54 protein-coding genes and 2 tRNA genes are annotated in these 54,574 nt (G+C 41.2%); 53 read left to right on the forward strand and 3 right to left on the reverse strand.

What is annotated here, in order from left to right; genetic code table 11:
- Window positions 1–313 precede the first annotated feature (313 nt).
- The 9 genes from M9R32_RS14925 (at window position 314) to rsmI (ending at window position 7,030) form a co-directional block, all read left to right on the forward strand.
- A complete protein-coding gene (locus M9R32_RS14925) occupies window positions 314–1,741 on the forward strand; it encodes an aminotransferase class I/II-fold pyridoxal phosphate-dependent enzyme (protein ID WP_269927545.1) in 1,428 nt (475 codons plus the stop codon).
- Complete coding sequence (gene tmk, locus M9R32_RS14930; RefSeq protein ID WP_269927546.1) at window positions 1,738–2,382, forward strand: dTMP kinase; 645 nt, start codon at window positions 1,738–1,740, stop codon at window positions 2,380–2,382. Before M9R32_RS14925 ends, tmk begins: the two co-directional genes overlap by 4 nt.
- Window positions 2,383–2,437: 55 nt before the next feature.
- A complete protein-coding gene (locus M9R32_RS14935; protein WP_269927547.1) occupies window positions 2,438–2,767 on the forward strand; it encodes a cyclic-di-AMP receptor in 330 nt (109 codons plus the stop codon).
- Window positions 2,768–2,876: 109 nt separating this feature from the next.
- The gene (gene holB / locus M9R32_RS14940) at window positions 2,877–3,881 is read left to right on the forward strand and encodes a DNA polymerase III subunit delta' (RefSeq protein WP_269927548.1); all 1,005 of its coding nucleotides are present in this window, start codon (window positions 2,877–2,879) and stop codon (window positions 3,879–3,881) included.
- Window positions 3,874–4,689: a PSP1 domain-containing protein gene (locus tag M9R32_RS14945; RefSeq protein WP_269927549.1), complete on the forward strand. Its 816-nt coding sequence runs from the start codon at window positions 3,874–3,876 to the stop codon at window positions 4,687–4,689. The genes holB and M9R32_RS14945 overlap by 8 nt, the downstream gene beginning before the upstream one ends.
- Before the next feature lie 25 nt (window positions 4,690–4,714).
- Window positions 4,715–5,080 (forward strand): DNA replication initiation control protein YabA, encoded by a 366-nt coding sequence (yabA, locus tag M9R32_RS14950; RefSeq protein WP_269927550.1) that lies wholly within the window; start codon window positions 4,715–4,717, stop codon window positions 5,078–5,080.
- A 63-nt stretch (window positions 5,081–5,143) separates the two neighbouring features.
- A complete protein-coding gene (locus M9R32_RS14955) occupies window positions 5,144–5,890 on the forward strand; it encodes a tRNA1(Val) (adenine(37)-N6)-methyltransferase (protein ID WP_269927551.1) in 747 nt (248 codons plus the stop codon).
- Window positions 5,877–6,149 (forward strand): GIY-YIG nuclease family protein, encoded by a 273-nt coding sequence (locus M9R32_RS14960; protein WP_269927552.1) that lies wholly within the window; start codon window positions 5,877–5,879, stop codon window positions 6,147–6,149. Before M9R32_RS14955 ends, M9R32_RS14960 begins: the two co-directional genes overlap by 14 nt.
- On the forward strand, window positions 6,149–7,030 hold the full coding sequence (gene rsmI, locus M9R32_RS14965; RefSeq protein WP_269927553.1) for a 16S rRNA (cytidine(1402)-2'-O)-methyltransferase: 882 nt from the start codon (window positions 6,149–6,151) through the stop codon (window positions 7,028–7,030). The genes M9R32_RS14960 and rsmI overlap by 1 nt, the downstream gene beginning before the upstream one ends.
- Window positions 7,031–7,071: 41 nt before the next feature.
- Here the strand turns inward: rsmI and M9R32_RS14970 are convergent, their stop codons facing one another.
- Window positions 7,072–7,350 (reverse strand): AbrB/MazE/SpoVT family DNA-binding domain-containing protein, encoded by a 279-nt coding sequence (locus M9R32_RS14970; protein ID WP_016429968.1) that lies wholly within the window; start codon window positions 7,348–7,350, stop codon window positions 7,072–7,074.
- A gap of 339 nt (window positions 7,351–7,689) precedes the next feature.
- Between M9R32_RS14970 and metG the strand changes: the two genes are divergently transcribed.
- The 27 genes from metG (at window position 7,690) to M9R32_RS15105 (ending at window position 35,701) form a co-directional block, all read left to right on the forward strand.
- Window positions 7,690–9,657: a methionine--tRNA ligase gene (metG, locus tag M9R32_RS14975; protein ID WP_269927554.1), complete on the forward strand. Its 1,968-nt coding sequence runs from the start codon at window positions 7,690–7,692 to the stop codon at window positions 9,655–9,657.
- Between the two features lie 261 nt (window positions 9,658–9,918).
- Window positions 9,919–10,689, forward strand: coding sequence for a TatD family hydrolase (locus M9R32_RS14980; protein WP_269927555.1), 771 nt, complete (start codon window positions 9,919–9,921; stop codon window positions 10,687–10,689).
- 129 nt (window positions 10,690–10,818) lie between these two features.
- The gene (locus M9R32_RS14985) at window positions 10,819–12,039 is read left to right on the forward strand and encodes a G5 and 3D domain-containing protein (protein WP_269927556.1); all 1,221 of its coding nucleotides are present in this window, start codon (window positions 10,819–10,821) and stop codon (window positions 12,037–12,039) included.
- Window positions 12,040–12,327: 288 nt separating this feature from the next.
- The gene (gene rnmV / locus M9R32_RS14990; RefSeq protein WP_269927557.1) at window positions 12,328–12,894 is read left to right on the forward strand and encodes a ribonuclease M5; all 567 of its coding nucleotides are present in this window, start codon (window positions 12,328–12,330) and stop codon (window positions 12,892–12,894) included.
- On the forward strand, window positions 12,887–13,780 hold the full coding sequence (gene rsmA / locus M9R32_RS14995) for a 16S rRNA (adenine(1518)-N(6)/adenine(1519)-N(6))-dimethyltransferase RsmA (protein WP_269927558.1): 894 nt from the start codon (window positions 12,887–12,889) through the stop codon (window positions 13,778–13,780). The genes rnmV and rsmA overlap by 8 nt, the downstream gene beginning before the upstream one ends.
- A gap of 147 nt (window positions 13,781–13,927) precedes the next feature.
- Complete coding sequence (gene veg, locus M9R32_RS15000) at window positions 13,928–14,191, forward strand: biofilm formation stimulator Veg (RefSeq protein ID WP_016429962.1); 264 nt, start codon at window positions 13,928–13,930, stop codon at window positions 14,189–14,191.
- Between the two features lie 116 nt (window positions 14,192–14,307).
- The gene (locus M9R32_RS15005) at window positions 14,308–14,493 is read left to right on the forward strand and encodes a small, acid-soluble spore protein, alpha/beta type (protein ID WP_269927559.1); all 186 of its coding nucleotides are present in this window, start codon (window positions 14,308–14,310) and stop codon (window positions 14,491–14,493) included.
- Between the two features lie 285 nt (window positions 14,494–14,778).
- Entirely contained in the window at window positions 14,779–15,645 is an 867-nt protein-coding gene (gene ispE, locus M9R32_RS15010; protein WP_269927560.1) for a 4-(cytidine 5'-diphospho)-2-C-methyl-D-erythritol kinase, read from the forward strand.
- A 56-nt stretch (window positions 15,646–15,701) separates the two neighbouring features.
- A complete protein-coding gene (gene purR, locus M9R32_RS15015) occupies window positions 15,702–16,532 on the forward strand; it encodes a pur operon repressor (RefSeq protein WP_269927561.1) in 831 nt (276 codons plus the stop codon).
- On the forward strand, window positions 16,532–16,906 hold the full coding sequence (locus M9R32_RS15020) for a RidA family protein (protein WP_269927562.1): 375 nt from the start codon (window positions 16,532–16,534) through the stop codon (window positions 16,904–16,906). The genes purR and M9R32_RS15020 overlap by 1 nt, the downstream gene beginning before the upstream one ends.
- 152 nt (window positions 16,907–17,058) lie before the next feature.
- The gene (spoVG, locus tag M9R32_RS15025; protein WP_269927563.1) at window positions 17,059–17,349 is read left to right on the forward strand and encodes a septation regulator SpoVG; all 291 of its coding nucleotides are present in this window, start codon (window positions 17,059–17,061) and stop codon (window positions 17,347–17,349) included.
- Window positions 17,350–17,649: 300 nt separating this feature from the next.
- A complete protein-coding gene (locus M9R32_RS15030; protein ID WP_269927564.1) occupies window positions 17,650–20,682 on the forward strand; it encodes an efflux RND transporter permease subunit in 3,033 nt (1,010 codons plus the stop codon).
- Between the two features lie 326 nt (window positions 20,683–21,008).
- Window positions 21,009–22,382: a bifunctional UDP-N-acetylglucosamine diphosphorylase/glucosamine-1-phosphate N-acetyltransferase GlmU gene (gene glmU, locus M9R32_RS15035; protein WP_269927565.1), complete on the forward strand. Its 1,374-nt coding sequence runs from the start codon at window positions 21,009–21,011 to the stop codon at window positions 22,380–22,382.
- Between the two features lie 10 nt (window positions 22,383–22,392).
- Window positions 22,393–23,352, forward strand: coding sequence for a ribose-phosphate diphosphokinase (locus M9R32_RS15040; RefSeq protein WP_269927566.1), 960 nt, complete (start codon window positions 22,393–22,395; stop codon window positions 23,350–23,352).
- Between the two features lie 75 nt (window positions 23,353–23,427).
- Window positions 23,428–24,084, forward strand: a complete 657-nt coding sequence (locus tag M9R32_RS15045; protein WP_269927567.1) for a 50S ribosomal protein L25/general stress protein Ctc — start codon at window positions 23,428–23,430, stop codon at window positions 24,082–24,084.
- Window positions 24,085–24,191: 107 nt separating this feature from the next.
- Entirely contained in the window at window positions 24,192–24,755 is a 564-nt protein-coding gene (gene pth / locus M9R32_RS15050; RefSeq protein ID WP_269927568.1) for an aminoacyl-tRNA hydrolase, read from the forward strand.
- 55 nt (window positions 24,756–24,810) lie between these two features.
- On the forward strand, window positions 24,811–25,038 hold the full coding sequence (locus M9R32_RS15055; RefSeq protein WP_269927569.1) for an anti-sigma-F factor Fin: 228 nt from the start codon (window positions 24,811–24,813) through the stop codon (window positions 25,036–25,038).
- A 298-nt stretch (window positions 25,039–25,336) separates the two neighbouring features.
- Entirely contained in the window at window positions 25,337–28,879 is a 3,543-nt protein-coding gene (mfd, locus tag M9R32_RS15060; protein ID WP_269927570.1) for a transcription-repair coupling factor, read from the forward strand.
- 90 nt (window positions 28,880–28,969) lie between these two features.
- Window positions 28,970–29,506: a stage V sporulation protein T gene (gene spoVT, locus M9R32_RS15065; RefSeq protein ID WP_269927571.1), complete on the forward strand. Its 537-nt coding sequence runs from the start codon at window positions 28,970–28,972 to the stop codon at window positions 29,504–29,506.
- Window positions 29,507–29,824: 318 nt separating this feature from the next.
- Window positions 29,825–31,444: a putative polysaccharide biosynthesis protein gene (locus M9R32_RS15070; RefSeq protein ID WP_269927572.1), complete on the forward strand. Its 1,620-nt coding sequence runs from the start codon at window positions 29,825–29,827 to the stop codon at window positions 31,442–31,444.
- A gap of 4 nt (window positions 31,445–31,448) precedes the next feature.
- Window positions 31,449–32,912, forward strand: a complete 1,464-nt coding sequence (gene yabN / locus M9R32_RS15075) for a bifunctional methyltransferase/pyrophosphohydrolase YabN (RefSeq protein WP_269927573.1) — start codon at window positions 31,449–31,451, stop codon at window positions 32,910–32,912.
- A gap of 1 nt (window position 32,913) precedes the next feature.
- Window positions 32,914–33,204, forward strand: coding sequence for an RNA-binding S4 domain-containing protein (locus M9R32_RS15080; protein WP_269927574.1), 291 nt, complete (start codon window positions 32,914–32,916; stop codon window positions 33,202–33,204).
- 83 nt (window positions 33,205–33,287) lie between these two features.
- Window positions 33,288–33,587 (forward strand): sporulation protein YabP, encoded by a 300-nt coding sequence (gene yabP / locus M9R32_RS15085; RefSeq protein WP_269927575.1) that lies wholly within the window; start codon window positions 33,288–33,290, stop codon window positions 33,585–33,587.
- Window positions 33,584–34,069 carry a spore cortex biosynthesis protein YabQ gene (gene yabQ, locus M9R32_RS15090; RefSeq protein WP_336283410.1) on the forward strand — a complete coding sequence of 162 codons (486 nt, stop codon included), beginning with the start codon at window positions 33,584–33,586 and terminating at the stop codon, window positions 34,067–34,069. The genes yabP and yabQ overlap by 4 nt, the downstream gene beginning before the upstream one ends.
- A 70-nt stretch (window positions 34,070–34,139) precedes the next feature.
- A complete protein-coding gene (locus M9R32_RS15095; protein ID WP_269927576.1) occupies window positions 34,140–34,559 on the forward strand; it encodes an FtsB family cell division protein in 420 nt (139 codons plus the stop codon).
- Window positions 34,560–34,684: 125 nt separating this feature from the next.
- Window positions 34,685–35,107 carry a S1 domain-containing RNA-binding protein gene (locus M9R32_RS15100; RefSeq protein ID WP_269927577.1) on the forward strand — a complete coding sequence of 141 codons (423 nt, stop codon included), beginning with the start codon at window positions 34,685–34,687 and terminating at the stop codon, window positions 35,105–35,107.
- A gap of 135 nt (window positions 35,108–35,242) precedes the next feature.
- Complete coding sequence (locus M9R32_RS15105) at window positions 35,243–35,701, forward strand: DinB family protein (RefSeq protein WP_269927578.1); 459 nt, start codon at window positions 35,243–35,245, stop codon at window positions 35,699–35,701.
- Window positions 35,702–35,788: 87 nt separating this feature from the next.
- On the opposite strand, the gene M9R32_RS15110 is transcribed toward M9R32_RS15105, so the two are convergent.
- A tRNA-Glu gene (locus M9R32_RS15110) sits at window positions 35,789–35,860 on the reverse strand.
- A gap of 151 nt (window positions 35,861–36,011) precedes the next feature.
- Window positions 36,012–36,085, reverse strand: a tRNA-Met gene (locus M9R32_RS15115).
- A gap of 185 nt (window positions 36,086–36,270) precedes the next feature.
- Here M9R32_RS15115 and M9R32_RS15120 point away from each other — a divergent pair.
- The 17 genes from M9R32_RS15120 to lysS all read left to right on the forward strand — a co-directional run bounded on the left by M9R32_RS15120 (window position 36,271) and on the right by lysS (window position 54,244).
- A complete protein-coding gene (locus M9R32_RS15120; protein WP_269927579.1) occupies window positions 36,271–38,688 on the forward strand; it encodes a SpoIIE family protein phosphatase in 2,418 nt (805 codons plus the stop codon).
- 31 nt (window positions 38,689–38,719) lie between these two features.
- On the forward strand, window positions 38,720–40,114 hold the full coding sequence (gene tilS, locus M9R32_RS15125) for a tRNA lysidine(34) synthetase TilS (RefSeq protein ID WP_269927580.1): 1,395 nt from the start codon (window positions 38,720–38,722) through the stop codon (window positions 40,112–40,114).
- 13 nt (window positions 40,115–40,127) lie between these two features.
- Window positions 40,128–40,670, forward strand: coding sequence for a hypoxanthine phosphoribosyltransferase (gene hpt / locus M9R32_RS15130; RefSeq protein ID WP_269927581.1), 543 nt, complete (start codon window positions 40,128–40,130; stop codon window positions 40,668–40,670).
- Between the two features lie 130 nt (window positions 40,671–40,800).
- Window positions 40,801–42,810: an ATP-dependent zinc metalloprotease FtsH gene (gene ftsH / locus M9R32_RS15135; RefSeq protein WP_269927582.1), complete on the forward strand. Its 2,010-nt coding sequence runs from the start codon at window positions 40,801–40,803 to the stop codon at window positions 42,808–42,810.
- Window positions 42,811–43,000: 190 nt separating this feature from the next.
- A complete protein-coding gene (locus M9R32_RS15140; RefSeq protein WP_269927583.1) occupies window positions 43,001–43,765 on the forward strand; it encodes a type III pantothenate kinase in 765 nt (254 codons plus the stop codon).
- A 16-nt stretch (window positions 43,766–43,781) separates the two neighbouring features.
- Window positions 43,782–44,663: an Hsp33 family molecular chaperone HslO gene (gene hslO, locus M9R32_RS15145; RefSeq protein WP_269927584.1), complete on the forward strand. Its 882-nt coding sequence runs from the start codon at window positions 43,782–43,784 to the stop codon at window positions 44,661–44,663.
- Window positions 44,647–45,585, forward strand: coding sequence for a peptidyl-prolyl cis-trans isomerase (locus M9R32_RS15150; protein ID WP_269927585.1), 939 nt, complete (start codon window positions 44,647–44,649; stop codon window positions 45,583–45,585). The genes hslO and M9R32_RS15150 overlap by 17 nt, the downstream gene beginning before the upstream one ends.
- Window positions 45,586–45,708: 123 nt before the next feature.
- On the forward strand, window positions 45,709–46,638 hold the full coding sequence (gene cysK, locus M9R32_RS15155) for a cysteine synthase A (RefSeq protein WP_269927586.1): 930 nt from the start codon (window positions 45,709–45,711) through the stop codon (window positions 46,636–46,638).
- A 103-nt stretch (window positions 46,639–46,741) separates the two neighbouring features.
- The gene (locus M9R32_RS15160; RefSeq protein ID WP_269927587.1) at window positions 46,742–48,160 is read left to right on the forward strand and encodes an anthranilate synthase component I family protein; all 1,419 of its coding nucleotides are present in this window, start codon (window positions 46,742–46,744) and stop codon (window positions 48,158–48,160) included.
- Window positions 48,157–48,750 (forward strand): aminodeoxychorismate/anthranilate synthase component II, encoded by a 594-nt coding sequence (gene pabA / locus M9R32_RS15165; protein WP_269927588.1) that lies wholly within the window; start codon window positions 48,157–48,159, stop codon window positions 48,748–48,750. The genes M9R32_RS15160 and pabA overlap by 4 nt, the downstream gene beginning before the upstream one ends.
- A complete protein-coding gene (gene pabC / locus M9R32_RS15170; protein ID WP_269927589.1) occupies window positions 48,750–49,607 on the forward strand; it encodes an aminodeoxychorismate lyase in 858 nt (285 codons plus the stop codon). Before pabA ends, pabC begins: the two co-directional genes overlap by 1 nt.
- Window positions 49,604–50,455 carry a dihydropteroate synthase gene (gene folP / locus M9R32_RS15175; RefSeq protein ID WP_269927590.1) on the forward strand — a complete coding sequence of 284 codons (852 nt, stop codon included), beginning with the start codon at window positions 49,604–49,606 and terminating at the stop codon, window positions 50,453–50,455. Before pabC ends, folP begins: the two co-directional genes overlap by 4 nt.
- Before the next feature lie 14 nt (window positions 50,456–50,469).
- Window positions 50,470–50,838, forward strand: coding sequence for a dihydroneopterin aldolase (gene folB / locus M9R32_RS15180; protein ID WP_269927591.1), 369 nt, complete (start codon window positions 50,470–50,472; stop codon window positions 50,836–50,838).
- Window positions 50,835–51,353, forward strand: coding sequence for a 2-amino-4-hydroxy-6-hydroxymethyldihydropteridine diphosphokinase (folK, locus tag M9R32_RS15185; protein ID WP_269927592.1), 519 nt, complete (start codon window positions 50,835–50,837; stop codon window positions 51,351–51,353). The genes folB and folK overlap by 4 nt, the downstream gene beginning before the upstream one ends.
- Window positions 51,305–51,517, forward strand: coding sequence for a helix-turn-helix domain-containing protein (locus M9R32_RS15190; protein ID WP_269927593.1), 213 nt, complete (start codon window positions 51,305–51,307; stop codon window positions 51,515–51,517). The genes folK and M9R32_RS15190 overlap by 49 nt, the downstream gene beginning before the upstream one ends.
- Before the next feature lie 17 nt (window positions 51,518–51,534).
- The gene (dusB, locus tag M9R32_RS15195) at window positions 51,535–52,560 is read left to right on the forward strand and encodes a tRNA dihydrouridine synthase DusB (protein ID WP_269927594.1); all 1,026 of its coding nucleotides are present in this window, start codon (window positions 51,535–51,537) and stop codon (window positions 52,558–52,560) included.
- Window positions 52,561–52,753: 193 nt separating this feature from the next.
- The gene (gene lysS / locus M9R32_RS15200) at window positions 52,754–54,244 is read left to right on the forward strand and encodes a lysine--tRNA ligase (RefSeq protein ID WP_269927595.1); all 1,491 of its coding nucleotides are present in this window, start codon (window positions 52,754–52,756) and stop codon (window positions 54,242–54,244) included.
- The last annotated feature ends 330 nt before the right edge of the window (window positions 54,245–54,574 follow it).

The following is a 54,574-nucleotide window of genomic DNA, read 5'->3' on the forward strand; positions in this document are numbered from 1 at the left end:
GTTAAGCTCTTTAGCGCCGATGGTAGTTGGGGGTTTCCCCCTGTGAGAGTAGGACGTCGCTAGGCAAAGTAAAAAACCGATACCTTTTGAGGTAGCGGTTTTTTTGTGTTCTTTTTTAAGGGTTTGAACAGGAGCGTAGCGGAAACAAGACCATTAAGAGTTTTAATGGAAGTCACTCCCCTGACGTTGCATATCTCTTTCAATTGGAGAAGTCTAATTTTAGAAGTTCAACTATCGAAACAGCGGTGGTCAACAGTAAGAATATCTATATTGATGTATAATAAAGCTATATGAAAAGTGTGAGGGATTAGGAATGAATGAACGGCCAATAGTGGAAGCGATGAAACGTTTTTATGAAAATCAAAATAGCTCGTTTCATGTGCCTGGACATAAACATGGAGCATTGTCTGAGTTGCCCCGTGCTTTCAAAGATGTGATGAAGTTTGATTATACCGAACTCAGTGGACTTGATGATTACCACCATCCAGAGGAAGTCATAGAAGAAGCACAAGCATTGTTAGCAAAAACCTACGCGGCACAACACAGTTATTTTTTGGTGAATGGCTCGACAGTGGGGAACCTGGCAATGGTCTATGCAACTTGTGGGGAAGGTGATCGGGTACTGGTTCAGCGCAATGCACATAAGTCGGTATTTCATGCACTCGAATTAGTAGGTGCTCAACCAGTGTTTTTAACTCCTCAATGGGATGAGGAGACATATACACCTTCACATGTCAGTTTAACTACTGTATCGGCGGCTATCGACTATTACCCAGATGCCAAAGCACTTATTTTAACGCACCCCACGTATTATGGCGTTACAAATCCAGAGATGGTTGAAACGATTCGTTTGGCTCAGGCACATGGAATTCCTGTTCTTGTTGATGAGGCGCATGGGGCGCATTTTATAGGAGAAGGCGAGTTTCCGATGTCCGCGCTTGAAATGGGGGCAGATGTGGTTGTCCAGTCTGCACATAAAACGCTACCGGCATTGACAATGGGTTCATTTCTACATATTAATTCAAGTCGAGTGTCTAAAGATAAAGTGAATCGCTATTTGCGCATGCTTCAATCCAGCAGTCCGTCGTATTTGATACTCGCTTCATTGGATGATGCGCGGCATTTTATCGGAACGTATGCGCATGAAGATCAGCAGTTGTTTATTAAGACACGCCGTCAGTTTGTCGATAGCTTGAAAACTATATCTTCTCTTGAAGTTATAGAGGCTGATGACCCATTGAAATTAATTTTAAGGGTACCCCATCATACGGGTTTTACTTTGCAAAAACAGTTGGAGCACCAAGGGATTTACGTAGAGCTTGCAGATCCAGAGCAAGTATTGATGATTTTGCCATTATTAAAAGCGAGACATCACTTTCCTTTTGCAGAAATAAGAAAAAAAATAAAAGCTGCTGTTGAGAAATGTTTTAATCAGCAAAGAGATAAAGTGGAAATTGATTATTCGCATGAAATAGAAGCACTTTCAACTTTGGCTGTGCCATATAAAGAGCTACAAGCATTAGACAGTGAATGGATTCCATTTACAAAAGCAAACGGCCGAATTTGTGCGGGAATGGTCATTCCTTATCCGCCAGGCATTCCCTTATTTGTCCGCGGGGAGAAAATTACAACGAATAAATTGAAGATGCTTGCAGATTATTTAGCGAGTGGCGCAACGATTCAAGGTGAGCATGATTTAAGCCGAAAACTGTTGCTTGTCTTGAAGGAGGAAAAGGTATGAATAACCAGGGATTTTTTATAACGATTGAAGGACCAGAAGGCGCAGGGAAAACAACAGTGATGAGTGATGTCGTTGCTCGATTAACGAAAGAAGGATATGACATCGTATCAACACGTGAACCCGGTGGCATACGTATTTCAGAGCATATACGTGAAGTGATACTAAATAACGCATACACGGAGATGGACGGACGTACGGAAGCTCTATTATATGCAGCAGCGCGAAGACAACACTTGGTTGAGAAAATCGAGCCCGCACTAAATGAAAATAAAATCGTTTTGTGTGATCGATTCATTGACGCCTCCCTTGCTTATCAAGGACACGCTCGAGGACTTGGCATTGACGAAGTTCTTTCCATCAATGAATTCGCTATTGGCAAATTAATGCCTCATCTCACATTATTATTTGATTTGGAACCTTCAGTAGGACTAAAAAGGATTGCAAAACATGATGAGAGGGAAAAGAATAGATTAGACGCAGAAAGTTTGGCATTTCATGAAGCAGTAAGAGAAGGTTATCAGGAAGTCGTTAAAAGATATCCTGAACGAATACATGTAGTAGATGCTTCAAAATCACAGGAAGAAGTAACGGAATACGTACTGAATGTTCTGAAAAATTCTCTTTCTTCACGTATGAAATGAATAAACTTTTCATGTTATAATAGTAGGAAGAACTTCCGGAAAAGGGGTCGAGTTGATGAAGCTTATAGTGGCTGTGGTGCAAGATCAAGATAGTAACCGATTATCAAGCGCACTGACGAAAGGTGACTTTCGTGCAACCAAATTAGCAAGTACTGGTGGTTTTTTACGATCAGGAAATACGACGTTTTTAATCGGTACCGAAGATGAATTAATACCAAAAGCATTGGATTTAATTCGTGATAATTGTCGTTCTCGTGAGCAGATGGTTGCTCCTGTATCGCCAATGGGCGGTAACGCTGACTCATATATTCCATATCCAGTAGAAGTTGAAGTAGGAGGAGCGACAGTATTTGTGCTTCCGATTGAACAGTTCCATCATTTTTAAATTTATTTTGCACTTATGACTCAATTTTATTTAGCTACACACGAAAAATCCCGTGTTTTCCGGATGTCCGGAGCACGGGTTTTTTCAAAAAGAAAGGGTGAGCAACTTCATGGATGCAAACCAAAATGATGTCAGACAGTTACAGCCAGTTGTAATGAAACAACTTCAAACGGTATTTCAAAAGAACCGTGTTGCTCATGCATATCTTTTTGAAGGAGCGAAAGGAACTGGCAAAGTAGCGGTTATGCGATCGTTTGTGAAATTATTATTATGTGAACAACCCATTGAAAATGTTTCATGTGAAACGTGCCGAGGGTGTAGAAGATTTGAATCTGGCAACCATCCAAACTTTATTCAAATCGAACCGGATGGACAAGATATCAAAAAAGATCAAATGCTGCAGTTAATATATGAGATGAATAAAACTGGCCTCGAAGCTGGCCGTAAAATATATGTGCTCCACCGGGCAGATCGCTTAAACGCATCTGCTGCGAATACATTGCTTAAATTTTTGGAAGAACCTGAAGGATTGATAACAGCGATATTATTGACGGAAAAACCACATGCGATTTTACCGACAATCAGATCGCGTAGTCAAATTATTTCTTTTCCAGCTATTCCTTATGAAGAACGCGTAAAAGTGCTGATAGGAGAAGGTCTAACAGCATCTATGGCGGCAACTGTTTCCATGCTGACGAATGATTTGGAAGACTCTTTACAATTGGCAAAAGATGAGCAGTTTGCACAGGTCCGAAAAACAGTGTTAAAATTAGTGGAGGCGGTTGAATCAAATGTACATGAAGCGATGTTGACTGTGCATGAAGAATGGCTACCTTTGTTAAAAGAAAAAGAAGAAACAGAACAAGCATTAGATTTGCTACTATTCGCATATCGCGATTTAGTATCAGTTAAAGCTAATAGTGATTCAGCTTACGCGTATCCGGATTTTTTGCCATTTTATCAACAACGTGCACTTCATATTACATATGAACACTTGTCCAATAAAATAGAGGCCATATTAAAAGCGAAGCAACAACTGCATCGCAATATGAATCGGACGCTTTTAATGGAACAATTAACGCTGAATTTGCAGGAGGGGTTTTCGTTTGTATAACGTGGTAGGTGTCCGCTTCAAGAAAGCGGGTAAAATATATTATTTTGATCCAGCTGATTTTCCTTTGGAAAAAGACCAGTATGTTATAGTTGAGACAGCAAGAGGGGTAGAATACGGGAAGGTTGTCGTTCCTGTCAAGCAAGTGGAGGAACACGATGTGGTGTTGCCGCTTAAACAGGTCGTACGTCCCGCTGATGAGCGTGATCGTCTGCAAGTGGATGAGAACCAAATTGAATCACAACATGCCTTTGAGCTTGGAACAGAAAAGATTGTTGAACACACCTTGGATATGAAGTTGGTCGATGTGGAATATACATTTGACCGAAATAAAATTATCTTCTATTTCACGGCTGAAGGTCGAGTTGACTTCCGTGATTTGGTGAAAGATTTAGCTTCTGTCTTCAGAACGCGAATCGAGTTACGACAAATCGGTGTGCGAGACGAAGCGAAAATGCTTGGTGGAATCGGACCATGTGGCCGAATGTTATGTTGTTCAACGTTTTTAGGTGATTTTGAACCTGTTTCCATCAAAATGGCTAAAGATCAAAACCTTTCCCTTAATCCTTCCAAAATCTCGGGTTTATGTGGCAGGTTGATGTGCTGTTTGAAATACGAAAATGACGAGTATGAAACAGCAAAAGAGTTAATGCCAGATATGGGTGCACGAATTTCTACACCGGATGGCAAAGGTAAAGTCGTCGGAATTAACTTATTGGAACGCGTGATGCAAGTTGAATTAGCTGAGCAACAACGTGTGCTAGACTATACATTAGAAGAAATTCAGCAGTTTGCAGAAAACCAAGTGTAATGGACTGAACAACGAGGTGATGTACGTGAAAGATCGTAATTTTTTGGATACGGTCATGGAGTTTGAACAGCAACTTGAATCATTGCAAGGGCAGTTCCATGCACTTAAAGAGTTCGTGGCTTTGATGATGGAAGAACATCAGTCTTTGCAACAAGAAAACTTCCTTCTTCGAACGCGTTTGGATGAAATTCATGCGGCGGAAGAGGAAGTCCTGAAGCAGTCCGAACTGAATGCAAAAAAATTAAGCCGGATTGATATTGGAGAAGGTTACGATAACTTGGCGAGATTATATCAAGAAGGTTTCCATGTGTGTCATGTGCACTTTGGAAGCTCACGTAAAGGCGAGGACTGTTTGTTCTGCCTTTCATTTTTAAATAAACAAAACGGGTGATGAAAGACTGATTCCACTTCAACAAGTGGATGTCGGTCTTTTGTTATGTCGGAGGGTTAACCAATGGATATCGATTTACAAGATGATGAAAGATTAGACTATTTACTTGCAGAGGATCTACGGATTATTCAGAGTCCGTCTGTTTTCTCCTTTTCATTAGATGCAGTACTTCTTGCAAAATTTACGTATGTACCGATTAAACAAGGTTCGATCGTGGATTTGTGTTCAGGAAACGGTGTCATACCTTTATTTTTAAGTGCACGGACGAAAGCTAAGATTACAGGTGTGGAATTACAGCAACGTTTAGCAGATATGGCTAATAGAAGTGTGAGCTATAATCAATTAAATGAACAAATAACGATTGTTGAAGGGGATGTCAAAACCATTCCCAAGGATCTTGGAATTGAAAAACATGATGTGGTAACGTGTAATCCTCCTTATTTTCCTGCGCATGAAGCAAGCAATAAAAACTTGAAAGAACATTTAGCGATTGCCCGACATGAACTTCATTTAACTTTAGACGAGGCAGTTCAATCTGCAAGTCAGTTGCTGAAACAAGGTGGAAAAGCGGCATTTGTTCATCGACCAGGTCGATTGCTTGATATCGTGACCGCAATGAGAGCTAATCGACTGGAGCCGAAACGCATTCGATTTGTTTATCCGAAAGAAGGAAAAGAAGCGAATACTTTATTAATAGAAGGAATTAAAGATGGGAAACCCGATTTAAAAATTCTTCCTCCTCTATATGTGTACGATGAAAAAGGTGAATATACGGAAGAAGTGCGTGAGATGCTTTATGGAGAGAACTAACGAGCATATTTTTTATGTGTTGGAATGTTCCGATGGCTCTTATTATGCCGGGTATACCAATGACTTAACAAAACGTCTAAACGTCCATAACAACGGCAAAGGTGCCAAGTATACTCGGGCCAGACGACCGGTCACATGTATTTATCAGGAAGCATTCGAAACGAAACAACTGGCGATGAAAGCGGAGTATGCATTCAAACAGTTGAAGAAGAGTGAGAAAATAGTCTATATGGCAAATGGAATGAGAGGTGAACAATAATGCATGCACAAAAGAGTTTTTCAGGACAATCGACCACTGGTATTTTGTATTTGGTGGCGACACCTATTGGAAACTTGGAGGATATGACCGTTCGTGCGATACGCATGATGAAAGAAGCGGATTATATTGCTGCCGAAGATACACGTAATACGAAGAAGCTGTGTAATTACTTTGAAATTGATACGCCACTCATTAGTTACCATGAGCATAATTTGGAATATGGCGGGGAAAAGCTTTTAGAGCTTCTGCGTAATGGGAAGAATATTGCACTTGTCAGTGATGCTGGTTTACCATGCATTTCAGATCCGGGAGCGGATATTGTGGCAAAAGCGGTTGCGGAGAATTTATCCGTCGTGCCGATTCCCGGTGCGAATGCTGCATTAAGTGCGTTAATATCATCTGGACTTTCAACCTTGTCTTTTACTTTTTATGGGTTTCTACCAAGGCAAAAGAAAGATCGAAAAGCTGCACTTGAAGCCATTCAATACCACAAAGAAACAATGCTGTTTTACGAAGCTCCTCATCGACTAAAAGAAACACTGCGGGATGCTCAACAAATACTGGGTTCCGCACGAAAAGTAGTGTTGGCTAGAGAAGTAACGAAGAAATTCGAAGAGTTTGTAAGAGGGACTTTGGAAGAAGCGGTGGCTTGGGCAGAGAAGGAAGAAGTGCGTGGCGAATTTGTAATGGTTATTGAAGGTTCTACAGAAGAAAATCCGGATGAAAATGAAAAATGGTGGATAAATTTATCCATAACAGAGCATGTTAACCATGTGATAGAAAATCAGTCGCTTTCTTCCAAAGAAGCCATTAAAGTTGTGGCCAAGGACAGAGATCTACCGAAGCGGGATGTGTATCAACAGTATCATATTGAAGAATAAAAAAAATCCGGAGTGACATATAGTCGCCCCGGATTTTGAAATTATTTAGTCAGGTTAGATTGAATTTCTTTTACCAACAAATCTGCGCCTTCTGGGCTTAAGATCAGTTTTCCGCCTACTAAACGTAGGTTGTCATCTGATACTTCACCAGTTACAGCACAAGTCATGTTTGGCAGGTATTTTTTCAAGATGATTTTATCGTCATCCACGTAAATTTCCAATGCGTCTTTTTCAGCAATGCCAAGTGTACGGCGAAGCTCTATTGGAATAACTACGCGTCCTAATTCATCAACTTTACGAACGATTCCTGTAGATTTCATGAAAAGTACTCCTCTCGAATTATAAAAGTAATTCGTCAAATTTCGACATTTCTTTCTTGTCTGTTACTTATCATACCAAGTACTGCCAGCTTCGTCAATAAAAATTACTTCCAATTCATAGTAATAATTGTTAATAATATGATATTTTATGGTCAAAATATAATATATTTGATATATGATTTAATATATGTCAAATATATGGCAATAATTGAAAATAACTGGTACTAAAAACACGTAATTATTATTCGACATTTTTCGTCAATTATACATCATTGAAACAATTCTGGTACTCAGATAGAATAGTATTACTACTTTATGGGCACGAAAGGGCGAATTTAATTGAACAACCAAAGAAATTCTTTTTATATTACGACTCCAATTTATTACCCAAGCGGTAAATTTCATATAGGGACTGCTTATACAACAGTGGCTTCCGATGCGATGGCTCGCTATAAGCGTTTACGTGGTTTTGATGTTCGTTTTTTAACGGGTATGGATGAGCATGGCCAAAAGATTCAAGAGAAAGCGACAGAAGCTGGTAAAGATCCACAATCTTATGTCGATGAAATTGCGGAAGCTTCTAAGCAAGTTTGGGAATTGATGGACATTTCCAATGACGATTTTATTCGAACAACTGAACAGCGCCATAAAGATGGTGTTGAAAAGATTTTCCAGTTATTCCTTGATAACGGCGATATATACAAAGGTGAATATGAGGGATGGTACTGCACTCCGTGTGAATCTTTCTTTACTGAATCACAATTGGAAAATGGAAATTGTCCTGACTGTGGACGTCCAGTGAAAAAAGTCAAAGAAGAATCATATTTCTTCAATATGAAAAAATATGCTGACCGCTTGCTGAACTATTATGAAAATAACGTAGAATTTATTGAACCTGAGTCTAGAAAAAATGAAATGATCAATAACTTCATTAAACCAGGGTTGGAAGATTTATCAGTGTCCCGAACTTCATTTGATTGGGGAATCCGAGTACCTGGAGACGCAAAACATGTGATCTATGTTTGGGTAGATGCTTTGTCAAACTATATTACAGCACTCGGCTACAAGTCGGATGATGAATCATTATTTAATAAGTTCTGGCCTGCTGATGTACATGTTGTCGGGAAAGACATTGTGAGATTCCATACGATTTACTGGCCTATTTTCTTGATGGCGTTGGATTTACCGTTGCCGAAAAAAGTGTTTGCACATGGCTTTATTATGATGAAAGACGGGAAAATGTCGAAGTCTAAAGGCAATGTTGTCACACCGGAATTATTAGTAAATCGTTATGGTTTGGATGCTACTCGTTATTTCTTATTACGTGAGTTGCCGTTCGGTGCCGATGGCGTCTTTTCACCAGAATCTTTTGTGGAACGCACCAACTATGACTTGGCAAATGATTTAGGAAACTTGCTGAATCGTACTGTTTCGATGATGAACAAGTATTTTGATGGTGTGATTCCAACTGAAGGAAATGAACCGACAGAATTTGATGCGACCTTACAAGCGCATGCAAAAGAAGTGAAAGAAAAGTATGAAGCAAGTATGGAGAAAATGCAGTTCAGTATCGTGTTAAGTGAATTATGGTCTCTTGTTTCTCGTACGAATAAATATATTGACGAAACGCAACCATGGGTGCTGGCTAAAGAAGAATCAGACAAACCTAAACTAGGTTCAGTTATGTGGAACTTGGCTGAAAGTCTTCGTAAAATTGCTGTTTACTTGCAACCGTTCATGACAAACGCTCCAAAACAAATTGCTGAGCAACTAGGTTTGTCTGCAGATGCATTGACTTGGGATTCACTTGAAGATGCATCAAGCATTGCAAGTGGTACAAAAGTGATTGAAAAAGGCGTACCGATTTTCCCAAGGTTGGAAGTGGAGACAGAAATTACGTATATTCAAGAACAAATGCGTGGTCCGGTAAAAGTGGAAGAAGCGGTAGTAGCAGAAACTGTAAAAGAAGAAGCTCCAGATGTCCCAGAAATAACAATCGACGAGTTTATGAATGTGGACTTGCGAGTTGCAACGGTTACGGCATGTGAAGCAATTCCTAAAGCAGATAAATTATTGAAGCTGCAGGTAGACCTGGGATACGAGCAACGCCAAGTAGTTTCAGGTATAGCGAAGAGTTATAAACCGGAGGAATTAGTAGGCAAGAAAGTGATTGTTGTAGCCAACTTGAAACCTGTTAAACTGCGCGGAGAACTGTCACAAGGGATGATCCTTGCTGGAGAAAAAGATGGATATTTAACATTGGCAACTGTTGATGAGAAACTCGAAAACGGTGCAAAAGTAAAATAAAATAACAACTAATTAGCCTGTTCAGCAATCGCTGGACAGGCTTTTTCCTTGTAACTATCATTCGTAACGTGCTATTCTTTTGAAAGTTTAGGTCGTTGGAATCACTGGAATTATAATACAATTAAAAACAATTACCATTTTTAGGTTATTTAGTCCTGAATGTTATATAAAATACACGCCCCTGTCATCAAGTTGTTACGAAACAGAGATGTCAGAAATATTTATTAATTCTAAAATAGAGATACTGTGAGGCGATTCATTATGTACATAGATACACATGTTCATTTAAATGCAGATCAATACGATGAAGATTTACAAGAAGTTATTGAAAGAGCCCTCGAAGCAAAAGTTAACCATATGGTCGTGATTGGCTTCGACCGGAAAACAATTAAGCGAGCGATCGCATTAGCGGAACAATATGAGTTTATTTATGCGGTTGTCGGTTGGCATCCAGTCGATGCTATTGATTGTACTGAAGAAGATTTACTGTGGATTGAAGAATTAGCAGCACATCCAAAAGTTGTGGCAATTGGTGAAACTGGGCTTGATTATCATTGGGACAAATCACCTCATGATGTGCAACAGGAATTATTTAGAAAACAAATTCGTTTGGCACAAAAAGTGAATTTGCCTATTGTCATTCATAACCGCGATGCGACCGAAGATGTCATTCGTATCCTTCAGGAAGAACAGGCCGAAACAACGGGTGGAGTCATGCATTGTTACGGTGGCAGTGTTGAAACCGCAAAAATCTCTATAGAGATGAATTTCATGATTTCACTCGGTGGTCCTGTAACGTTTAAAAATGCTAAGAAGCCGAAAGAAGTAGCTGCAGAAATTCCACTTGAGTATTTAATGATCGAAACAGATGCCCCGTACTTAGCACCTCATCCACATAGAGGAAAACGCAATGAACCGGCACTTGTCACACTAGTAGCAGAAGAAATTGCTCGTCTGAAAAACATTCCAGTTGAGGAAGTAGGCAAAGCAACAACTGAGAATGCCATAAAATTTTACAAATTACCTGTATAAAAATTGGAACCCTCTCCAATACTTGGGCAGAGGAGGTTCTTTCAACCTGAATTGTTTGACTAATTACGAAAGGTTGACAGGCATTTTTGTAATCTATATAATCACACGAGTGATAAGGAGGCGTTTTTCATGTCAAATAATTCCATGAAAAACCTGTTCACCAACACATTGAGGAATAAGCAATTAGGAATAGCAGCAATCGCAGTTATCTTATTTGTTTCAGTCATATCAGCCGTTCTTTTCGTAGGAACGAAACAAACTGTCGCTTTGACGGTTAATGGTAAACAACAAGAAGTTCACACCCATGCAGATACAGTTGGAGACTTATTGAATGAACAAAATATTCAAGTTTCCACCGCTGATTTAGTTTCACCCTCATTGAACACGAAGATAGAAGAAGGACTTTCTATTAAGTGGGAACAGGCAAAAAAAATTACGATTACAGTTGATGGGAAAAAACAAACAATCCAAACAACTGCCGATAAAGTTAGTGAAGTTTTAGCAGAAGCAAAGATTGAAGTTTCTGAGCAAGATAAGTTAACACCTGGGCTTGATGCCAAGGTCGGACCCGATACAAACATTGCGATTGAAAAAGCGTTCCAAGTAACGCTCGTAGATGGTGTCAATGAAATGAAGGTTTGGTCCACTTCGACTACGGTCGCTGACTTTTTAAAACAACAAGAGATTCAAATGAATGAATTTGATCGTGTCGAACAAAGAATGGATGAATTAGTGATTCCAAACGATGTTATACAAGTCGTTCGCGTAGAAAAAGTCACCGATGTAGTGGAAGCAGCAACGAATTTCGCTGTGGAAACACGTAAAGATAAGAATTTGTTAAAAGGTAAAGAAAAAGTTGTACAAGAAGGTAAAAAAGGATCCATAAAACGCACTTATGAAATCATTACTGAAAATGGTAAACCGGTCGCGCGTATTCTAAAAGGCGAAGAAGTAATTAGTGAACCGGCTAAGAAAGTCGTGGCTGTTGGAACGAAAATTGTTACGGCAAGCGTTTCACGTGGTACCAATACAAGTTCGAACAGTTCATCAGAACCTGGCGGAAAAGAGTTTTATGTATCTGCCACAGCCTATACAGCTTACTGTAATGGTTGTTCAGGTATTACCGCTACGGGTATCGATTTACGTTCAAATCCACACCTAAAAGTAATTGCGGTAGATCCGCGCGTTATTCCTTTGGGTTCAAAGGTTTGGGTTGAAGGCTATGGGTATGCTGTAGCTGGAGATACGGGCGGAGCAATAAAAGGGATGAAGATCGACTTATTCATGCCTACGACAGATCAGGCATTTGGGTTTGGTCGTAAACAGGTTCGAATTAAAGTATTAGACTAATGAAATTCCAGCTTTCCCCATATTTAGGGGGAAGCTTTTTGTCGTTAGAGAAGTAATCATGAAATTTGCCTCTTTTGTAACGGTTGGTTTTCAGAGTCTGCATCGCTTTTCGAATGTCTAGCTCCCCGGTCAAGCACTCCCAGCCCCTAATCAAGCGAAAGCAGACTTTCGAATAGAAACTTCCAACATCGATGTGGGCTATCGTGGTCTGCTTCGCTTTTCTGTGTACAATGGGGCTGTGCGGAAGTAAAATAGGCAAAGAAGCAGTTGGAAATGAGGCAGTGAATCGTGTTTATTGAAGAAGTAATAGTGGTGGAAGGAAAAGATGATACAACTGCTATTAAGCGTGCTGTGAGAGCAGATACGATTGAAACGAATGGTTCTGCTATTTCGCCAGAGACCATCAAGCGTATTCAACATGCGCAAAATAAGAGAGGGGTCATTGTTTTTACGGATCCCGATTATCCTGGCAGACGAATACGTGCCATTATTGAAGAGCAAGTACCAGGTGTAAAGCATGCATTTTTACCTAAAGAAAAAACCATTGCGAAAAATGGGAAAGGTCTTGGTATTGAGCATGCTGCGGACGAAGATATACGCCAAGCGCTTTTAAATGTATATACACCGAGAAATACATTGAATCAAATAGAAGAAATTCCGCTTCACCAATTGATGGAAGCTCGATTAATTGGGCATCCTAGTTCTAAAGCCCGCCGCGATCGACTGGGTGAGCTTTTGCAGATTGGTTATACGAATGGCAAACAACTACAAAAAAGACTATCAATGTTCCAAATTGAAAGCGGGCAATTTGAAAAAGCTTTAGCTCAATTGGATCAGGAGGGCATACATGAGTAAAGATATTGCAACCCCAAAACGCACACAGGAAATATTAAAAAAATACGGTTTTTCATTTAAAAAGAGTTTAGGACAAAATTTCTTAATCGATCCGAACGTACTTCATAACATTGTCAGCCATGCTAAGTTGACAAAAGAATCGGCTGCCATTGAGATCGGCCCCGGAATCGGTGCGTTGACAGAGCATTTAGCACGCAATGCTGGTCAAGTGGTTGCTTTTGAGATTGATCAACGCCTGTTACCAGTGTTGGAAGATACACTTTCCCCATACGATAACGTTGAGATTGTTCATTCAGATGTGTTAAAAGCCAATGTGGCAGAAGTAATGCAGGATAAATTGGCTGGATTTAAGGATGTTATGGTTGTAGCAAACTTACCATACTATGTAACTACACCGATCCTGATTAAGTTGCTAATGGAGAAATTGCCGATTCGCGGAATGGTTGTCATGATGCAGAAAGAAGTGGCAGATCGTATTACAGCTTCACCTAGTACAAAAGCTTACGGTTCATTGTCCATTGCGATTCAGTATTATATGAAGGCCGAAATTGCTATGACCGTTCCAAAAACAGTCTTTATTCCACAACCTAATGTCGACTCAGCTGTCATTAAGTTAACGAGACATGAGACGGCTCCAGTGAATGTTTTGGATGAAGATTTCTTATTCACGGTTTCGCGTTCTTCTTTTGCGCAACGCAGGAAAACAATCCTAAACAATCTACAGTCCCAACTTCCACACGGTAAAGAAAAGAAGGATTTGATTTTAGCTGCATTGGAAGGTGCAAATATTGATCCTGCTCGTCGAGGGGAAACACTAACCATTCAGGAATTTGGAAAATTAGCAGATTTATTACTGCCAGATTTCAAGGAAATCTCGACTTTATAACAAACTTGGCACACTTATTAATAAAAATTACAGTTTAAATATGCGAATTTTATTGACAAGTGCTTTTGTTCATTGTTAAAATAATAAATTTGGTTGACAAATATTTGTGTGTATGGTATGCTTATGACTAAGTGAGGTGTAAGCGAAATGCCAAAAACTTTAGCCGATATTAAAAAGTCTTTAGATTGTCATTTAGGTAAACGTTTGCAATTAAAAGCAAACGGTGGTCGCAAGAAAACGATTGAACGAGCAGGCGTTTTACGTGAAACGTATCATGCAGTGTTCGTAGTGGATCTTGATCAGGACGAGAACGCGTTTGAGCGTGTGTCTTACAGCTACACAGATATTTTAACTGAAGCAGTAGAAATTACAATTGTTGACGGAATGCAAGAACTTGTAGTCGTCAAATAATCTTTAGCACTTATGTACTTATATTTTAACAAGACACTCATGGATGACTTCATCCATGAGTGTTTTTTTGATTTCAGTACATACTACATTTGTCAGTCCTCAAGAGGAGGAAAAACATGCCACGTAATCGTGTAATGTCGAATCATCTAAAAGAGGAAATTGCGAAAGAACTTGGATTTTATGATGTCGTTGCGCGTGACGGTTGGGGAGGCATCACCTCTCGTAATGCTGGAAACATGGTAAAGCGAGCAGTTGAAATGGCACAGGCCGGCTTAATGAACGGACAACAGTACAAGAAGTAAGTCGCAAACTAGATTTCTAATGGGACTGACACGGCGGAGCAATCCGCCTATCTTTATGTAAGGCTATGTTACCTGTCTCGCATTCTCAAAGAGGAAAGAATAGATAGTAAGACATTTGGGGCTCCTCATTACGACAGTCAAACGATGCGACGCACTTACATCTTTCGAAGCTAGCGAAGCGATGTAGAAACAGAAACATAAGCAATCTTTTCTACGCCTCCTTTCCTAAATCACTAGCTGTGGTAAAATAGTGAACAGCAATGAACAGATGAAGGAGGCATACCCATGCTTTATGTGAAAGCGCCTGCAAAAATCAATCTAACCCTGGATGTCTTAAAAAAACGTCCAGATGGCTACCATGAAGTAGAAATGATCATGACGACGGTTGATTTGGCAGATCGTATTGGATTAGAACCACGTACAGATGGTCAGATTCGCATTATTTCAGCCGATCGTTATGTGCCGGATGACCAAAGGAACCTAGCCTATCAAGCGGCAAAGTTATTGAAAGATACATATAAAGTACAGCAAGGTGTATCTATTACTTTAGAAAAGAAGATACCCGTTGCTGCTGGTCTGGCAGGAGGAAGCAGTGATGCTGCCGCTACTTTAAAAGGATTAAATGAATTATGGAACTTGAAGCTAACAAAGGATCAATTAGCAGAACATGGTGCTAAAATCGGTTCGGATGTTTCGTTCTGCGTATATGGAGGAACTGCTCTTGCTACTGGCAGGGGGGAACAGATTCAAGAATTGCCGGCGCCGCCAAACTGTTGGATTATTTTAGCCAAACCATCTATTGGTGTTTCTACGGCAGATGTGTACGGAAGTTTAAAGATAAATGAAGTGGTTCATCCCAATACAAAAGAAATGATTCGTGCCATCCGGGAGAAAGATTATGAACTAATGTGCAATACTATGGGAAATGCTTTGGAAGCTGTTACGTTAAAATTGCATCCGGAAGTCTCCATGATCAAAGAACAGATGATGAAATTTGGAGCAGATGCGGTATTGATGAGTGGGAGCGGTCCAACCGTTTTCGGTGTTGTTCAACATGAATCTAGAGTAAATAGAATTTACAATGGTTTGAGAGGCTTTTGTGACGAAGTTTATGCAGTGAGATTGTTGGGAGAGCGAGATACACTTGCCTAAAACCGTATATTTGTTTAAAATGACATATAAATCATTCGTGTTTAGGAGTGTGACCCATGAAGTGGAAACGCAGTGAGCGTCTCGTTGATATGACTCATTATTTGTTAGACCATCCCCAACAGTTAATTCCATTAACATTGTTTGCGGATATGTACCAATCTGCCAAATCTTCCATCAGTGAAGATTTGACCATTGTCAAAGAAACGTTCGAAGAAAAAGGAATCGGCTTACTGATGACAGTGCCAGGAGCAGCTGGCGGGGTTAAATATATTCCAAGAATGCGTGATGAAGCAGTCCGTGAAGTCATTAAAGACTTTATGGAAGAGCTTGGTCACTCAGACCGTTTGTTACCTGGCGGGTATTTATTTATGACGGATTTACTTGGAAACCCTGAACTTATGAATCGTGTCGGAAAAGTTTTTGCTTCAGCGTTTGCCAAACAACCGATTGATGCCATCATGACTGTAGCCACAAAAGGCATTCCAATTGCACATGCCATTGCTCGCCACTTAAATGTGCCAGTCGTGGTTGTGCGTCGAGATAGTAAAGTTACTGAAGGTTCTACTGTCAGCATTAACTATGTTTCTGGGTCTTCTCGTCGTATTCAAACGATGGTATTGTCTAAACGAAGTATGAAGAGTGGTCAACGTGTTTTGATTACAGACGACTTCATGAAAGTCGGCGGTACGATGAATGGCATGAAAAACTTGCTTGAAGAATTTAATTGTCAGTTAGCAGGTGTAGCCGTGTTGGTCGAAGCGGAGCATGCTGACGAACAATTGATTGAAAATTATTTGTCACTGGTAAAATTGCATGAAGTAAACGAAAAAGATCGTACAATCGCTTTAACAGAAGGCAATTATTTTACGAAAGGTGGAAATGAATAATGAAAGCAGTATCGACAACTAAAGCGCCAGCAGCAATTGGACCATACGTCCAAGGAATGATCGTAAACGAATTGTTTTACAGTTCAGGACAAATTCCATTGACAGCTGAGGGGAATATGGTGGAAGGTTCGATTACCGAACAGACACACCAAGTATTCGCTAATTTAAAAGCTGTATTGGAAGAAGCAGGATCATCATTACAACAAGTTGTGAAAACAACCGTATTTATTAAAGACATGAACGACTTCGCTGTTTTTAATGAAATTTATGGACAGCATTTTGGTGACCATAAACCAGCGCGTTCTACGGTGGAAGTTGCACGTTTACCAAAAGATGCACAAGTTGAAATAGAAGTAATCGCGTTAATTTCATAAATTCGATTAAGCCATAGAGATTTCATTCTATGGCTTTTTTATATAAAATTAAATATTTTAAAAATTCCGTTAAAAAAGAAGGAAAAATGTGATAAATGTAGAATATAGTTGTCAGAGTCTGTAAGGCATCTAAGACGAAAGGTGGTGAGACAATGGAAGTAACTGATGTAAGATTACGTCGAGTACAAACTGATGGCCGCATGCGTGCCATTGCTTCCATCACACTAGACAGCGAGTTTGTTGTGCATGATATTCGTGTCATTGACGGCAATACAGGATTATTTGTGGCCATGCCAAGTAAGCGAACACCAGATGGTGAGTTTAGAGATATCGCACATCCGATCAATTCCGGTACGCGAACGAAAATCCAGGAAGCAGTATTGAATGCTTATGCTGAATCTAGCGAAGAAGATATGATTTCATATGAAGAAGCAGGAGCTTAATAGAAGAGATGAAGAGACTTGTCTTAATGATAAGTTTCTTTTTTATTAGGCTATGTTAACTTTCATGGTTGATTTTATAAAAAGGGGAACGTGCGGCAAGCGCAAATGTACGATAACCCAACACATTTATTTGAGCCTTTTTATTAAACAACTAAATACCTGGTATTCAAAAGAAAATTCAACTTAAAACATCAAACTTTATAATTTTAAAAAAACAGCACATTGGTATTCGCCAATCCGACACAAGTGTTGTATAACTGAAATTAGAAACATATCCTACTAAAAAAGAAGGTGCACCGAGTGAATTTTTTAACCAAATTCAGTTTGAAAAATGCTGCAGCTGTATTCATTATTTCATTCTTACTAATTGTCCTTGGGCTTTATTCCTTTACACGTTTAAAAATTGATTTACTGCCTAACATTGAGTTCCCTCAATTGTCAGTGCAAGTCGTTTACCCGGGGGCATCGCCTGAAGACGTTGACGACCGCGTCATCACTCCAATTGAAGATCAATTGAAGGGGATCGAAGGTGCAACTGAAATTCAGAGTGTCTCTTATGAAACAATCGGTATTATCAATATGCAGTTTCCTTTTGATACAAATCTAGATCGAGCAGAACAACAAACCGAAACAGCTATCCGTGAGCTCAATTTGCCTGAAGGCGTGGAAACGGAAATTAGCCGTTTATCATTCGGATCTTTTCCCATCTTCAACATTTCCTTGTTCAGTAAGGGTGAAGGCGATATTGAAGAACTGTTAAACAAAGAAGTCATTCCGGAGTTAAATAAAATTTCGGGTATCAACTCTGTTTCTGTTGGCGGACTGCAAGATGAACTATTGCAAATTACGGTCAATCAGAAAGAAGCGGCTGCATCAGGACTTACTCTCAGTCAAATTAAGGAACAAATCGATCAGCAAATCTTCTCATTCCCTGCTGGAACGGTGAATGACAATGATATTAATATTCCGGTGCGGGTAGAAGAAAAGCTCGAGTCTATCAAAAAGTTGAAATCTTTGAAACTCACTTCTTCTTTCAATCCGCAAGCTCCTCCAGTGGAGTTGCAAGAAATTGCAACTATTGAAGAAGTATCTAAACAAAGTGAAATCACGCGTTATAACCAAGAAGAGGCATTGTCGATGGCCGTGACCAAAAAGCAGGACGCCAACACAGTGGAAATCGCAAACCGTGTAATCGAGGTACTTGATTCGTATGACGACCGTCTGGAATATGCGGTTGGTTTTGACTCTGCTGACGGAATTGAAAAGTCAGTGGAAACGTTGGTGAAAGAAGGCTTGCTAGGTGCGCTATTCGCTTCTATTGCGGTGTTGATTTTCTTGCGGAATTTCCGAGCAACGATTATTGCGATTATTTCTATTCCGTTGTCGTTATTAATTGCAGCTATTTTCCTAGCACAGCTTGATATCAGTCTGAATATCATGACGCTTGGGGGTATGGCTGTTGCGGTCGGGCGAGTGGTGGATGACAGCATAGTGGTGATTGAAAACATTTTCCGTCGCTTGCGAAAATCCGATGAACCGATGTCGAATGAATTAGTAGCCTCGTCTACTAAGGAAATATTGAGAGCTATCACTTCTTCAACATTAACAACCATCGTCGTCTTTTTACCAATCGGGTTTGTAAGTGGCATTACAGGGGAGTTCTTCTTGCCATTTGCTCTAACGGTTATATTCTCTTTAGCTGCTTCACTTCTTGTTGCAGTTACCATTGTGCCGATTTTGGCTAAGTTTTCGTTCAAGAAAGTGAGACAAGAAGAGAAAGAAAGCGCCATGCAACGTTTTTATGAGCGGGTTATTTTATGGTCGTTAAACCGTAAAGCCATCATTTTAGTGTTATCGGTGTTGTTACTTGGGGGCTCATTTGCATTGGTGCCTGGATTAGGGTTTACTTTCATACCAAATGAAGAAACCAAATTGGTTCAGGCTAGTATTGAACTGCCTTCTTCAACATCACTTGAACGCACGAACGAAGTATCGCTTGAAGTGGAAAAACTTTTGGGAGAATCAGAAGATATCCAAGATGTCACAACTGCCGTCGGTTCTCGAGATTTTGGTACGGGAATCAAACTTGGAAATCGTGCTGGCTACATTTTGACATTAAAAGAAAATGTGGATGTTACTGATTTTGTTGAGTCGCTGGAAGAAGATATGGAAAGCGTTGTAACCAAAATTTCACCAGATTCTACAATTTCCGTATCAGAGCTATCTACTGGCGGACCACCTACCAATAACAATGTGTCCGTGGATTTATTTGCAAGTGACTTGGAAGCATTGTCAAAAGCAGCATCCGATGTAGAAGCTTATATGAACAGTTTAGATACATTGAAATATGTTTCGAATAATTTCTCTGAAAAGCAAAAGCAATTGGTTGTGCAGATTAATTCGGACAAAGCGGATGAACTGGGTGTCTCCGGTTTCCAATTGCTTGGAACGATTTCTGATCAGACAAAACCAGTATCTGTAGGTAATTTAACGCTTGATGGAATTGATCGCTCAGTTCAATTGTCATATGACGAAGCATTGAGCAGCATTGACGATATTCGCACGCTGCCAATATTTACAGCAAGCGGTCCTGTTGAAGTGCAAGATATCGCTACTGTTGAAGAAATGGATTCTGTTACTGCGATTCAAAAACTCGACGGTAAAGTATTTGCACGAATTGAAGCGCAAATTGATGCGGAGAACATTCAAAAAGTCTCAGCTGACGTTGAAGAAGGCGTAAAAGCAAATGTCGATTTGCCGGAAGGGGTAAGTTTAGAAAGTGGTGGAGGTAGTGATGAGACAGTGGAGATCTTCCAGCAACTCGGTCTTGCGATTGCGAGTGCGATTGGTCTTGTCTACTTGACGATGTTAATTACATTCGGGCAAGCACGTATTCCATTCATTATTTTATCCTCCCTCATATTCGTACCAATCGGGGCATTGATTGGGTTAGTGATTGCACGTGAACCTTTATCGGTAAGTGTCATGATTGGATTCTTGATGCTAATCGGGATTGTGACGACAAATGCGATTGTTCTCGTTGACCGGATAAACCAAAACCGAAATGATAAAGGCATGAACATTCGGGAGTCACTAGTGGAAGCGGGCAAAACGCGTTTACGCCCAATTTTGATGACGGCATTTGCTACGATTGCAGCGCTCATTCCGTTAGCTCTGACGACGTCGTCAGGCACATTGATTTCAAAAGGGTTGGCAATAACCGTTATAGGGGGGTTAACTTCCTCTACGCTGTTAACGCTAATCATTATTCCTGTCATGTACGAGATTTTCTATGCACGCCAGGCGAAACGAGAGAGAAAACTAGTTAAATAATAGAGAAGGACTTCTACCAATTGGTGGAAGTCTTTTTTAATGTCTTAGAATTGGAAGGAATTTCACGAATGGACAGAATACCTTTCTGAATGGACAAAAGCCTAAATTGGAGAAGATTTGAGACGGGTAAAAGAGACTTTGAGCTTTTCTATCAGTGTGTGTTCCAAGCTAAAGAAGAAAATAGAGTGGTAATTCGCTTTACTTAATAAAAAAAGGTTAATAATAATGGTTTTGTCATCAATTTGTCAAGCGGGATTTCCTTGAATTACAGGTCTATTTCGGCTATAGTCAAAAGAGTAAATTGAACATATTGGAGGACTCACTAAATGACACAAACATATGCAGTGGTATTAGCTGCTGGTCAAGGTACACGTATGAAGTCCAAATTATATAAAGTTTTACATCCTGTTTGTGGCAAACCGATGGTTGAACATGTGGTTGATCATATTCAAGATATTGGCGCGGAGCGCATCGTAACAATCGTTGGTCATGGTGCTGAAAAAGTTCAAGATCAACTGGGAAGCCGCAGTGAGTACGCCCTTCAAGAACAGCAACTTGGAACAGCTCATGCAGTATTGCAAGCGAGTGAAGTACTCGCAGGTCTATCTGGGACAACTCTTGTCATTTGTGGAGATACGCCGCTGATTCGCCCAGAAACAATGAAAGCGCTTCTTGCTCACCATCAAGAAACGGCTGCGAAAGCAACGATTCTTACTGGGATTCCTGAAGATCCAACTGGCTATGGTCGCATTCTTCGTAATGCGGAAGGACATGTTGAACGCATTGTGGAACAAAAAGATGCATCTCCGGAAGAACAAAAAGTAAAAGAAATTAATTCAGGTACGTACTGCTTTGATAATGAATCTTTATTCGCAGCATTGAAGCTTGTGAAAAATGATAACTCTCAAGGTGAATATTATTTACCCGATGTAATTGAAATATTGAAAAACCAAGGCGATATCATTTCTGCTTATGCAACAGATGATTTTGAAGAGACTCTTGGCGTAAATGATCGCGTGGCACTTTCACAAGCGGAAACGTTAATGCGTAAGCGAATCGTCGAGAAACATATGCGTAACGGTGTAACGATTGTTAATCCTGCCAATACTTACATCAGCGCTGATGCAGTAATCGGTTCAGATACAGTATTGCAACCGGGTGTCATGATTGAAGGATTTAGTGAAATTGGCGAAGATTGCTTAATCGGTCCTAATAGCCATATCACAGACAGCAAAATCGGTCACCGCACAACGGTGCATTCATCTGTTGTCACTCAAAGTGTAATCGGAGAAGATACAGCGGTTGGTCCGTTTGCTCACATTCGTCCAGATTCGGAAATTGGCAATGAAGCAAAAATCGGTAACTTTGTTGAAATCAAAAAAACGAAATTAGGTAACCAATCGAAAGTATCACATCTTAGTTATATTGGGGATGCTGAGGTTGGCGAACGCGTAAATATTGGCTGTGGTACGATTACAGTGAATTATGACGGCAAAAATAAATTCGTGACGACAATTGAGGATGATTCATTCGTAGGGTGTAATTCAAACTTAGTTGCTCCTGTGAAAATTGGTCAAGGTGCATATGTCGCAGCTGGATCGACCATCACAAAAAATGTACCGGCTCAAGCTTTGTCGATTGGTCGTGCTCGTCAAGAAAACAAAGAAGGCTACGTCGAAAAATTAAACTTGAAAAAATAGGAGGAACATCATGGCTTACCATTATGCAGATACTAAATTAAAAATCTTCTCATTAAACTCAAACGAACCGCTTGCGAAAGAATTGGCGGAAGAAGTAGGGGTTCCTCTAGGAAAAATTTCCGTTAACCGTTTCAGTGATGGTGAAGTTCAAATTAACATCGAAGAAAGTATTCGTGGCTGTGATGTTTTCATCATTCAATCTACTTCATCACCAGTAAATGAAAACTTAATGGAACTTTTAATTATGGTAGACGCTGTGAAACGTGCTTCAGCACGTACTGTGAATGTTGTTATGCCTTACTATGGTTATGCGCGCCAAGACCGTAAAGCACGTGCGCGTGAACCGATTACAGCTAAATTAGTAGCGAACCTTCTTGAAACTGCTGGTGCAACACGTGCCATCGTTCTTGACTTGCATGCTCCTCAAATCCAAGGTTTCTTCGATATCTTAATTGACCACTTAATCGCAGTACCTATTTTGTCTGACTATTTCTTGGAGAAAAACATTGATCCATCTGAAATTATCATTGTTTCTCCTGATCATGGTGGAGTTACGCGTGCACGTAAAATGGCGGATCGTTTGAAAGCGCCAATTGCGATTATCGATAAACGCCGCCCACGTCCAAACGTAGCTGAAGTTATGAACATTGTTGGTAATGTAGAAGGCAAGGTAGCCATTTTAATCGACGACATCATTGATACTGCCGGAACTATTACGATTGCTGCAAATGCACTAGTAGAAAGTGGTGCGAAAGAAGTTTACGCATGTTGTACACATCCTGTATTGTCAGGTCCTGCAATCGAACGTATCGACAACTCAGTCATTAAAGAATTAGTCATCACAAATTCAATCGAATTGCCTGAAGAAAAGAATTCTCCGAAGATTGTTCAATTGTCTGTTGCTCATCTTTTAGCTGATGCAATTGTACGAGTATTTGAAGAAAAATCAGTGAGTACTTTATTTGATTGATGCGCCGAATGTTTCATTTTCTGTAAGTTGGGTAAACATAATACCAGAATGACTTACACAGGAGAGTGAAAATAGATGGCTACAACAGTACAAACACAATCACGTGAAATAGGTAAACAATCTAATTTAACGAAATTACGCGGTGAGGGCTTCGTGCCTGCAGTCGTATATGGTTATAAAACAGAATCTTCTTCAATTGCAGTAAGCGAATTAGATTTATTAAAAACACTTCGTGAAGTGGGACGCAACGGCGTAATGAAATTAGACGTTGATGGCAAACCAGTGAATGTAGTATTAAGTGACTACCAAATGGACGTTTTAAAAGGTAAGTTCGTTCATGCTGATTTCTTAGCAATCAATATGTCTGATGAATTAGATGTCAACGTTACAGTTGTAACGACTGGCGAATCAGCTGGCGTTAAAGAAGGTGGCGTATTGAGCCAACCAAACCGTGAAGTAACAATTAAAGTAAAACCTTCTTCAATCCCAGATTCAATTGAAGTAGATGTAACGGATCTTGCAATTGGTGAAACTTTGACAGTTGCTGATATCCGCGATAAATCGGAATTTAATATCTTGAATGAAGATGATTTCACACTAGTATCCGTTTCTGCACCTCGTTCAGATGAGGAGTTAGAAACTACAGCTGATGAACCAGCTGTAGCTGAAGAAGGAGAAAGTGAAGAAGCGTCTGAAATCGAAGGCGAACCAAAAGCAGAAACAAAAGAATAAGCAATATAATCAAAATGGGATTGTCTTTGGACAGTCCCATTTTTTTATGAACTGTGTGCTTTGTGGTAAAATGGGAATCATTCAGAATGTAAAGGACGTATATGTTTATGAAAATGATTATCGGACTCGGAAATCCTGGGAAACCGTATGAACACACGAGGCATAATATTGGGTTTGATGTAGTGGATGAATTAGCAAGCCGCTTCAATTCGCCATTAAATCAAATGAAATTCAAAGGAATGTACACGATTGTACATAGACCTGAAGGCAAGGTTTTACTCGTTAAACCGCTTACATATATGAACTTGTCCGGCGAATGTGTTGTGCCGATGATGGATTACTACGAAATTGCAGAAGAAGATATTGTAGTTATTTATGATGACCTCGATTTGTCGGTCGGTAAACTGAGACTTCGTCAAAAAGGCAGTGCAGGCGGACATAATGGCATCAAATCAATGATTCATCATTTAGGAACGCAAAACTTCAATCGGATCCGTGTAGGCGTTGATCGTCCACCTGCGGGCATGAAAGTGCCGGACTATGTGTTATCAAGGTTTACATCAGAGGAAAAACCTCTGATGGATGAGGCATTGAAAAAAAGTGCAGATGCTTGTGAAGATTGGTTATCTTCACCATTTCTTGAAGTAATGAACCGTTTTAATGGAGCCTAAGGAATAAATTCAGTTCGACCGGTCTATACTTTGAAAAAGGAGGCCGGTCCGTACTATGGCAATTCGTGTAAAGTGTCGGCACTGCAAGACAGAAATGGGGCATCTATCAGGCCAATCCGCTCTGCAGCATGGTCGAGTAAAGCAAATTAGAGAAGAGTTTGCAGAAGAGTTCTTCACGCAAGATGAAGAAGGAACACTAACTGTGTCCAGTATTTGTGAGCATTGTGAAAAATCTCTACGGGATAACCCAAACTACTATGCTATTCAAAAGTGGATACAATAGGAATAAGCTTTGGCGCGGGTTTCGCGCACAAAGCCTTTTTCTGTTTAGATAGCAGTGTTTTTTGGTTATTAGAGGGATAGAACACATCAGATTTCTATATTTGGTGTCTAGCTTCGAAGCCCAGCTCGCACCTAAGCTTAGGCCCACAGGATGTGGGTCACGAAGGCGTTGCGATAGGACATCGCGATCTTAGCCTTCGAACCTTAATCTCATGCGAAAGCAAGCTTTCGATTCGAGCCTTCCAGCGCCGGTGACGAGCTAGAGTAGGCTTCTGCGCTTTTCTGATAAGGAGGTTCGTATGGAACCATTACATCAATTATTTATGAAAGACCATCATATAAAGACTTTGCTGAATGATATGGAAACAGGGGTGGATCAGCAGCTGGTAACCGGCCTCACTGGAGGAGCGCGTCCACTCTTCATTCACTCTATGGCTAAAGAGACTGAGAGACCCATTTTAGTAGTGTCTCCCAATCTACTACAGGCACAACGATTGTTTGAAGATATGGTCAAACTTCTTGGTGAGGATGAAGTGCGTTTATACCCGGCTGATGAATTAATTGCGGCCGATTTATCTGTTTCTAGTCCGGAGCTACGTGCTGAGCGTATTGAAACGCTTAATTTTATGCTGTCCCAAAAACGTGGAGTGGTCATCACGCCAATTGCAGGACTTCGTCGCCAAATGCCAAATTTGGCTCAGTGGCGAGCGAGTCGACTTGAAACCGCTATTGGACAAGAAGTAATTATGGATGATTGGCTTGATCAATTGGTAGCGATGGGTTACTCAAGACAAGCAATGGTTACGGCACCGGGCGAGTTTGCTTTGCGTGGAGGTATTTTGGATATTTATCCGATTTACTTGCAACATCCTGTACGTCTTGAATTTTTCGATACGGAAGTCGATTCGATACGAACGTTTTCAGCAGAAGATCAACGGTCGATTGAAAAGTTGAAAGAGGTTTGCATCCTTCCTGCTACCGAGTTCGTTTGGACGCGACAACAACTTATGATTCTTGCTGAAAAATTAGAAGAATCATTGGCTGTTAGTTTAAAGAAATTAAAGAAACCTGAAACGAAAGAACTTCTTCATCAACATATCAATCACGATATCGAATTGCTGAGACAAGGCGATGTTCCGGAACAGATGACAAAGTATGTATCCATTCTTGAAGACCAACCTACTTTCCTGGGCGATTATTTTGCTGCAAATGGTTTGGTGTTGTTTGATGAGCTCGGCCGCATACAGGAAACAACGGATTCATTGGAGCGGGAAGAAAAAGACTGGTATATTTCAATGCTGGAAGAAGGTAAAACGGTCCATGATGTAAAACTTTCATTCAGTTTTAAAGAGATTCTTGGAATGTTGGATCAGAAAAAAGTTTATTTCTCTTTATTTGCACGTACTTTCTCGGGTATCCCGTTGAAGAAATCGGTTGCGTTTTCATGTAAACCGATGCAACATTTCCATGGGCAAATGAGTGTCTTGAAAAATGAAATGGAAAGATTTGAAGCCGGAAAGTTCTTTATTTTTATCTTGGCAGAAGGAACTGAACGTCAGAAAAAAGTAAAAGACGTTTTAGAAGATTACGGGATGGAAAGCCATGTCCTTACGAGTCAAGAAGCACCAGATCAACCAGGTATCTATATTGTGGATGGTGAAATGTCGAGTGGTTTTGAATTGCCTCTGCAACGAATTGCCGTTCTGACGGATGAGGAGCTATTTAAACAACGCCCTAAAAAGAAATCACGTCCACAAAAAATGACGAATGCGGAACGAATTAAAAGTTACTCTGAAATCAAACCAGGTGACCATATTGTTCATATTCACCATGGTATTGGGAAGTATATAGGCATTGAGACGCTTGAAATCAATGGCATTCATAAAGATTATTTGCATATTCGCTACCGTGCGGAAGATAAATTGTTTGTACCGGTCGATCAAATCGATCAAATTCAAAAATACGTTGCCTCGGAAGAGAAAGAACCTAAGCTTCATAAGTTAGGCGGCGCAGAATGGAAGAAAACAAAAACAAAAGTCTCTGCAGCCGTGCAAGACATTGCAGATGATTTAATTAAACTGTATGCCAAACGAGAGTCTGAAAAAGGGCATGCTTTTGAGCCTGATCAAGACATGCAACAAGCTTTTGAAGCGGCTTTTCCATATGAAGAAACAGACGATCAATTGCGCTCGATTGAAGAAGTTAAGCGTGATATGGAAAAAGAACGACCGATGGACCGCTTGATTTGTGGGGACGTAGGATACGGCAAGACAGAAGTCGCCATTCGTGCAGCATTTAAAGCTGTGCAGGACAGCAAACAAGTAGCATTCCTTGTACCAACGACCATTTTGGCCCAACAGCATTACGAAACCATGAAAGAGCGATTTGCTGATTTCCCTGTAGAAGTTGGATTGTTGAGTCGATTCCGTTCGAAAAAACAACAAACTGAAACAACAAAAGGATTAAAAGCGGGGACGATTGATGTAGTCGTAGGTACACATCGTTTGTTATCAAAAGATATTGTCTATCATGATTTAGGATTGCTAATTGTTGATGAAGAGCAACGATTTGGCGTGACACATAAAGAGAAAATTAAACAATTGAAAACAAATGTAGATGTGTTGACGTTAACAGCCACTCCAATTCCGAGAACGTTACATATGTCGATGATCGGTGTTCGTGACTTATCGGTTATCGAAACGCCACCAGCAAATCGTTTCCCTGTTCAGACCTATGTAATGGAACAAAACGGTGCGTTAGTGCGTGAAGCGATTGAACGTGAAATGGCGCGGGGAGGCCAAGCGTTTTATTTATACAATCGTGTAGAAGATATGGCACGTAAAGTGGATGAAATTCAAATGCTCGTTCCTGAAGCACGTGTTGGCTTTGCACATGGGCAAATGACTGAAAGAGAGTTGGAGTCCGTCATTCTGGCATTTTTGGAAGGTGACTACGATGTTCTCGTCACGACAACCATCATTGAAACGGGAATTGATATTCCAAATGTGAATACGCTGATTGTGCAAGATGCAGATCGCATGGGACTTTCACAGTTGTACCAACTAAGAGGGCGCGTCGGTCGATCCAATCGTGTCGCTTATGCGTACTTCATGTACCAACGGGATAAAGTGCTGACCGATGTCGCCGAAAAACGATTGCAAGCCATTAAAGAGTTTACGGAACTCGGTTCAGGATTTAAAATTGCCATGCGGGATTTATCGATTCGCGGAGCGGGGAATCTTCTTGGTTCACAGCAACATGGCTTTATCGATTCGGTAGGGTTTGACTTATATGCTCAAATGCTACAAGAAGCAATTGAAGAGAAACAAACTGGCATTAAACAAGAAGAGGTAATTGATGTGGAGATTTCCTTGCCATTTGATGCTTATTTGCCAGATGCCTACATTCCAGACGGATTCCAAAAAATTCAGATGTACAAACGCATTAAAGCTGTTGAAAGTGAGAAGGATTACGAAGATTTGGTTGATGAGTTAATTGACCGGTTTGGGAATATGCCAATAGAAGCGGAACGCTTAATGCGAATTGCCCGTATGAAAGTTTGGGCAAAACTATCAGGTGTTGAATCAATTAAAGAACAACATAAGCAATTAATAATAAAACTTTCGAAAAAAGGCACACAAAATACGAACGGTGCCACATTAGTAGAATCTTCAATGACCTATGGACGAGCGGTTGGCTTCCAACTGAATAACCATCAACAGCTAGTGATAACCATTGATGAAAAGAAAACGGCAAAGCATCATCCATTTGATGTTTTGGAAGCCATGATGAAGCTTTTACCTGAAGCACGAAAAGAAGTGAATTCCTTAGTTGGGGAGTAATGGCCTCACTTGCATATTTTATCCAAACATGACGCATACTGAGGTAGAAATCAAAGAAATTTGAATTCTGTCGAAAGTGAGGCAACAAAGATGAAAGCTACAGGTATCGTCAGACGAATTGATGACCTAGGCCGTGTCGTCATTCCGAAAGAAATTAGAAGAACGCTTCGTATCCGTGAAGGAGATCCTCTCGAAATCTTTACAGACCGCGACGGCGAAGTCATTTTAAAAAAGTATTCCCCAATTAGTGAACTCGGTGATTTTGCTCAAGAGTATGCAGAAACGCTCTACGCAACACTTGGAACACCCGCTATGATTAGCGACCGAGACGAGATGATCGCAGTGGCCGGAGTGTCGAAAAAAGAGTATTTGAACCGTCGACTCTCTTCCCAAGCAGAAGACATTCTGCAAATGCGGACCATTATGTCGGAGAAAATGGAAAAATCGGTGGAATGGGTTCCGGGACAGGTAGAACAAGTCAAATCGTATTGTGTGGCACCAATCATTTCGGGTGGTGACCCAATCGGTGCGGTCTACCTACTATCAAAAGTCCATTTCATCGGTGAAGCCGAAATCAAAGCAGTAGAAACCGCTGCCCACTTCCTAGCCAAACAAATGGAACACTGAAATGTGGAGATGCCCATGGTAGCTCGACTCCTCCGGTGGAAGGGACGACTCGAAAACTTGTTTTCGAATGAGTCCCTGAAGCGGAGGTGCGAGCTGGGCATCGAAACTGGACACTGGAAGGATGAAAGACGAATGCAACGTCTTTCTGATTCCAATAGACCACGCGTTAGGGCTTTCGGAACTAAACATGGAAAGAACCAAGGAAAGCGTCTTCTTAATCACATAAGAAGACGTTTTTTTCATGTTATAATGTAGTCATCAAAAGCATAGCAGTCCATGCTCGAAACGAACCATTGGTGATTGGAATGAGGAACAACGATGAATAACGAATGGACGATGCAAAAATTCATGAAAGGCGCCGTTTTATTAACGATTGCCGCCTTAATCGTCAAAGCACTAAGCGCAGTCTACCGAATCCCGTTTCAAAACATTGTCGGAGATCAAGGATTTTACATATACCAACAAGTGTATCCCTTTATTGGCGTACTGACCGTCTGGACTTCATATGGTTTCGCTGTTGCCATATCAAAACTTTTGGCTGATGCCCATGACGAGGCAGCATCAAATCAACGCGCGGTGATTTTACGGACCGCTTTTATATATTTAAGCGTGATATCCATCATCAGTTTTACTTTGTTATTTGGAGGAGCTGATCTTCTGGCTCGCTGGATGGGTGATGGGGAACTGGCGCAGCTATTGCGTACGGGCTCATTTGTCGTATTGTTGATGCCTGTCTTGGCGCTGTTGAAAGGATCTTTTCAAGCGGAAGGCAGAATGGAGCCTGTGGCATATGGACAAGTAGTGGAGCAAGCAGTTCGTGTGACGGTTATTTTAGTCGGGACATTTATTGTGGTGAAAACTGGTGCGTCTTTGTATGTTGCCGGGAGCACCGCTTTATTAGGTGCTATTGTTGGGGAAATTGCGGGGATTATTTTACTTCTTTTATTTATCCGAAAAAAACACAGGCCAGAAATACGCCAGACGGAGCATGAGCGCGTTAAAATTGGGCCGATAATTAAAAATTTAACCATCATCAGTTTAAGTGTCAGTATGAGTTCGCTCATATTGTTATTTTTCCAACTGGTAGACTCGTTTACTGTTTTCAGTAGCTTGACGGATCATGGGATGGACCGATTGACTGCCATGGAAACGAAAGGGACGTATGACCGTGGGCTGCCCCTTGTTCAAATGGGCATTCTCATAGCATCGACCTTGTCACTTTCCATCGTTCCGTTAATTGCGCATACGACGCAAAAGAAAAGCGGACGCAATGCGATACCGTATGCCCAATTAACATTCCGAATTGCCCTTTTATTTGGAACGGCAGCTACACTAGGCTTAATTTTAGTGTTACCGCCGGTGAATGAAATGTTATTCGAAACTAGAGATCTATCTGCCACTTTGATGGTGTTTTGTATCCAAATTTTTTGGCTCTCATTAATTTTAACGATGACATCTTTATTGCAAGGTTTAGGTAAGGTGGTACTTCCTGCATTCCTTCTGATTGTCGGACTCGTACTGAAGTGGTTGTGCAATGCATGGTTGTTGCCTAAGTTTGGAATTATGGGAGCGGCCATTGCCAGTAACGTTGGATTTGCTGTGATTGCCATCAGTTTATACTTGTATGTCTATTCAATTTGGAAGATACGTTTCGCTTCTGGCAGGTTTTATATTCATTTAGCAGTTGCGTCATTATTAATGATTTGTAGCGTATTGGCATGGATGTTTGTAGCCGACGGTTGGTTATTTGATGGACTTTCCAGTCGCCTAGGCGCGATGTTGACGGCTCTTACCAGTGTGGGTCTAGGGGCTACAGTGTTTTTACTTTATATTGCTAAAAGCCGAATTATTGCAGAGAAAGAGTGGTTTTTGTTGCCGCTCGGTCGAAGAATGGCCATGATTCAATTATGGCTTTACGGTAAAAATAGAAAGTGGTGAGCTTATGAATACAATTACAGTTCTCGGTCTTGGAGCTGGGGATTTGGAACAATTGCCGTTAGGCGTATATAAAAAATTGCTGAAAGCACAAAGGTTGTATGTGCGTACAGCTGAACATCCCGTGTTACAGGAATTGAAGGATGAAGGAATTACATATGAAAGCTTTGATGCGATTTATGAAAAACATGATGCTTTCGAATCTGTATATAAAGAGATTGTTGAAACCTTAATTACGTTATCTCAATCCGATTCTTTATTTTATGCGGTGCCAGGCCATCCTTTAGTGGCTGAACAGACCGTTCAGTGGTTGGTGGATGCAGAAAAAGAGGGTCGCATTCAACTTGAAATTGTAGGCGGACAAAGTTTTCTGGATCCAATTTTTAATGCCCTACGCATTGATCCAATTGAAGGTTTTCAATTGCTTGATGGCACAATGTTCAAACGCGACGATGTACAGATGTCCCAGCATGTATTAATCGCACAAGTATATGATGCGTATAGTGCATCTGAAGTGAAATTAACGCTGATGGAAAAATATCCGGAAGATTACCCGGTTACGATTGTCACAGCAGCTGGCTCCAGTGGAGAAGTACTCCGTACCGTACCTCTATATGAACTGGACCGTGCAGCGGAATTAAATAATTTGACGACCGTTTATGTGCCCCCGGCTACTAATCGTGATGAGCGCTTGAAAGAGTGGTCCACATTCAGGGAAATCATAGCGAAGCTCCGTGCTCCAGATGGCTGTCCGTGGGATCGTGAACAAACACATGAAACGTTAAAGAAACACTTAATAGAAGAAGTGCATGAATTTTTACAAGCTGTAAACGATCAGGATGACGATGGGATGATCGAAGAGCTCGGAGATGTGTTATTGCAAGTATTCTTACATGCTCAAATCGGAGAAGATGATGGGTATTTCAGTATGGAGGATGTACTTGAAAGTGTGTCTTCGAAAATGATTCGTCGACATCCACATGTATTTGGCGATGTGGAAGTAGAAAATTCAGAGGACGTCTTGCGCAATTGGCAACAATTAAAATTAGCTGAAAAAGGCCAAGGCAAATCACGCATTCTGGATGGGCAAGACCGCTCGGAATCTTCTCTTTTAACTTCATACAACTACCAAAAAGCGGCCGCTAAAGTAGGGTTTGACTGGCCGGATGCAGAGGGTGCCTGGTTGAAATTTGAAGAAGAGTGGAAAGAATTCAAGCATGAAATTTTGAATGGTTCATCATCAACCCAGCTTGATGAATTGGGTGATGTGCTATTTACCATCGTCAATGTAGCACGTTTTTACGGGCTTTCGCCTGAAGAGGCAATGATGCATGCGAACCGAAAATTCAAAACACGCTTTCACTACGTTGAAGACAGCGTGACAAAGGACAAGGGTGACTTCAAAGCGTACACTTTGGATGAACTCGAAGCATTTTGGCAACAAGCCAAACAAACAAAAGGGGATGAATAACATGAGATTAGATAAATTTTTAAAAGTTTCACGCTTAATCAAACGCCGTACACTGGCGAAAGAAGTTGCAGATCAAGGGCGTATCACCATTAATGACAAAGTGGGTAAAGCGAGTTCTGTTGTGAAAGTAGGCGATGAATTAGCCATCCGTTTCGGTCAGAAAGTCGTAACTGCTCGCATCGAAATGTTGAAAGATGCAGTCAAAAAAGAAGAGTCAACAATGATGTATACAATTTTAAAAGAAGAGAGACTTGAGAAAGTCGATCCTGAATTTATTGATGATGAAGATTAAATAAAGAGCATGACCAAATGTGGTCATGCTTTTTTGTTTGCCTGCATATAGTAAATGGACTGGACAAGTAAAGGAGGAATATTATGCAATATCAAGCCGAACATGCATCTATCACGATTCCATCAGGAGATCACGTAATTAATTTGCGAAACCGCAAACGTATGGACTTAACATCCGTCAAATCTATTGAGCGATTTGACCAAGAAGAATTCGCTGTACGTACATCGCAGGGTCATTTAAGTATTAGAGGCGAAGAGTTACGCATTGTTCATTTAGATGTGGACAAGGGGTTACTGACACTTGAAGGTCACGTCCGCACGTTCCAATACGATGAAGAAGAACGTGAACAGAGCCGTAATTTCTTGCATAAATTGTTTGGATGACGATTTCTTATCAATTTTTAAGCCTGTTGGCCATGATTGTCAGTGGCGTGGCCACAGGTTTTTTAGTTGAAAGTTTTCGTGACAGTTGCCAGGCTCTCCGTCCACGTGCTTTATTAAGGCGTTACCAAAAATTTATTGAAATTTTTTTATGGTTGGGATTAGGAATCGCGAGCTTTTATTTATTATTTTATTTAAGAGATGGATCGTGGCGAGTTTACGACCCGTGTGCTCAAATCGTCGGAATTATTCTCTACGAGTTGTGGTTCCGCAGGCCGATGCTTTTCGCAAGACGTGTGTTTATGCGATTAATCGTCTACCCGATTTGGTGGGTTATACAACTTTTCATAAAGATTGTTCGCTCCATTGTCCGCCTCATTATTAAGATTTTAATGATTCCTATATGGCCAATAATAAAATTAATAGAGAAAATAATAAAAATATTAATAGAAAAAAATCCTATAAAAGCTCCTCAAAAATCTTGAGTTATCAGTTGTTATCGGTTATAATTGCAACTACAAAACGGTTGACAAATTATGGCTGGGAGTGAACAACTTGAGTGTGAATAATCATAACGAAGAAAAACGCAATATTGCATCGATAAACAAGGATTATGTCCGCTCGGTTGAACGTCACGAAAAACGTCAAAAAGCCCATAAAGTCCGTTTGTTTAGACGCTTGACTGCTTTTGCGGTACTTGTAGTCGTAGTGATGGGATGGCTAACCTATACGATGGTTAATCAATCTCATGTACTGGCTGCCAAGGAAGAGAAAAAAGCACAAGCGCTTCAAGCTTTGGAAGAAGTGAAGGATCAACAAGATTTGTTGAATTCTCAAATTCTCAAATTAAATGATGATGACTACATTGCAAAGCTTGCCCGTAAAGAATACTTCCTATCTGAGGAGGGCGAAATCATTTTTGCCATCCCGGAAAAAGAAGAAAATGAAGACAAAAACAACGATTCAAAAGAGTAGTCTTATTGACACTCTTTTTTTGTTGGCTATAATTAAGAATGGAGACCTGTATTTTCAGGTCCGCTATTACGATTACAAGGCTTCCAAAGAAGCCGGCTTAATTTTTAAGGAGGAGCATTTTTTTTATGTCAATTGAAGTAGGCAGCAAGGTACAAGGTAAAGTAACAGGAATCACAAATTTCGGCGCATTCGTCGAACTACCAGGTGGCTCAACGGGTCTTGTTCATATCAGTGAAGTCGCTGACAACTATGTAAAAGATATCAATGAGCATTTGAAAGTCGGCGATATGGTTGAAGTAAAAGTGATGAATGTGGAAGCTGACGGCAAGATCGGCTTATCAATTCGAAAAGCCAAGCCACAAGCTGAGCGACCAGAACGTCCTCAACGTCCACGCCAAAATAATCGTCAAAACGATCGAGATCGTCCGTTTAAAGAGAATTTTGAGCAAAAAATGGCACGTTTCTTAAAAGATAGTGAAGATCGTTTGTCCACTTTAAAACGTGCAACTGAATCGAAGCGCGGCGGTCGCGGCGCAAAACGAGGATAATTTGCTGGCTGTTTTAATCGTAGAAAAAGTGTTTTGTATAGCATCCCTGTTGTCATACAGGGATGTTTTTTTGTGTTCTAAAAAAGGGTTCCTGACCTGATTTAGCGAAAATTTAACTGGAAAGGAGTGAGGGATATGAAGAAACAACAAATTCTGGAAACACATAAAAATTATCAAACATGGTTGGATTCATTGCAAGAGTTGAATGAGGAACAATCCATGAGTCCGTATGCTCCCGGCAAATGGTCGCCAAATGAAATTATCATGCACTTAGCTGAATGGGATCGGTTTACATTTGAGGAACGGCTACCTGTTATGAAAGAAGGTGCAAAACTTGAAAGTTTCCCGGCGTTCGATGAGTTTAATGCAAAAGCCGCAGCACGTGCTGCTGAACAGACATTTGAAGAAACCGTTACGTATGCGAAAAATGAACGTCAGCGCCTCACGCAAAAACTTCAAGAAATAGATGAGGATGAATGGGATAAAGGATTCCACATCGGAGATCACGCTTTGTCGATTACAAGCTATTTTACTGATTTTTCTCAACATGATGAGCACCATAAACGACAAATTGAGCAAGTTCGCGGTAGTTAGAGGTTAAATTCGGGAAAATTATAAGTGCAATTGAAAAAAGTGCAAAGAAAAAACCCACAAGAGATAATCTCTTGTGGGTTTTTGGGATGACCCCTACGGGATTCGAACCCGTGTTACCGCCGTGAAAGGGCGGTGTCTTAACCGCTTGACCAAGGGGCCGGAGTAAAAAGAGCATTACGCTCTTCTTTAATGTCCAGCTACAATCGCCAGACCGCACCGTCGCTTCACCAGCTCAATCGAAAACAGGTTTTCGTTTCGCTTGCTCCACCGTCGGAGTCGGTCTAGAGTGGCGATTTACGCTTTTCTAGTATGGCGGCCGAGGGGATCGAACCCCCGACCTCACGGGTATGAACCGTACGCTCTAGCCAGCTGAGCTAGGCCGCCTTTGTTAAAGAACATTTTTAATAATACAAGCGAACATAGGGTGTGTCAAGCGGTCTTTTGAAAATTTATCACGTTTCTTCTGATATTTCGTCGAAATATTTTTTGTTCGTGCTGTCATGAATAGACAAACTTTAAACAAACCTTCTCCTATAATGAGAAACATCGTAGGGGAAGGGATTGGTTTCATGAAATCGTGGACAACTGATGGTGTGAAGAAAATGCCTGTTTGGAGTCGTTGGGTGCAAGTCATAAAAAAGAAAAAATTGAAAATCACATTATCCGTACTTATTTTATTTTTTGCATTCTTTTTATCGAAAGCGGTGTTGTTTGAAGCAGCCGTTCCGTTTTTTCTACCCATTTGGGCCATTGTGGCAAGGCGGTACCCACGTTATTTACCGTTTGTTTGGATTGGGGGCCTCAGTGGGAGCTTGACGCTCGGTATCGGACAAACTGTCCTCCATGTCCTGCAAGTCGGTGGTTATCAAGTGGTGAGTCAAGTTGTTAAGAACAAAAAACTGATTCCATTCCAGGTAGCTATGGTGATCTTGCTTGTCCAGGTTGGATGGCAATGGGCATCATACGGGGGAGAGATTCCACTCTCGGTATCATTGCTTGTTTTATATGAAAGCATTTTGTCTGCAATTATGACCGTCTTTTTATTCCAGTTATTTGTGCCGATGCACGCTTTAACAACTGCCAAGTGGACGTTTGAACGCATAGGAGCAGCGGTTATGGTAAGCGCTTTAATGCTGACGGGAATGGGAGGTTTATTATTTGGGCTCATTTCCATACCACTTGTACTCGTTCATGTTGTGCTGTTCGGGGCGGTCAGTGTGGGAGGGGTTTTCGTTGGGACTGCTGTCGCCACAATTATGGGAACAATTCTAAGCTTGTCTCAACTATCATTCAGCGGCATGATTGCTGTTTATGCCTTATCAGGACTGTGTGCAGGACTATTTCAAAGTAAAGGTCGTCTCTGGATGGCCATCGGATCAATTGGTGCAGCACTTTTCTTCACTGTATATGACACGTCACTACCACTTGATAAAGTCTATTTTGCTTCACTAGCGCTAGCGATGATGATTTTCTTTATCATGCCATCTTCATGGATAAGCTATGCTCAAAATCAGTTGTTCCCGAAACCTTCGTCCGTATTATTTAAGAGACAGCAATGGCTAACAGATAAAGTGAATACACAACTCTATGATTTCCAACAGTTCGTCGAGTTTATTACTCAGCTTGTCAATGACCGTTTCCCAACGCAAAAAGAAATTGCATCGACAACCAATACACCCGACTACTCAGTTTGTGGATCGTGTTTCAGACAAGATAAATGCTGGGGCACGGAAAATCAAGGCATGTACCCAATTGTGGATGAATGGAAAGAGATGCGTGGGCATACAAAATCCGGTGTTCGTTATCGGTTAAATGATCGAATTCAAGAAAAATGTGTGCGTTCAAGTGGATTGATTGATGCGCTTGAAGAGGAATACGCAAACAATAAATTGGCTGGACATTACGCACACGGCAAGAAAATGCTTGCCTATCAACTGCGTGACATGAGTAAGCACGTAAGTGAACTGATGGCAGATCTTCAGCTAAATGAAGCGAACCATGAATCGGAAGAAGAAAAAATTTCAAAACGATTGGATGACGCAAAAATCGCGCATTTTCAAATTGATATGTTATCGGAAGAACCGGGATCCAGGAAAATTGTATGTTGTTTACCGGTGAAACAAGCGGAATGGGAAACGAATCAAATGGTCGGGGAACGATTGATTATTCCTATTCTTCATGAATTATATGATGAACCATTCGAAATTAGTCGTACAACTGAAATACAAGATCCATTTGCTCATCTTCAAATCACATTCCAATCGGCCGTCAGATTTACGTATGATTATGGAGTGTTTACAAGGTCATTCCAGAATACGGTTTACTCAGGAGATGCGCATAGTGTTATTCCATTGCATAGTGGGCTTGTCGCATTCGTGTTATCCGATGGAATGGGTCAGAACATGGAAGCGTATCACGAGAGCAGAAAAGTCATTCGGTTGTTGCGCGAATGCTTGCAACATCAGATGAATCCAGAAACGGCGATGCACACGCTGCATTATGTCATGTCACTCAAACACCACTCGGATCTTTATGCAACGGTGGACTTAGCGTTGCTTGATTTGCAGCAAGGAAAACTTTGGTCATTTAAAGCAGGAAGTATGTCTACGTATTTACTAAGAGGGAAAGACTGCGTAAAGATTGACAGCCAAAGTGTACCGATTGGGTTCCTGCCGACCATGTCCGTGGATGCGGAAGAACGTATTGTAAAAGACGGCGATATTTTAGTGATGCTGTCAGACGGCATGTTCTCCCCAGACTACTCGTTAGAAGAACAAGAAAATGAATTGATTCGTTTGATGAGAAAGTATGAATCGACACCTACAGGTTCACTTGCTGATTTATTGGCTGCCGAATTTAGCCGTAAATATCCTGCTGCTGAAGATGATCGAACGTTAATTGTTGTAAAAGTGAAGCATGCTGTCCCAGAATGGTCATTATTTTCACCGTCTTATCGAAATATTTCCCGGGAAAGAATGATAAAATAGAATAAAAGCAAAGCAAGGAGGTGACAAGAAGTTGGGTTTTCGTAATGAAGTATTGACGTATAATCAGAAACATCAATTGATAAGCGAAGGGGATCGACTTCTTGTCGCTTGTTCCGGGGGCGCAGATTCAGTTGCGCTCCTCACTTTTTTACATCAGCAAGTAGATGACTTAAATATCGAAATCGGCTGTGTTCATGCGAACCATGGTCTCAGAGCTGAAGAGTCAGACGAGGATGAACGCTTTGTACAAACATTATGTCAAAGCTTACAAATCCCGTTCTATACCAAAAACCTGGATATACAAGAAGTGTTACAAAGGGAAAATGGAAACTTGCAAGATGTGTGCCGTCGTGAACGCTATCACTTTTTTGAACAAACGATGAAAGCAAAAGGGTATAACAAGCTGGCAGTCGCCCATCATGCAGACGATCAAGTGGAATCAGTATTTATGGGATTGACAAGGGGAACACGAGCAAATGGAATGTATGCCAAAAGAAGTTTTGGGACAGAAGAGTTAATTCGTCCGCTGTTATCAGTTACAAGAACGCAGATTGAACATTATTTGAACAAACAGCAGTATACATACCGTGAGGATTCAAGCAATCAAAAGGATACATACACGCGTAATCGGTTCCGCCGTCATATAATGCCGTTGGTTCAAGAAGAAAACCCGAATGTTGCTAAAACGATTGCCCAATGGACACAGCAACAGCAGCAGGATGAACAGTTGCTGCAAAAGCTGGCGCTGAAAGAATATGAGGGAATTATCGTTTCATCTTCCCACGATTCATTGTCGATTGACTTAAATCGTTTCCAAGACATCGAGCTCGCTTTACAAAAAAGGGTCGTTCTACTACTATTAAACTATCTATACCCAAATGAAAAATTATGGTTAAGTCATTCACTTATTGATCAAATCCATAACCAGTGTCTCGAACGTGACGGTTCAAGTGAGGTCCATCTTCCTAAAGGAAGAAAGGGGTACCGCCACTACTCGACGATGCTTTTTTCTTTTGATGAAACAAATTTTTCCGACCCCATATCGGCAACGATACCTGACGATGGTCAATGGCACTCAGTAGGATCGGACTTGCGGATAAAATTATGCAACAAAGATGATGCGTTTTGTTTTGGTACCGAGTGGTATGTAACACTTGAGCCAAGCGAGCTACCGATACGTCTTAGAGGAAGACTGACGGGAGACAGGATGTTGTTAAAAGGAATGAAAGAGGCCAAACGATTGTCCCGTTTACTAATTGACGAAAAGGTACCTCGACATACCCGTGACGCCATTCAACTGCTCGTTACGCAACAAGGAGAAATTATTGGTGTGCCTGGTGTACGATTAGGCGCACGTTTTACCACACAACCACATGATGGTTGGACACATAAGTTAATAATTGAAAAAGAGAGCAACTATGCTTGAGGAGGAACCCCCTATGTTAGAAAAAGATATTCAAGAAGTGTTGATTTCTGAAGAACAATTACAAACAAAAATCCGTGAATTGGGCGAAGTATTAACGGCTGATTACAGCGACAAATTCCCACTTGCAATCGGTGTGCTTAAAGGTGCAATGCCATTCATGGCGGACCTTATGAAACGTATGGATGTATATATGGAAATTGATTTCATGGATGTATCCAGTTATGGAAATGCAACTGTATCTTCTGGTGAAGTGAAAATCGTCAAGGACTTGAACACAAGTGTTGAAGGTCGTGACGTATTAATTTTAGAAGATATTATCGACAGCGGTTTGACACTTAGTTATTTGGTCGATCTATTCAAATATCGTAAAGCTAAGTCGATCAAAGTAGTTACATTGTTAGACAAACCGACTGGCCGTAAAGTGGATTTACAAGCAGATTACGTCGGTTTCATTGTGCCGGATGCGTTTGTAGTAGGATACGGATTGGACTACATGGAGAAATATCGTAACTTGCCTTACGTAGGTGTTTTAAAGAAAGAAGTTTACTCATTTTAAAAGCACAATCGAAAATCTGTCATGAATTAAATATTAGCGTGTAAAAAGCAAGGCATATCGTTGTACCCTTTTTTCTGCGTATGATAAGATTATCAGTAGTTTTTCTGTATATTTTGTGAGGAGGCTTGGGATGAATCGAATATTTCGATACACCATATTTTATTTATTAATATTCCTCGTGATTATCGGGATTTTTGGTACGTTTAACAGCGGGAAAGAACCAACCAAAGATATCGATTTAGGCGAGTTTATAACAGCGTTAGACAATGGAGAAGTAAAAGAATTCTCCATGCAGCCAGACCAAGGGGTTTATGAAATACGAGGCACGATGAAGGATTATAAAGAAGGCGAAGAATTCGTCACCAATATTCCTCCTGAAATGACATCTATTTATTCGAAAATTACTGACGCTGCAGCAACAAAAGACGTAAAAATCTTGAAAGCACCTGAAACAAGTGGTTGGGTGCAGTTCTTTACTGGCTTAATTCCATTCATTATCATCTTTATCCTGTTCTTCTTCTTGTTGAACCAAGCGCAGGGTGGCGGTAACCGTGTGATGAATTTTGGGAAAAGTAAAGCGAAATTATATGACAATGAAAAGAAAAAAGTGCGTTTCAATGACGTAGCTGGTGCAGATGAAGAGAAACAAGAACTTGTAGAAGTGGTTGAATTCTTGAAAGACCCTCGCAAATTCGATGTAATCGGAGCACGTATTCCTAAAGGGATTCTTCTTGTAGGTCCTCCAGGTACTGGTAAAACATTGCTTGCTCGTGCAGTAGCAGGAGAAGCAGGCGTACCTTTCTTCTCAATCAGTGGTTCAGACTTTGTGGAAATGTTTGTTGGGGTCGGGGCATCTCGTGTGCGTGACCTTTTCGAAAATGCAAAGAAAAATGCACCATGTATCATCTTTATCGATGAGATTGATGCAGTAGGTCGTCAACGTGGAGCAGGTCTTGGTGGTGGTCACGATGAACGTGAACAAACCTTGAACCAATTACTAGTTGAAATGGATGGTTTCGGAGCAAACGAAGGAATTATTATCGTAGCTGCAACGAACCGCCCGGATATTCTGGATCCAGCTCTTCTTCGTCCAGGACGTTTTGACCGTCAAATCACGGTTGGTCGCCCGGATGTTAAAGGTCGCGAAGCGGTACTTCAAGTACATGCCCGCAACAAGCCTTTAGATGAGCATGTAGATTTAAAAGCAATCGCACAACGCACACCAGGTTTCTCTGGTGCAGATTTAGAAAATCTATTAAACGAAGCGGCTTTAGTTGCTGCTCGTCGCAATAAGAAAAAAATTGATATGGCTGATATCGATGAAGCAACTGACCGCGTTATTGCGGGTCCTGCGAAAACGGGCAAAGTCATATCTGCAAAAGAACGCAAAATTGTTGCTTATCACGAAGCAGGGCACGTTGTTATTGGATTGACACTAGATGATGCTGAAATCGTTCATAAAGTAACCATCGTTCCTCGTGGGCAAGCAGGCGGCTATGCCGTGATGTTACCGAAAGAAGATCGTTACTTCATGACGAAACCTGAGTTACTTGATAAGATCTCTGGTTTACTTGGTGGACGTGTAGCGGAAGATATCGTCTTCGGTGAAGTGTCAACTGGAGCTCACAATGACTTCCAACGTGCAACGAGTATTGCTCGAAGCATGGTAACTGAGTACGGAATGAGTGATAAACTCGGACCGATGCAGTTTGGTCAAGCGCAAGGCGGAAACGTCTTCTTAGGTCGTGACTTCAATTCTGAGCAAAACTATTCAGATGCGATTGCTTACGAAATTGACCAAGAAATGCAAAGCATGATTAAAGAGCAGTACGCTCGTACAAAAGAAATTTTGACGGAAAAACGCGACTTGCTTGAATTGATTGCGAAAACACTTCTGGAAGTGGAAACACTTGATGCTGGTCAAATTCTACACTTAAAAGAACATGGTACTTTACCGGTTCGTCCGCATGAAGTTTCAAAAGATGAAGCTGCAGACAAAAAAGAAGTTGTAGAAACGACAAAGGTTGACGAAGTGACACCAGATGTTACAGGCGCACCTAACGACCCATCAATTGCAGACTTACCGAAGGAAGAAACGACGGTTGAACCTTCTGGAGACATTAAAGAAGACCGTAAATAGTAACTGAAACCAATTAAGCTGGTTGACCTCCCACTGCGGAAGTCAATCAGCTTTTTTATGCACATTGAGTTATGGTATGATGACTTACAGAAAAGCGATAGACTGAATTGACTGCTTGTCGCTAGATGATGTTGAGTAAAATTAGGCACATTTACGGACAACTTAATTATGGAATATGTGAGGTACAACAATGATACTTGTTTTAGATACAGGAAATACGAATATTGTGCTGGGTGTTTATGATCATGACCAACTTATTCACCATTGGCGAATGGAAACTGATCGTTACAAGACGGAAGATGAATACGGCATGCAAGTGAAGGCTTTATTTAACCATGCAGGTATCGAGTTCACTCAAATTCATGGAATTATCATTTCTTCTGTTGTGCCGCCTATTATGTTTTCATTGGAGCGGATGTGTCAGAAATATTTTGGCCTTAAACCGCTTGTGGTAGGTCCAGGTGTAAAAACTGGCTTAAATATTAAGTATGAGAATCCTCGCGAAGTAGGTGCTGACCGGATTGTCAACGCAGTCGCGGCAATCGAAGAATACGGTCCTCCACTGATTATTGTGGATTTCGGTACGGCGACAACCTATTGTTATATCAACGAAAAAGGTGAATATATGGGAGGTGCGATTGCACCTGGTATCGGAATTTCAACCGAAGCCCTATTTGCAAGAGCATCGAAATTGCCACGGATAGAATTGACACAACCCGATAATGTCGTCGGGAAAAACACGATTTCAGCGATGCAAGCTGGTATTGTTTATGGCTATGTGGGACAAGTTGAAGGTATCGTAAATCGCATGAAAGCACAAAGTAAATTAGAACCCACTGTGATCGCGACGGGTGGTATGGCTAGTTTAATCGCACAGGAATCAACTGTGATTGACACGATTGACCCTTATTTGACTTTAAAAGGTTTGCATTTAATATACGAACGTAATCAATAAGAAAAGAGGAATTACAATGAGTGATTATTTAGTAAGAGCATTAGCATTTGATGGAAAAGTACGCGCATTTTCTGTGCGCACAACAGATACAGTTGGAGAGGCGCAACAACGCCACGGAACATGGCCGACTGCATCGGCTGCCCTGGGTAGAACAATGACGGCTGGTGTCATGATGGGTGCTATGCTTAAAGGTGAAGATAAGTTAACGGTAAAAGTAGAAGGAAAAGGCCCGATTGGTGCCATTATTGTAGATAGCAATTCAAAAGGGGAAGTGCGTGGATACGCATCGAATCCGCAAACTCACTTTGATTTAAATGAACATGGAAAACTTGATGTTCGTCGTGCGGTTGGCACAGACGGTATGTTGACGATTGTGAAAGATCTTGGACTTCGTGATTTCTTTACGGGTTCAGTACCGATTGTGTCAGGTGAATTAGGCGAAGATTTCACGTATTACTTTGCAGCTTCTGAACAAGTTCCGTCGTCTGTTGGATTGGGCGTACTCGTGAATCCGGATAATACGATTTTGGCTGCTGGCGGGTTTATTATTCAGTTGATGCCAGGTATTGAAGATGAGACGATTACAATTATCGAAGAAAAATTGAGTTCGATGGAGCCTGTTTCGAAGTTAATCGCAAGAGGATTGTCTCCTGAAGAGCTTTTACAAGAAATACTTGGTGCAGAAAATGTCCAAATTCTTGACCAAATGCCTGTTTCATTTGATTGTAACTGCTCAAAAGAGCGTTTCGGCACAGCCATTTTAGGGTTGGGTGAAGCTGAAATTCGAGAAATGATTGAAGAAGATGGAAGTGCAGAAGCGCAATGTCATTTCTGTATGGAAACTTATCACTACTCACAAGAAGAACTGGAATCTTATATCGATGAGATTAAATCATAATAAAGATCGTCGTCCGATTGAGGGTCGACCTACTCAGAGGAAATTAAAAACTAAACCAGTGCTTATGGTATTGGGTCTATTATTGCTTGGCAACATTTTGTGGTTCATCGCATGGTTAATTCCCAATGGACCGAGTGGCGGTGGCGAAAAAGTTGCCTCAGTCGGCGGGGAAGAAATTACCCGTGAGGACTGGATGGTAGCGATGGAAGAGCAGTACGGAAAAGAGACGCTTCTTGAACTGGTAAATGGAAAAGTGATGGAAGCGGCAGCGGAGAAATACGATATTGAAGTAACGGATAAAGAAATCGATCTGGAAATTGCTTTGATTCGTTCTGCTCAAGATAGTACAAACTCCCAAGTCCAATCACTTAATGGTGAAATACAACGACAAAAAATGCGTGCACAATTAATCTTAGATAAAGTGTTAACAAAAGACGTGGTCATTGAAGATGAGCAAATCCAAACGTTCTATGATGAAAATCAATCCCTGTATAATATCCCGACGACTTATCGGACCAGTTTAATTGTCTTACAGTCCGAATCGGATGCGCAGGAAACGGTAAAAGAACTTAAAAATGGCTCATCTTTTGATGTGTTAGCTCGAGAGCGTTCAGTTGATGTATCATCTGCCAGTCTTGGTGGGGATATTGGTTTTATTTCGGAAGGTCAGGAAAACGTGGACTCTTCCGTTTTGGAGGCAGTTAGTAAACTGGAAATAGACCAATATAGTGATCCTGTTCCGCTCTCTGATGGGAGATACGGTATTGTGTATGTGCAAGATATCGCAGAAGGACAAGCTTTTTCATATGACGATGTAAAAAATCAGATTAAGAGAGAGCTAGCGTTGGAGCAACTACCGCAATCTGTATCACCGGAAGCTTTTTGGAAAGAATTTGACACCGAATGGTTTTATGGTGAATAACATATACTTAAGTAGTTTTCTGATTCGTTCAGGGGGCTGCTTTTTGTTTGCGATGTGTCCGACAAATTGGTAGAATTAAGGAAACAAAAACCAATTGAAATACTTGGGATTAGGAGTGAGGAAATGACACGTGTAGGAAATTCAGTAGCAGATTTAGTAGGGAAAACCCCGATTGTAAAATTAAATCGTTTAACAGGACCTGAAGATGCAGAGGTCTACTTAAAGTTAGAATTCTTCAACCCTGGCAGTAGTGTAAAAGATCGCATTGCGCTTGCAATGGTCGAAGCTGCTGAGCGTGATGGAAAGTTAAAGCAAGGCGATACCATTATCGAACCGACGAGTGGTAACACGGGAATTGGGCTTGCGATGATTGCAGCGGCAAAAGGTTACAAGTCTGTGCTTGTTATGCCTGAAACGATGAGTTTAGAACGACGTAATTTATTGCGTGCGTATGGAGCAGACTTGGTGTTGACTCCAGGACCTGACGGAATGAAAGGTGCCATTGCAAAAGCAACGGAACTTGCTGAAGAAAAAGGCTGGTTTATGCCACAACAATTCAATAACTTTGCAAATCCGGAAGTGCACCGTCTAACAACAGGACCGGAAATTGTAGAAGCAATGGATCAACTGGATGCGTTCATATCTGGTATAGGAACTGGTGGAACGATTACAGGTGCTGGAGAAGTATTGAAAAAGAACTTCCCAGGCATTGAAATTGTAGCGGTTGAGCCAAAGGATTCACCTATTTTATCGGGTGGTCAACCAGGACCGCATAAAATACAAGGAATTGGCGCTGGTTTTGTTCCTGAAGTGTTGAATACGGAAATTTACGATTCAATCATTCAAGTCTCAAACGAAGATGCGTATGAAACTGCTCGAAAAGTGGCACGTGAAGAAGGAATTCTAGGTGGAGTTTCGTCAGGAGCTGCTGTTTATGCTGCTCTCGAAGTGGCGCGCAAACTAGGAAAAGGCAAAAAAGTTTTAGCAATCCTTCCTTCGAACGGGGAACGTTATTTAAGTACACCATTGTACCAATTTGATGATCAACAATAATGGAAGTAGAGAGAGCGGAGACGTTCTCTCTTTTTTGTGGCTTTCAAAGGGTCATTCACGATAAGATGAAAACGATAATTGTTTATTCAGGGGGAGACCGAACATGCGTGATGTTCAATTACATACAACGACAATTTCTTTAAATAAAGATGAATTTTACTATGCCTATAAATATTTGACTCAACATGAATCTCACCACATTTTGATGGAAAGCGGTAGAGGTGGTAACTATAGTGTCGCGTCTTGGAATCCTCTTGCAGTCGTTGAATCAACGGAAGATGGATTACGTATTGAGTGGCGCGACGGAGAAGTGGAAGAAAGACAGGGAGAAGCATTGCAGTTGGTGGAAGAATTGGTAGCTGAATATCGGTTCCAACATATCTCGGAGTTGCCGGATTTCCAAGGTGGAGCGGCAGGTTTCATTACGTATGATTATGCACGCCAAATCGAAGCGTTGCCTAATGAGGCAGAGGATGATTTACACATTCCAGACCTGTACTTTTATTTACTCGACCAATGGACAGTATTAGATATTGAAAAGGAACTCCTACATATCATGCATATCTCAACAGCTTCAGTCGATTTGCAAGCTGAAAGTGACAAGTGGATGGAAGCGGCTAAAAGAGGCGTAGCTTCGAGAGTATTTTCACCAGGAGTGGCAACCGAAGTACGGGAAGATCACACCGAGCTGCATGTCTCGATGACTGGACCGGCCTTCGAAGAAGCGGTGCGTCGCATTCAAACGTATATTGGTCAAGGGGATGTATTCCAAGTCAACTTATCTGTGCGTCAGTCGAAAGCCTTGTCCGTTTCACCAGTTACATACTACGAGGCATTGCGTTCCTTCAATCCGTCACCATACATGGCGTTTATTCAATCACCTGAGTTTGCAGTCGTATCAGGATCTCCAGAATTGCTTGTTAAGAAAAAAGGAGACGAGTTATCGACACGGCCGATTGCTGGAACACGTCCACGCGGGAAGAGCGAAGAAGAAGATGAGTTGCTAGCAAAAGAATTAATCGATAATGAAAAAGAACGTGCCGAACACGTGATGCTCGTAGATTTGGAGCGCAATGATTTAGGTCGTGTTTCTTCTTACGGTTCTGTCGAAGTGAACGAATTTATGGTCATCGAAAAATATTCGCACGTCATGCATATTGTCTCGAATGTACGAGGTACGCTTGCTGCAAACACTTCGAATGCGGAAGTGATTCGTGCGGTGTTCCCAGGAGGTACCATCACGGGTGCACCAAAAATCCGAACAATGGAAATCATTGAAGAACTCGAACCGGTAAGACGTGGTTTATATACAGGGTCTATTGGCTGGCTTGGTTACACGGGAGACCTTGAATTCAATATTGTTATCCGAACGGCATTTGTACGGAATGGCATTGCACATATTCAAGCAGGAGCGGGTATTGTCATTGATTCCAGTCCTGAAAACGAATATATCGAGTCGTTAAATAAAGCAAAAGCGCTTTGGCAAGCAAAAGCAATGGCGGAAGGAGTGGGCAATAAATGATTTTAATGATTGATAACTACGATTCATTTACTTATAACTTGGTTCAATATTTCGGAGAACTTGGCGAAGAGTTACTTGTTAAACGAAATGACGAATTGACAATGGCAGACATCGAGTCGTTAAAACCGGAAATGATTGTGGTTTCTCCTGGACCTTGTACACCAAATGATGCTGGCGTCAGTCTAGAAGTCATTACCCATTTCGCTGGTAAAATCCCGATATTCGGTGTTTGTCTCGGTCATCAATCGATCGGACAAGCGTTCGGTGGAAATGTTATTCGCGCGGAACGGTTAATGCACGGTAAAACGTCTCCAGTTCATCACGATGGAAAAGGAGTAAACGCAGAAATGCCAAATCCATTTACTGCGACGCGCTATCATTCCTTAATCGTCGAAAAAGAATCACTACCAGATTGTCTAGAAGTGACTTCCTGGACTGCAGAAGGTGAAATCATGGGACTTCGTCATCGCGACTATGCAATTGAAGGTGTTCAGTACCATCCAGAGTCCATCATGACGGAAGTCGGAAAACAGCTCTTGCGTAATTTCATTCAGACGTATTGCCATTCGGCAAAGAAGCAGGAAGCATAGTGTGGGCTTGGATGAACGGGGAATTTGTCAAAGCGGATGAGCTGCGCATTTCTCCTTTTGACCATGGCTTTCTTTACGGCTTGGGCTTTTTTGAAACATTCCGTACGTATACGGGACAACCCTTTCTACTTACAGAACATTTGAATCGATTGAAACGTGCCCTCGATGAATTTCGAATCGAAGTCGAGTTAGATTCGGTCTTGTTGATGGCGGTCATTCAACAATTAAATGAACGCAGTGGCGGAGAAGATGGGTACTTTCGATTGAACGTATCAGCTGGAGTTCATGATATCGGCTTAGCGCCAGCGGTCTATGAAAAACCGACCGTGATATTATTTAGAAAGTCGCTCCCGCCAATGACACGAGGAAAAGAAAAATCCGCGGTATGGTTAGAGACGCGTCGCAATACACCCGAAAGTGGCATTCGCTACAAATCACATCATTATGCCAACAACGTTCGTGCCCGGTTAGAACTTCCTTCACTCGCAGAGCAGGAAGGGTTCTTTTTGACAGAAGCCGGACATGTTGCTGAAGGCATCACCTCTAATATTTTCTGGGTTAGTGAAGATGTCTTATATACCCCTTCGCTTGAAACGGGCATATTAGCTGGAATTACGCGTGACTGGATTATAAGCGAAGCAAAGAAACTTGGTCTCCATGTAGTTGAAGATTTATTTACGCCGGATAGGCTTGAAATGGCCAGTGAAGTATTTATCTCGAATGCAGTACAAGAATTAGTGCCCATTCGAAAGCTTGGATCGAATACTTTTGCTGGCAAGGACGGTTTCATCTATTCGCAGTTACACGAACGATACGTAGAGCAAGTGGAACAGCTAACTAAGGAGCGATCGCAGTGAATTTAAAACACTACTCAAAACCGTTCGAAGTGAAAGGGACGGTCTTTGATTTTCATAAAGAAACCATTGTCATGGGAATACTAAATGCAACACCAGACTCCTTTTCGGATGGTGGACGTTTTAATGCAGTTGAAGAAGCGGTCATTCATGCCAAGAAAATGGTGGCTGACGGAGCGAAAATAATTGATGTCGGTGGTGAATCCACACGTCCTGGCCATGCTGCGGTAAGTGAAGAAGAAGAAATATCACGTGTCATTCCTGTTATCGAAGCGCTTGTACGCGAAATGGATGTGACCATTTCGATTGATACGTATAAAGCGAAAGTGGCAGAAGCCGCCATCCTTGCAGGTGCTCATATTATCAACGATGTGTGGGGAGCTAAGCGTGAGCCTGAAATTGCAGAAGTGGCAGCTAGACTCGGAGTGCCGATTATATTGATGCACAATCGCGATAACACGGAATACGCAAATTTCATTCCAGACGTATGCAAGGAACTGGAAGAGAGTGTGCAAATCGCTAAAGATGCGGGTGTTCCTGATGAACAAATTTGGTTGGATCCCGGCATTGGGTTTGGGAAATCAACTGAACAAAACATTTGGATGATGCGCCATTTAGAAGAAGTAATGGAAATGGGCTATCCTGTATTGCTTGGCACATCCCGTAAGTCAATGATAGGCAATATTTTGAATCTGCCCGTGGAGGAACGTCTGGAAGGAACGGCGGCGACCGTATCTTTCGGCATTATGCAGGGGTGTCATATCATGCGAGTGCATGATGTAAAAGAAATCGTTCGCACTGTACGAATGATGGATGTACTGACAGGTAAAACACCATATATAGAACGTTAAGAGGGGCGAATGAAATGGATTATATTCATGTGAATGAAATGGAATTTTGGGGCTATCACGGTGTGTTCGCTGAAGAAACGAAACTCGGCCAACGATTCCGCGTAACGCTTTCACTTGCTGTCGACTTGCAGGAAGCGGGGCAAACTGACAATCTCGAGAAAACAGTGAACTACGCAGAAGCATTCTTCGTATGCCAAAAGATTGTCGAAGGCGAACCAGCGAAGCTTGTTGAATCTGTCGCAGAGCGAATCGCAACCGAAATTTTATCGAAGTTTAAAGGAATAGTTAAAGGCTGCAAGGTGTTGGTGATTAAACCTGATCCTCCGATTCCTGGTCATTATCGTTCTGTGGCTGTGGAAATTACAAGAGGTACATATGTATGAACACCGCTTATCTTTCGTTAGGATCAAATTTAGGTAATCGTCTTGAGATGTTGCAAGATGCAGTGCAAATGCTCTTAGAACAAAAACACATTGAAGTCACGGCGGTATCTTCGGTTTATGAGACGGACCCGGTTGGTTATACTGAGCAAGCGCCTTTTTTAAATATTGTCGTTGAGATCAAAAGCCATTTACCTGCAGATAAAATCCTTTTCATTTGCCTAGAAACAGAGCAGACTCTAGGACGGATTCGTGAATTTCGCTGGGGGCCAAGGTGCATAGACCTTGACATTTTGCTCTTTAATGATGAAAATATAGTGTCAGAGAAATTGACTGTCCCTCATCCGCGTATGCATGAGCGAGGATTCGTTCTCGTTCCGTTAATGGAATTATTGCCTGAAGGCATACATCCAGTAACGGGTGTGCCTTTCCGCGAGTATGTAGAAGGACAGAAAGAAGGCGTTCACGTATGGAAAACAATCGATGGGGTAGACGCATTCGTGCGTTTAGAAAACTAAAAGCGATGAAACAACTCGACTTTGCCAAACAAATTGGAATGTCGACATCGATATTAGGACAAATCGAGCGTGGAACTCGAGTACCAACACAACAACAACTAGATACAATGGCATCCGTGCTGAATATAGAAGTAGAAGAGTTAATGGGTGAAACAAATTCATAAGGAAAGGAGGATGAACGATGACTGGAATGAGTGACAAGCCATTTCAAATTGGGGAACACGTCATGGATAACCGAGTAGTATTAGCGCCAATGGCCGGTATTTGCAACTCAGCATTCCGATTGACCGTTAAAGAATTTGGAGCGGGACTTGTTTATGCTGAGATGATCAGTGATAAAGGAATCGTGCAAAAGAACGAAAAGACAATGAACATGCTATACATTGACGGCAGGGAAAACCCGTTGTCATTGCAGATTTTCGGTGGCGACAAGGAAACGCTTGTTGAAGCTGCTAAATATGTAGATCAAAACACAACAGCGGATATTATCGATATCAATATGGGTTGCCCAGTTTCGAAAATCATTAAATGTGAAGCCGGCGCTAAGCTGCTGCTTGACCCTGAAAAGATTTATGAAATGGTTGCGGCAGTTGTAGATAATGTGAAGAAACCCGTGAGTGTTAAAATGCGTACTGGTTGGGATTTAGATCATTTATATGCAGTTCAAAACGCACAAGCAGTTGAACGTGCGGGTGGAGCGGCGGTAGCCGTTCACGGACGAACTCGTGTGCAAATGTATGAAGGCCATGCAGACTGGGATATCATTCGCCAAGTGAAAGAAAACGTCAACATTCCGGTTATTGGTAACGGAGACGTTGAAACACCCCAAGACGCGAAGCGAATGCTTGAGGAAACTGGCGTTGACGGCGTTATGATTGGTCGTGCAGCTTTAGGTGATCCTTGGATGATTTACCGCACGGTTGAATATTTGGAGTCTGGCGAATTGAAACCAGAACCATCTGTTCGTGAGAAAATGGATGTCTGTTTACTTCACTTCGAACGTTTAATGGCACTTAAAGGTGAACATGTTGCCGTTCGAGAAATGCGTAAACATGCTTCATGGTACTTAAAGGGCATTCGTGGAAACGGACAAGTCCGTAACTTAATTAACCAAACGGAGTCCGCACAAGAGTTGCGTTCATTGATTAATAACTTTGCGGATGAGCAAATGGCTTTAGGTCGGGAACTTGAAACTAGCGTTATGTAATACAGGAAAGTAGAGCTGTCACTTTAGGTGATAGCTCTTTTATATATAGAAGTTATTTTTCAGAATTATGGAAATTCTGAAGGATTTCTCTGAAATATCGATAAAGACGTGAAGACGTTTGTGAAATTGTGTACAATAGGTTCATTATGAATGGCTAATCGGAGCTATCAATAGAAAAGGGAGTGAAATGAATATGTCTCATTTAGATGAATTAAACGATCAACTTTTGGTGAGACGCCAAAAGATGACTTCTATAAGTGAAAGTGGACTTGATCCATTTGGTGGACGTTTCGAACGTTCACATTTATCTGAAGGTATTCGTACGGAATTCGATCAATTTTCAAAAGAACAATTAGATGAAGAACCAAAAGAAGTAACGATTGCTGGAAGAATCATGACGAAGCGCGGAAAAGGGAAAGCTGGATTCGCCCACCTTCAAGACTTCGACGGTCAAATTCAAATTTATGTCCGCAAAGATGCAATTGGTGAAGAAGCTTACCACTTGTTCACGACTGCTGATCTAGGGGATATCGTAGGTGTTCGTGGTACGGTTTTCCGTACACAAGTTGGAGAACTTTCGGTTAAAGCGACAGAGTTTACATTCTTGACGAAAGCTCTTCGTCCAATGCCTGAAAAATTCCATGGCTTAAAAGATGTGGAACAACGATACCGTCAGCGTTACTTAGACTTAATTACAAGCCAAGATAGCAAACATACATTCATTACACGTAGTCGTATTATCCAATCGATGCGTCGTTATTTAGATGGTCAAGGTTTCCTTGAAGTTGAAACGCCACTTATGCATGCAATTGCGGGTGGAGCTGCAGCTCGTCCATTCATTACGCACCACAATGCTTTGGATATGACTTTATATATGCGCATTGCTATCGAGCTTCACTTAAAACGTTTAATCGTTGGTGGACTTGAAAAAGTGTATGAAATCGGACGCGTATTCCGTAATGAAGGAATCTCAACGCGACACAACCCTGAATTCACAATGCTTGAGCTGTATGAAGCATACGCTGATTACCGTGACATCATGGAGTTAACTGAAAATGTAATTGCACATGTTGCGCAAGATGTCCTTGGAACAACGAAAGTAATGTATGGAGAAGATGAAATTGATTTATCTCCAGGCTGGAAACGTCTGCACATGGCAGATGCAGTCAAAGAAGTTACTGGAGTAGACTTCTGGGCCGAGATGACAAAAGAACAAGCGCACGCTTTTGCAAAAGAGCACGGTGTAGATGTGAAACCTTCTATGGAAGTGGGACATGTTCTTAACGAGTTCTTCGAACAGAAAGTAGAAGAATCATTAGTTCAACCTACATTCATTTATGGACACCCGGTGGAAATCTCGCCTTTAGCTAAGAAAAACCCTGAAGATGGTCGTTTCACAGATCGCTTTGAATTATTCATTGTCCGTCGTGAACATGCAAATGCCTTCACGGAACTAAATGACCCAATCGATCAACGCGAGCGCTTTGAAGCACAACTTGTTGAAAAAGAAGCGGGTAACGATGAAGCGCATGAAATGGATGACGACTTTATCGAAGCGTTAGAATACGGCATGCCACCAACAGGTGGACTTGGAATCGGAATCGATCGTTTAATTATGTTGTTAACGAATTCACCTTCGATTCGCGACGTACTGTTATTCCCGCAAATGCGTCACCGTGATTAATCAATTCTTATAAGAAAGAAGCCGGGTTTCGACCTGGCTTCTTTTTCTGTTTTTAGGGAAGAATTTAGCGTCTATTATTTTAATAATCTTTTAATTTTAAAAAGACTTGTGCGGTCTTTTGGATGGTGGTATAGTAATCAAGTCGCCAAAACAAGCGGCAAACAAAAATGAAAAAGCAAAACTTTTTGTTGACATGACAAACTGGATTTGCTAAGATATAAAAGTTGCTGTCGCGAGAGTGACCAACGAAATGAACCTTGAAAACTGAACAGCAAAACGTCAACAATAAAGCGGAACACACTTCGGTGTGGGAAGCGAAACTTGAACTTA

This window comes from Paenisporosarcina quisquiliarum (genome assembly GCF_027563315.1).
Taxonomy (GTDB): Bacteria; Bacillota; Bacilli; order Bacillales_A; family Planococcaceae; genus Paenisporosarcina; species Paenisporosarcina quisquiliarum.

Excerpts from the sequence above, each read along its gene's own strand:
- folB (WP_269927591.1), top strand. The coding sequence starts at position 50,470 with ATGGATTATATTCATGTGAATGAAATGGAATTTTGGGGCTATCACGGT.
- veg (WP_016429962.1), top strand. The coding sequence starts at position 13,928 with ATGCCAAAAACTTTAGCCGATATTAAAAAGTCTTTAGATTGTCATTTA.
- M9R32_RS15120 (WP_269927579.1), top strand. The coding sequence starts at position 36,271 with ATGAAATCGTGGACAACTGATGGTGTGAAGAAAATGCCTGTTTGGAGT.
- M9R32_RS15070 (WP_269927572.1), top strand. The coding sequence starts at position 29,825 with ATGAATAACGAATGGACGATGCAAAAATTCATGAAAGGCGCCGTTTTA.
- ispE (WP_269927560.1), top strand. The coding sequence starts at position 14,779 with ATGCTTTATGTGAAAGCGCCTGCAAAAATCAATCTAACCCTGGATGTC.
- M9R32_RS15055 (WP_269927569.1), top strand. The coding sequence starts at position 24,811 with ATGGCAATTCGTGTAAAGTGTCGGCACTGCAAGACAGAAATGGGGCAT.
- rsmI (WP_269927553.1), top strand. The coding sequence starts at position 6,149 with ATGCATGCACAAAAGAGTTTTTCAGGACAATCGACCACTGGTATTTTG.
- M9R32_RS14985 (WP_269927556.1), top strand. The coding sequence starts at position 10,819 with ATGTCAAATAATTCCATGAAAAACCTGTTCACCAACACATTGAGGAAT.
- yabN (WP_269927573.1), top strand. The coding sequence starts at position 31,449 with ATGAATACAATTACAGTTCTCGGTCTTGGAGCTGGGGATTTGGAACAA.
- M9R32_RS14935 (WP_269927547.1), top strand. The coding sequence starts at position 2,438 with ATGAAGCTTATAGTGGCTGTGGTGCAAGATCAAGATAGTAACCGATTA.
- M9R32_RS15140 (WP_269927583.1), top strand. The coding sequence starts at position 43,001 with ATGATACTTGTTTTAGATACAGGAAATACGAATATTGTGCTGGGTGTT.
- M9R32_RS15080 (WP_269927574.1), top strand. The coding sequence starts at position 32,914 with ATGAGATTAGATAAATTTTTAAAAGTTTCACGCTTAATCAAACGCCGT.
- mfd (WP_269927570.1), top strand. The coding sequence starts at position 25,337 with ATGGAACCATTACATCAATTATTTATGAAAGACCATCATATAAAGACT.
- yabQ (WP_336283410.1), top strand. The coding sequence starts at position 33,584 with ATGACGATTTCTTATCAATTTTTAAGCCTGTTGGCCATGATTGTCAGT.
- M9R32_RS15020 (WP_269927562.1), top strand. The coding sequence starts at position 16,532 with ATGAAAGCAGTATCGACAACTAAAGCGCCAGCAGCAATTGGACCATAC.
- spoVT (WP_269927571.1), top strand. The coding sequence starts at position 28,970 with ATGAAAGCTACAGGTATCGTCAGACGAATTGATGACCTAGGCCGTGTC.
- M9R32_RS15045 (WP_269927567.1), top strand. The coding sequence starts at position 23,428 with ATGGCTACAACAGTACAAACACAATCACGTGAAATAGGTAAACAATCT.
- purR (WP_269927561.1), top strand. The coding sequence starts at position 15,702 with ATGAAGTGGAAACGCAGTGAGCGTCTCGTTGATATGACTCATTATTTG.
- M9R32_RS15150 (WP_269927585.1), top strand. The coding sequence starts at position 44,647 with ATGAGATTAAATCATAATAAAGATCGTCGTCCGATTGAGGGTCGACCT.
- dusB (WP_269927594.1), top strand. The coding sequence starts at position 51,535 with ATGACTGGAATGAGTGACAAGCCATTTCAAATTGGGGAACACGTCATG.
- M9R32_RS15190 (WP_269927593.1), top strand. The coding sequence starts at position 51,305 with ATGGAAAACAATCGATGGGGTAGACGCATTCGTGCGTTTAGAAAACTA.
- pabA (WP_269927588.1), top strand. The coding sequence starts at position 48,157 with ATGATTTTAATGATTGATAACTACGATTCATTTACTTATAACTTGGTT.
- M9R32_RS14970 (WP_016429968.1), bottom strand. The coding sequence starts at position 7,350 with ATGAAATCTACAGGAATCGTTCGTAAAGTTGATGAATTAGGACGCGTA.
- M9R32_RS15160 (WP_269927587.1), top strand. The coding sequence starts at position 46,742 with ATGCGTGATGTTCAATTACATACAACGACAATTTCTTTAAATAAAGAT.
- tmk (WP_269927546.1), top strand. The coding sequence starts at position 1,738 with ATGAATAACCAGGGATTTTTTATAACGATTGAAGGACCAGAAGGCGCA.
- ftsH (WP_269927582.1), top strand. The coding sequence starts at position 40,801 with ATGAATCGAATATTTCGATACACCATATTTTATTTATTAATATTCCTC.
- holB (WP_269927548.1), top strand. The coding sequence starts at position 2,877 with ATGGATGCAAACCAAAATGATGTCAGACAGTTACAGCCAGTTGTAATG.
- hpt (WP_269927581.1), top strand. The coding sequence starts at position 40,128 with ATGTTAGAAAAAGATATTCAAGAAGTGTTGATTTCTGAAGAACAATTA.
- spoVG (WP_269927563.1), top strand. The coding sequence starts at position 17,059 with ATGGAAGTAACTGATGTAAGATTACGTCGAGTACAAACTGATGGCCGC.
- hslO (WP_269927584.1), top strand. The coding sequence starts at position 43,782 with ATGAGTGATTATTTAGTAAGAGCATTAGCATTTGATGGAAAAGTACGC.
- M9R32_RS15005 (WP_269927559.1), top strand. The coding sequence starts at position 14,308 with ATGCCACGTAATCGTGTAATGTCGAATCATCTAAAAGAGGAAATTGCG.
- M9R32_RS15040 (WP_269927566.1), top strand. The coding sequence starts at position 22,393 with ATGGCTTACCATTATGCAGATACTAAATTAAAAATCTTCTCATTAAAC.
- M9R32_RS15105 (WP_269927578.1), top strand. The coding sequence starts at position 35,243 with ATGAAGAAACAACAAATTCTGGAAACACATAAAAATTATCAAACATGG.
- rsmA (WP_269927558.1), top strand. The coding sequence starts at position 12,887 with ATGAGTAAAGATATTGCAACCCCAAAACGCACACAGGAAATATTAAAA.
- pth (WP_269927568.1), top strand. The coding sequence starts at position 24,192 with ATGAAAATGATTATCGGACTCGGAAATCCTGGGAAACCGTATGAACAC.
- folK (WP_269927592.1), top strand. The coding sequence starts at position 50,835 with ATGAACACCGCTTATCTTTCGTTAGGATCAAATTTAGGTAATCGTCTT.
- M9R32_RS15100 (WP_269927577.1), top strand. The coding sequence starts at position 34,685 with ATGTCAATTGAAGTAGGCAGCAAGGTACAAGGTAAAGTAACAGGAATC.
- M9R32_RS14960 (WP_269927552.1), top strand. The coding sequence starts at position 5,877 with ATGGAGAGAACTAACGAGCATATTTTTTATGTGTTGGAATGTTCCGAT.
- lysS (WP_269927595.1), top strand. The coding sequence starts at position 52,754 with ATGTCTCATTTAGATGAATTAAACGATCAACTTTTGGTGAGACGCCAA.
- cysK (WP_269927586.1), top strand. The coding sequence starts at position 45,709 with ATGACACGTGTAGGAAATTCAGTAGCAGATTTAGTAGGGAAAACCCCG.
- yabP (WP_269927575.1), top strand. The coding sequence starts at position 33,288 with ATGCAATATCAAGCCGAACATGCATCTATCACGATTCCATCAGGAGAT.
- glmU (WP_269927565.1), top strand. The coding sequence starts at position 21,009 with ATGACACAAACATATGCAGTGGTATTAGCTGCTGGTCAAGGTACACGT.
- M9R32_RS14955 (WP_269927551.1), top strand. The coding sequence starts at position 5,144 with ATGGATATCGATTTACAAGATGATGAAAGATTAGACTATTTACTTGCA.
- M9R32_RS14925 (WP_269927545.1), top strand. The coding sequence starts at position 314 with ATGAATGAACGGCCAATAGTGGAAGCGATGAAACGTTTTTATGAAAAT.
- M9R32_RS14980 (WP_269927555.1), top strand. The coding sequence starts at position 9,919 with ATGTACATAGATACACATGTTCATTTAAATGCAGATCAATACGATGAA.